The sequence below is a fragment of the Actinospineispora eucalypti genome (assembly GCF_039543365.1).
Lineage (GTDB): Bacteria > Actinomycetota > Actinomycetes > Mycobacteriales > Pseudonocardiaceae > Pseudonocardia > Pseudonocardia eucalypti.
On the sequence record NZ_BAABJP010000039.1, the window covers coordinates 172,193 to 229,504 of the forward strand.

Genomic DNA, 57,312 nt, shown 5'->3' on the forward strand with positions numbered 1-57,312 from the left:
GCCGACGACCTGGCCGTGATGTACGCCAGCCGCCTGGTGGAGACCGGACCGGCCGGCGCGCTGTTCGACCGGCCGTGGCACCCGTACACCCGGGGCCTGCTCGGCGCGCTGCCGGACGGCGGGTTCCGGCCGATCCCGGGCGACCCGCCCGAGCTGACCCGGCTGCCCGACGGCTGCGCGTTCCGTCCGCGCTGCCCGGTGAGCGAGGACTGCACCGGCGACTCCGAGCTGCGCGCCCACGGCGACCGGGCGGTGGCCTGCCACCCGGCTCCGGCATGAACGCGGGATTGGTAGACCCCGGCATGAACGCGGGGTTGCCCGGCGCCGGCGTGCGGGCCGGGTTGATCGGCACCGGCCTGGTCGCCGGGTACCGGCCGGGGGAGCGGGTGGTGGACGGCCTGGACGTGGCGGTCCGCCCCGGCGAGGTCCTAGGCGTAGCAGGGCCCAGCGGGTGCGGCAAGTCGACCCTGGTCCGGGTGCTCGCGCTGCTGCACCGCCCGTCGGCCGGCACGCTGACCTTGGACGGCGAACCGGTGACCGGCGCGCGCTACCGCGCCCCGCGTGCCCAGCGGACCCGGATCGGCGTGATTTTCCAGCAGCCGAGGCGCGCGGTCGACCCCCGGCTCACGCTGCGCGAGCTGATGCTGGAACCCCTGCGCGCCACCGGCCGCCCGCTGCCGGACCCGGACGAGCTGGCCGACCTGGTCGGCCTCACCGACGAGCTGCTGACCCGCCGGCCGCACCAGGTCAGCGAGGGGCAGCTGCAGCGCGCCTGCGTGGCCCGCGCGCTGGTCGCCCGCCCGCGCTATCTGCTCTGCGACGAGATGACCGCCATGCTCGACGCCTCAACCACCGCCGCCCTGGTCGGCGTCGTCCGCGACTACGCCCGCACCACCGGCGCCGGCGTCCTGACGGTGAGCCACGACGAGCCCCTCCTGGACGTCTGGGCCGACCGAACCCTCCACCCCTGGTCCTGACCAACCTCCCTGCCGAGACGGCTGAATCAGCGGGTTGCCAGGCGGTTGGGCGCCGTTCCGAAGACAGCTTGGACTGCGCCGGCCAAGTGGTCCGCCGGCTCGGGCGCCGCCGGTTGCGGTCTTCGGGTACCTCACCGAGTGTGATCGGGTGTGATCGCCGCTGGTCCTCGAGTGCTGGCTCAGTCCGGTGTTTCCTTGATCGGAACCGGACTCAGCGTGCGCTCGGCGGGGGCCGCCGCCCAGCACAGCCCGCGTGCCGTCTCAACCGTCCCACCTGCCACTCGTCGGTGACTCAGGGTGAGTGCCGCATGGTGCGCGCGGGTGGCCGGCGAGCGCCGACTCGGTGTGCTGGAAGCACCGACTCGCGGGGGGTGGGGGCTACCAGAGTTTGCCCTCGATGAGGCGCTCGAACTGGGTCACCGCCGACTTGAGCTGGTCGGGGGTGCCGACGAAGCCGGCGTAGAGGCCCATGCCCCAGAGCATCGCCACCAGCATCTCGGTGACCGCGCCGACGTCGCAGTCCGCCGGTACCTCGCCGTCGGCGATCGCGGTGCGCAGCGACTGTTCCACGAAGGCGCGCACGTCGGCGATCTGCCGCTGGGCCCGGCCCTCCAGCTCCGGGTGGCGCACCGCGTCGAGCAGCGAGGCGGCGATGAACCGGGCGTAGGAGCGGTCCAGCGCGTTCACCCGGACCGCCGTCTCCAGGAAGGCGGAGAACCGGCCGGCCAGCGTGGTTGCCGACGCCGCCTCCTTTATCCCCGGGGTGGACACGCCGTCCCTGGTCGAGTCGAGCAGCGCGGCGTACAGCGACTCCTTGCCGCTGAAGTGGTAGTTGATCGCCGGCCGGGTCAGCCCGGCCCGTTCGGCGATCTTGGTCAGGCTGGTCCGCTCGTAGCCGACCTCGCTGAACTCCTGGCGGGCGGCCTGCAGGATGCGCTCCCGGGCATCCGGGCCGTCGGTGGCCAACGGCCGGCCGCGGCGCCGGGGGGTGGCCGGTCGCTTGGGCCGGGGGGAACGCGTCGTCACATCCCAAAAGCTATCGGACATCGAACCGATTTGCCCCCGTCAACGAGTCTTGACACGACATTAAATTACGCTACCGTAAAAACATCGTTAGGTAACTGGCTCGAGCCCAGCACGCGGCCCCACCGTCGAGGAGGCGCACTCGAGATGCCACCGCACATCCTGCCCAGTCCACCGCCGTTCGGCGCTACCCAGTTCGCCATCTGGTTCTTCTTCTTCTTCGCCGGCGCGGCGGCCGTCTTCATCGCTGTCCCGTGGTGCCTCTACGCCGGGTTCAAGAAACGGAACTGGATCCCGGCGCTGGCCGTGGCCAGCGGTTTTCTCACTTCGCTGTCCGAGCCGATGCTGGACCTGCTGGGCCACCTGCGGTGGGCGAACAACCTGCCGACCGCGTTCAGCAACTTCGGCATCGACATCCCGCTGCTCATCCCGCCGTGCTACGGCGCCTTCTTCGGGCTCGAGGCCTACTTCGTCTACTACCTGCTGAAGAAGGGCATCACGGTCACCCAGTGCTACATGGCGTTCGCCGTGGGCGGCCTGACCGACGCGATCATGGAGACCGTCGGGCTGAACCTGAACATCTACGAGTACTACGGCCTGCAGCCGTACACGCTGCTCAAGTTCCCGTACTGGTGGGGCTTCATCAACGGCGCGGCGATCTTCACCGTGGGCTTCCTGCACTGGTGGCTGGTGCCCAAGCTGAAGGGCCGCCAGATGGCGTGGATCCTGCTGTTCTCCCCGGCCGGCATGATGATGTGCTACTTCACCGCCGGGTGGCCGCACATCCTGTCCATCAACTCGAACCTGCCCGACTGGGCCAAGTGGATCTTTGCCACGATCACCATGGTCGCCTGCGTCGGCGTGGTCCGGTTCCTGGCCTCGTTCGCCGCGGTGCCCGAGCCGGTGCACAACTGGACGTTCCCCCGGATGTTCTACTACCGGGTGCTCACGCCCGGTGCCCGGGCCCGGCTGGACGCCAGGATGGCGGTGCGCCCGAGCGCCGAGCTCACGTCCACCCCGACGTCCACCCCGGTGAACTGACCCGATGGACCGCTCCATGCGGGAAGCCGACGTCGTGGTGGCCGGGGCCGGGCACAACGGGCTGGTCGCGGCCGCCTACCTGGCCAAAGCCGGGCTGGACGTGCTCGTGGTGGAGGCGCACACCACCCCGGGCGGGATGACCTGCACCAACCCGATGGCGCCCGAGGCGCCGGCGTACCGGATCAACGAGGCCTCCCTGCAGGCCTCGTTGTTCCGCACCACCACCATCGACAAGGACCTCGGGCTGAGCCGCCGCTACGGGCTGCGCCAGCGGGTGATCGACCCGGCGCACGTGCAGCTCAACTACGACGGCTCCTCGCTGGCGCTGTGGCGGGACCCCCGGCGCACCGCCGAGGAGCTGAAGCACTTCTCGCCCAAGGACGCCGGTGCGCTGCTGGACCTGTACCGGGTGATCGACGCGGCGGTGGCCGTCGGGCTGCCGCTGATGCAGACCAACCCGACCCGGCCGGCGCTGTCCGCCGTGCTCAAGACGGTGGGGGCGATGGTGCGCGGGCGGCGGGAGCTGGCGGCGGTCGGCCGGTGGGCCGCCGCCTCGCACGCCGAGGCGCTGGAGGAGTACTTCGAACACGACGTGATCCGGGCCGCGCTGGTGATCGGTCTGCCGTTCATGCCGTTCAACGCCGACCTGGGTGGCTGGGCGCTGATCTACCTGGGCGTGCTGTCCAAGTACGGCGTGGCCATGTTCGAGGGTGGCACCGGCGCCTTCCCGGCGGCGCTCATCCAATGCCTCACCGAGCACGGTGGCCGGGTGCGCACCGGTGCGCCGGTGGAGGAACTGGTCGTCACCGACGGCCGGGTCACCGGGGTTCGGGTCAAGGGCGGTGAGGAGATCACCGCGCGGCGGGGCGTGCTCACCGCGTTCAGCCCGGCCACCGTGTTGACCCGGCTGCTCCCGCGCGGGGTGCTCGCGCCCAAGTTGCAGAACCGGGTGGACCACATCCCGACCAAGGGCCGGGGGATCAGCGACTACAAGCTGAACGTGGCGCTGTCCGGCCGCATCTCCATGGCCCGGCACGAGAAGTGGCGCGGCGACGGGCTGGACCTGAAGGTGCCGTGCAACTCCTACCACGACTACCGGCAGACCCTGGCCGCCGCGCGCGACTGTGCCCGGGGCGACGTGCCCGAGCACATCCCGGGGCTGGCCATCGTGCCGACCGCCTTCGACCCTTCGATGGCGCCGGACGGCTGCGACATGTTCTGGTTCTGGACCGGGCTGACCCCGGCCGACCCCCGGGACGGCTGGGACCGGGCGCGCAAACAGATCACCGAGACGGTGATCCGGGACAGCGAGCACTACTACCAGGGCATCGAGTCGCTGGAGATCGCCCGCCGGCCGTTGGCCCAGCCGGACATCGCCGAGCGGTTCTTCGCCATCGACGGCAGCGTGTACCACGTGGACCCGATCATCACCCGGTTCGGCCCGCGCCGGCCGGCCCCCGGGTTCGCCGGCTACCGAACGCCGGTGCCCGGGCTGTTCCTGTCCGGTTCGGGGACGCACCCGATCGCCGGGATCAACGGCCTGCCCGGTCAGCTGGCCGCGCGGACGATGATCAAGCATCTCCGCCGGGAGGATCGGGACGGCCGGGCGAAGGCACTATTTGCGGAGACAAAGGCGCGCGTCGGAAATGGTTGAACGTCGTAGCTGAATACGTCGACAGGCCCGGGTTCGAAGGAGAACCCGGGCCTGTCCAGTTTATTTTCGTGCGCTGCTTCAGCGGTGCCAGCGGCACTGGCGCTGGCCGGCATTGAAGCCCCGGTCGTAGCCATCCGCGTAACCGCGGTCGCGGTCGCTGCGGCGCTGCGAGTAGCCCCGGTGGCCACAGGAGTTCCGGCCGTCGCGGAACCCGTCGCGGTAGCCCTCGCGGAAGCCCTGCCGGTAGTCGCGGCCGGTCAGGACGCTGCCGGCGGCCGAGCTGGACTCGCCCGCCACCGCCGACGCCGGCTGCGTGGGGGTCGCGGCGTACGCGGCCGGCGCGGCGGCCACCATGGCCGCGAGGATGCCGGCGGACAGCGTCGCGGTTGCGCCGATTGTTCCGAATTTCCGCATTTCTGAATCCCCTCCGATGAGTTCCGGTGCGTTGCGGCAGACATTATCGGCGGGCGCGGGCCGGACAAAGTTATTAATGCAGGGATTCTTCAGTAACGAAATCGCCGGATCTGGCGATACAGACCCGGTTGTGGGTTCGGCGGGAATTGAGTGCCCGAGCCGGGGACGCTCCGGCCGGCGCTCCACCGCGCGGCGTTACCCTGAATACCATGCTGACCCGCACCGATCTGCGTCCCGGGCTGCCCCCGACGGCGGCCGCGCTGCGCGCGCTGTTGCCCCGGGCCGAGGTGGACGTGGACGCCGTGCTGGACCGCGTGCGCCCGATCGTCGCGGACGTGGCCGACCGGGGTGTCGAGGCGGTGCTGGAGCTGGCCGAGCGGTTCGACAAGGTGCGCCCGGCCAGCGTGCGGGTCCCGGCCGCCGAGCTGACCCGGGCGTTGGACGAGCTGGACCCGTCGGTGCGCGAGGCGCTGTGGGTGGTGATCGACCGGACCCGGCTGGTGCATGCGGACCAGCGCCGCGAGGACGTGGTCACCAAGGTCGCCGACGGCGGCACGGTGACCGAGCGGTTCGTGCCGGTGCGCCGGGTCGGGTTGTACGCCCCCGGTGGGCTGGCGGTGTATCCGTCCACGGTGGTGATGAACGTGGTGCCGGCGCAGGCGGCCGGGGTGGAGTCGCTGGTGGTGGCTTCCCCGCCGCAGTCCGAGCACGGCGGGTTGCCGCATCCGACGATCCTGGCCGCCGCGGCGATGCTGGGCGTGGACGAGGTCTGGGCGGTCGGCGGGGCGCAGGCGGTGGCGCTTCTGGCCTACGGCGGCACGGACACCGACGGTGCCGAGTTGGAGCCGGTGGACGTGGTGACCGGGCCGGGCAACATCTACACCACGGCGGCGAAGCGGTTGCTGCGTGGGTTGATCGGGATCGATGCCGAGGCGGGCCCGACCGAGATCGCCATCCTGGCCGACCGCGGCGCGGACCCGGTGCACGTGGCGGCCGACCTGATCAGCCAGGCCGAGCACGACCCGCAGGCGGCTTCGGTGCTGGTGACCGACTCGGTGGAGTTGGCCGACGAGGTGGACGCCGAGCTGGAGCGCCAGGTGGCCACCACCAAGCACACCGAGCGGATCCGCACCGCGCTGACCGGCCGCCAGTCGGGCACCGTGCTGGTTGCCCGGTTGGAGGAGGGCATCGAGGTGGTGGACGCGTACGCGGCCGAGCACCTGGAGATCCAGACCGAGGACGCGCCGGTGGTGGCGCGGCGGGTGCGCAACGCCGGGGCGATCTTCGTCGGGCCGTATGCGCCGGTTTCGTTGGGTGACTACTGCGCCGGGTCGAACCACGTGTTGCCGACCGGGGGCTGTGCCCGGCACTCCGGCGGCCTGAGCGTGCAGACGTTCCTGCGGGGCATCCACCTGGTGGAGTACACCGAGGAGGCTTTGCGGGCGGTGGCCGACCAGGTGGTCACGCTGGCGGCGGCCGAGGACCTGCCGGCGCACGGCCAGGCGGTCAGCGCCCGGTTCGGCACGAGGGTGGACGCGTGACCCTGGGTAGCGAGGTCGGCCTGGACGCGCTTCCGCTGCGCGACGACCTGCGCGGGCGCAGCCCGTACGGGGCGCCGCAGCTGGACGTGCCGGTCCGGCTGAACACCAACGAGAACCCCTATCCGCCGCCCCCGGAGCTGGTCGCGGACGTGGCGGCCGCCGCCGGCGAGGTGGCCACCGAGCTGCACCGCTACCCGGACCGCGACGCGCTGGCGCTGCGCGCCGACCTCGCCGAGTACCTGTCCGGGGCCACCGGGGTGCCGCTGACCGGCGCGAACCTGTGGGCGGCCAACGGCAGCAACGAGATCCTGCAGCAGATCATGCAGGCCTTCGGCGGGCCGGGCCGGCTGGCGGTGGGTTTCGAGCCGTCCTACTCGATGCACCCGATCATCGCCTCGGGCACCCGCACCGAATGGCTGCCCGCGCCGCGCCGCGCCGACTTCACCCTGGACGCGCCGGCCGCCGCCGCGCTGCTGCGCGAGAAGGCGCCGGCACTGGCCCTGGTGACCAGCCCGAACAACCCGACCGGCGGGTCCATCGAGCCGGACGACCTCGCGCTTCTGATCGACGCGGCGCCCGGCATGATCGTCATCGACGAGGCCTACGTCGAGTTCTCCGACCGGCCGAGCGCCGTGGGCCTGCTGGCCGAGTACCCGGCGAAGCTGATCGTCTGCCGGACCATGAGCAAGGCGTTCGCGTTCGCCGGCGGCCGGCTGGGCTACCTGGCGGCGGCGCCGGCGGTGATCGACGCGCTGCAGCTGGTCCGGCTGCCGTACCACCTGTCCGTGCTCACCCAGGCCGCCGCCCGGGCCGCGCTTCGCCACGCCGAGGCGACCCTGCGCTCGGTGGCGCTGCTGCGCGCGGAGCGCGGCCGGGTGTGCGCCGCGCTGGGCTCGCTCGGCTACCGGGTGGTGCCCAGCGACTCCAACTTCGTGCTGTTCGGCGGCTTTGCCGACGGACGCGACGCGCCCACGGTCTGGCGGGAGTTCCTGGACCGGGGCGTGCTGATCCGGGACGTGGGCATCGCCGGGCACCTGCGGGTGACCATCGGCACGCCCGAGGAGAACGACGCCTTCTTACAGGCGGCCAAGGAGGCAATGCAGTGAGCCGCACGGGTCGGGTGGAGCGCATCACCAAGGAGTCCTCGGTGCTGGTCGAGGTGAACCTGGACGGCACCGGGCGCACCGAGATCGCCACCGGCGTCCCGTTCTACGACCACATGCTCACCGCGCTGGGCAAGCACGGCGCGTTGGACCTGGTCGTCCGGGCCACCGGCGACCTCGAGGTGGACGCCCACCACACGGTGGAGGACGTGTCCATCGTGCTGGGCCAGGCGCTGCGCGAGGCGCTCGGTGACAAGTCCGGCATCCGCCGGTTCGGCGACGCCTGGATCCCGATGGACGAGGCGCTGGCACAGGCCGTGGTCGACGTTTCCGGCCGGCCGTACTGCGTGCACTCGGGCGAGCCGGAGTCGATGGCCGGGTTCGTGGTCGGCGGCCACTACCCGACGGTCCTCAACCGGCACGTCTTCGAGTCGATCGCGTTCCACGCCGAGATCGCCCTGCACGTGCGGGTGATCGGCGGCCGCGACCCCCACCACATCACCGAAGCCGAGTTCAAGGCCGTAGCCCGCGCCCTCCGCGCCGCCGTAGCGGCCGACGACCGCATCACCGGCATCCCCTCCACCAAGGGCGTCCTCTAGTCCGGCCCGACTCATATGCTCACCGGATGCAGCGGGCACATACCGGGCGGAGGCGGAACGAGGCCACGCGGCGGGCGATTCTCGCGGCCGCCGAGCGGCTGCTGGCCACGGGGGCGCCGGTTCCGCTGACCTTGCCGGCGATTGCGGCCGAGGCCGGTGTGGGGCGGCAGACGGTGTATCGCTGGTGGTCCTCGCCGGGCGAGGTCCTGTTGGAGGCGCTGGCCGACTACGCGGCCGAGCAGGTGCCGGTGCCGGACACGGTAGACCCCCGCGCGGACCTCACCACCTTCTTGACCGGCACCTTTGCCAGCGTCACCGGGCCGAGGAACGCCTCCGCCCTGCGCGGCCTGGCCCGGCAGGCGGCCGTCGACGAGCGGGCCGCCGAGCTGCTGCGCCGCTTCACCGCGAGTCGCCGGGCCGCGCTGCGCGAGCTGCTGGAGCGCCACCGCGCCCACCTGGCCGGCGGCGCCGACCTCGACCTGCTGGTCGACCAGGTGTACGGCCTGCTCTGGTACCGCCTGCTGCTCGACCACGCCCCGCTCGACGACCGCGCCGCCGCCCTCGTTGCGGACGGCCTGCTCGGATCCCGGGACGCCTGATCTAGCCAATCAAACTACCGGCTACTACAGTGTAGTCATGACACCTAGGTCTGTCCGGTTCGACGGCGATGTGCTGCGCCGCCTGGACCGCTACGTGCGGTCCACCCCGGGCGCCTCGACATCCTCGGTGGCCAACCAGTTCGTGGACGAGGCGCTTCGCGCCGAGGAGCACCCGGGCATCACCTTCCGCTCGGGACCGACCGGGCGCCGGGCGGCACTGGTCGGCGGGCCGGACGTGTGGGAGGTCATCGACACCCTGCTGACGTTGCGCGAGGACGACCCGTCGCTGGCCGAGGACGCGCTGGTCACCGAGACCGCCCGGACGACCGCGCTGGTCGGGTGGCGGGTGCGGGTGGCGGTGCGCTACTACGCGGCGTTCCCGGCGGAGATCGACGACCGGATCGCGGCGCACCGGGAGAAGGCCGACGAGGCGGAGGCCGCCTGGTTGGCCGAGCGCGCGCTGCTCCGTGGTGACCAGGCCTCATGACGTTCCGGCTGCTGCTGGACGAGATGTATCCGGCAGCTCTGGCCCAGGACCTACGGATGGACCACGACCACGACGTGGTCGCGGTGGTCGAGTCCGAGGAGTTGCGGGGCTGCGACGACCCGTTTCTCCTCCGGTTTGCCACGGAACAGGGACGCTGCCTGGTCACCGAGAACGTGTGCGACTTCGCCGTGCTGGCTCGGCGCGGCAGCCACGCCGGGCTGCTGTTGGTGCACGGCCGCCGGTGGTCGAGGCGGCCCGCCGCGGTCCCCAAGCTGGGCGCGGCCCTGCATGAGGCGATCAAGACCGGCCAGGTGCCGGGGCCGGACGAGGTGCGCTGGCTGACCTGAGCGGCGGTTATCCTGGTGGTCGTGGCGAAGATCGTGGTGCTGGACTATGGCTCGGGCAACTTACGCTCGGCGGAACGCGCGCTGCAGCGGGTCGGCGCGGACGTCACGGTGACCGCCGATGCGGACGCCGCGCTGGACGCGCACGGCCTGGTCGTGCCCGGGGTCGGGGCGTTCGCCGCCTGCATGGAGGGTATCCGGGCGGTCGGCGGCGAGAAGATCATCGACCAGCGGCTGGCCGGGGGGCGGCCGGTGCTGGGCATCTGCGTGGGCATGCAGGTGCTGTTCGAGGAGGGCGTGGAGCACGGCGACCGCACCGAGGGGTGCGGGCAGTGGCCGGGCACCGTGGAGCGCCTGCACGCCGACGTGCTGCCGCACATGGGCTGGAACCTGGTCCGCTCGCCGGCAGACTCCGTGCTGTTCGCCGGCCTGGACGCGGACACCCGCTTCTACTTCGTGCACTCCTACGCCGTGCGCCGCTGGCAGCTGCACGCCGACGGGCCGTTCCGAGAACCCCTGGTGACCTGGGCGAACCACGGCGAGGACTTCGTGGCCGCCGTGGAGAACGGCGCGCTGGCCGCTACCCAGTTCCACCCCGAGAAGTCTGGCGACGCCGGGGCCACGCTGCTGAGCAACTGGCTGCGCAGCGTCGTCGGCTGAGCGGCTGAGGTTACTCAGCCCGACTAATCAGGACACTCATATGTGACACCGGCGTCACACGCGGTGGCGAGTATTCGACTCGACAGGGACAACCGAGCCCCGTGGAGTCAATATGACCGAAGTCGTGATCCCGCCCGCCGTGGCCGTTGCCGAAGCCCCGCCCGGCCGGCTGGCCGCACGGGCACTCGGACTGCCCTCGGTGCTGTTCTGCATCGTCACCGGGGCCGCGCCGCTGACCGCGATGCTGTTCAACGTGCCGGTGGCCGTGCAGGGCGGCGGCTACGCGGCGCCGGCCGCCTTCCTGATCGCCACCGCCGCGCTCACCGTCTTCTCCGTGGGCTACATCGCGATGAGCAGGAGGGTGACCTCGGCGGGCGGGTTCTACACCTTCGTCACCCGGGGCCTGGGCCGCGTCGTGGGCGTGGGAGCCGGGCTGTTGATCGGGCTCTGCTACATCATCTTCGTGGCCGCGGTGGTCGGCGTGATGGGCTACTTCGCCGCGACGACCGTGCGGAGCTGGACCGGGCTGGACCTGCCGGCATGGCTGTACATGGCGCTGGGGCTGGCCGCGATGAGCGCGCTGGCCTGGTTCCACATCGAGCTGACCGCGAAGGTGCTCGGTGTGATGCTGGTGGCCGAGGTGCTGGCGCTGCTGGTGCTCGCGGTGGCGGTGCTCGCGCACGGCGGGGCGCAGGGCCTCTCGGCGGCCCCGTTCAACCCGGCCGAGCTGTTCGGCAACCCCGGCGCGGTCAAGGTGTTCGGCGCGGCGGCGTCCGGGATCGCGCTCTTCGCCGCCTTCTGGTCCTGGGTGGGCTTCGAGATGGCGCCCAACTACGCCGAGGAGTCCCGCGACCCGACCCGCATCGCCAAGATCGCCACCTACGCCTCGGTGATCGGGCTGGGCCTGTTCTACATGTTCGTGTCGTACGCCTACGTCACCGGTTGGGGCCTGGAGGGTTCGGTGCGGGCGGTGTCCGACCAGTTCAGTGGGGCGTTCGCGTCGGCGTTCTACCCGCTGTCCGACCGGTACGTCGGCCCGCCGCTCACCGCTGTGATCCAGCTGCTCGCGGTGACCAGCTCGTTCGCCTGCGCGATGGCGTTCTACAACACCGGCGCGCGGTACCTGTTCGCGCTCGGCCGGGAGCGGGTGCTGCCTGCCGCGCTGGCCCGCACCTCGCGGCGGCACAGCCCGGCGGTGGCCGCAATGACGGTGACCGTGATCGTCGCGCTGTACGGGTTCGGCTTCGTGCTCTACGACCCGTCCACCGAGGGGGCACTGCTGAAGCTGGGCACCTGGTCGCCGCTGCTCGGCGTGCTGGGCATCCTGGCCGTGCAGGCGCTGGTCTGCGCGGCGATCATCCGCTACTTCCTGACCGAGGCCAGGGACGGCTTCGGCTGGTTCAGCACGCTGGTCGCGCCGTTGGTCGGCGGGGCGGCGATGGCCGGCGCGTGCTGGCTGCTGGTGGCCAACCGGACCACCCTCGCGGCCGCCGAGGGCGTCCCGTTCATCACCCTGATGCCGTGGACGGTGCTGGCTATGTTCGCCGCCGGCGTGGTTGTCGCGCTGGTGATGCGCGGTCAATACTCGGAGAGGTACGCCGAGCTGGGTCACTTCACGCTGGCCGATCCGGAGCTGGACGCGGCCGGGAGGGAGCACTGAGATGACCACCGTCTCCGAGCCGTCGACCGAGGTCGCGGCCCATCCGCTGGAGCCGCTGAGCGCGGAGGAGATCGCCGAGGCGGCCCGGCTGCTGCGCGAGCTCAAGGACCTGGGCGCCACCGCCCGCTTCGTGTTCATCGCGCCGCACGAGCCGCCCAAGGCGGACGTCCTGGCCTGGCGGCCCGGCGACGAACCGCTGCCCCGCGAGGCGGCGGTCACGCTGTACGAGCGGTCCGAGCGGATGACCTACGAGGCGGTGGTCTCGCTCTCCGCCGGTGAGCTGGTTTCCTGGCGCGCGGTGCCGGGCGTGCAGCCGTCGATCATGTTCGAGGAGTTCAACGCCTGCGAGGACATCGTGCGGGCCGATCCGCGCTGGCAGGAGGCGATGCGCCGGCGCGGGGTCACCGACTTCTCCCTGGCCATGATCGACCCGTGGGCGTCCAGCTGGACCGGCCCGGAGGACGACCCGGCCGCCCGCCGGATCGCCCGCCCGCTCACCTGGGTGCGCCGCGAACCGGGCGAGCACGGCTACGCCCGGCCGGTGGAGGGCCTGATCGTGGTGGTGGACCTGGACGCCGGTGCGGTGGTCGAGGTGACCGACCACGGCGTGGTGCCGCTCCCGGCCAAGTCGGGCAACTACGCGGCGCCGTGGCAGTTCGAGCCGGACAACGTGCCCGCCTACCCGGCCTACCGGGACGACGTGCGGCCGATCGAGATCACCCAGCCCGAGGGCCCCAGCTTCACGGTCGAAGGTCACGCGGTGAGCTGGCAGCGCTGGCGGCTGCGCATCGGCTACACGCCGCGCGAGGGCCTGGTGCTGCACCAGGTCGAGTACGACGACCGGGGCACGCCGCGACCGGTGATCTACCGGGCCTCGCTGTCCGAGATGTACGTGCCGTACGGCGACCCGGCGCCCACGCACCGCTTCAAGAACGTGTTCGACCAGGGCGAGTACGGCATCGGCTGGCTGGCCAACCCGCTGGCCCTCGGCTGTGACTGCGTCGGGCACATCCACTACTTCGACGGTGTGGTGCACGACCAGGACGGCACCCCGGTGACCATCCCCAACGCAGTGTGCCTGCACGAGGAGGACGCCGGCATCGCGTGGAAGCACACCGACTTCCGGTCCGGGGCGGTGGAGGTGCGCCGCCGGCGGCGGCTGGTCATCTCCAACATCGTGACCGTCGGCAACTACGAGTACGGCTACTTCTGGTACCTCTACAACGACGGCACGATCGAGTACGAGGTCAAGCTGACCGGGGTGATCTCCACCGGGGCGCTGGCGCCCGGTGAGCGGCCGAAGCACGGCACCCTGGTCGCCCCCGGCCTGTACGGGCCGCACCACCAGCACTTCTTCTGCATGCGCCTGGACATGTCGGTGGACGGGCCGGTGAACCGGGTGGTCGAGATCGACTCCCAACCCAGCCCGCCCGGCCCGGACAACCCGCACCGCAATGCCTGGGAGACCGTGCGCACCGTGCTGGCCAGCGAGTCGCTCGCCCAGCGGGACAGCGATGCGGCCCGCGCCCGGTACTGGCGGGTGGAGAACCCGGGCGCCAGCTCGGCCCTCGGCGAACCCACCGGCTACGCGCTGATGCCCGGCGCGAACGTGCCGCCGATGTACTCACCCGACGCGCTGTTCGCGCCGAGGGCCGGGTTCGCCCGGCACCAGCTGTGGGTCACTGCCTACGACCCGGCGCAGCGGTTCGCGGCGGGGGACTACCCGAACCAGAACCCCGGCGGCGACGGGCTGCCGGCCTACGCCGCCGCCGACCGGCCGCTGGACGGTGCCGATCTGGTGGTCTGGTACACCTTCGGCGCGCACCATGTCGTGCGGCCGGAGGACTGGCCGGTAATGCCGGTCAGCACCGTCGGATTCATGCTCAAACCCAGCGGTTTCTTCGACGGGAATCCGGCCCTGGACCTCCCGCCGAGCAACCATTGTGAATCGGACTGAATTTACTTCGGCCAGTACTCGAACCAGTAGTAGTTGCCGCTGCACGAGCCGGCGCAGGTGGTGTCGGGCGCGGGTGGCGGGACGTATTGGATCGGACCGACCCGGTAGTACCGGGCCATGTTCGACCGGGAGACTTCGCAGTCGCGCTTGTTGGCACTGCAGTTCTGAACCGTCTCCGGCTCGGCGGCGCCGGCGACGCCGGGAATGAATGCGGCCGAGGTGGCGAGGAGCGCGACCACGACTATCCGGACCACACGCTTCATGTGACTCCTGTTCGGAGATTGTCGGGGGACGCGCGAAGGTTACCTGCCGCTCTCGCTTATATGATCGCTGACATTGTTTATGGACAAATACTCTGAAATTTATTTGTGATGGGCGGGGTTGATCGCCCTCGCCGTCCCGGGGCGCGAGCATCACCGCGCGGTCGAGGGCTCTGGTGGAGGGCGCGGCGGCACTCTGGCCGCCCATAGCCTCGGTTCCACTAGGCTCACGGCCGTGAGCTTCGTATTGCTTCCGGCCGTCGACGTGGCCGATGGACAGGCCGTTCGACTGGTGCAGGGCGCCGCCGGCACCGAGACCGGTTACGGCGACCCGCTGGAGGCGGCGCTGACCTGGCAGCGGGACGGTGCGGAGTGGGTGCACCTGGTCGACCTGGACGCGGCCTTCGGCCGGGGCTCCAACGCGGAGCTGCTGGCCGGCGTGGTGCGCCGGCTGGATGTCCAGGTGGAACTGTCCGGCGGCATCCGGGACGACGAGTCGCTGCGCCGCGCGCTGGCCACCGGGTGCGCCCGGGTGAACCTGGGCACCGCCGCGCTGGAGAACCCGGACTGGTGCGCCCGGGCCATCGGCGAGCACGGCGACCGGGTCGCGGTGGGGCTGGACGTGCGGATCACCGAGCAGGGCCACCGGCTGGCCGCGCGCGGCTGGACCACCGACGGGGGTGACCTGTGGGAGGTGCTGGCCCGGCTGGACGCCGACGGCTGCGCCCGCTACGTGGTCACCGACGTGAGCAAGGACGGCACCCTGCGCGGGCCGAACCTGGACCTGCTGCGGGACGTGTGCAAGGCCACCGACGCGCCGGTGATCGCCTCCGGCGGCGTGTCCACGGTGGAGGACCTGGTCGCCCTGGCCGAGCTGGCCGGCGACGGCGTGGAGGGCTCCATCGTGGGCAAGGCGCTCTACGCGGGCCGGTTCACCCTGCCGGACGCGATCGCCGCCGTATCGCGGACGTGAATAATCGAATTCCAGCAGCTACTATTTACTGAGGCACGGCACTGAGACACGGCAGTCGAGCACGAAATGTGGCTGCCGTAAGAATTGGCTTCATTATAGCAGATGCGAGGAATTCTTGTCCAACTCCCGGCACGCGCAGGAATTGCGCGAAGAGCAGGCTTATGTGGCCCGGCTGTACGCCCGGCTGGACGCGGAGCGGATGTGGGTCACCAAGGCGCTGAACGCGGCGCTGTCCGACACCGCGAAGGGGCTGGAGGCCCGGTGGCTGCGGGATGCCGCCGTGGACACCTGGGCGGACCGCAAGCGCAGGCTGCGGGTGGCGGACAGCGGGCTCTGCTTCGGCCGGATCGATACCGACCGGGACGGCCCGCTGCACGTCGGCCGGATCGGGCTCACCCATGCCGAGGACGAGTCGCGGGCACTGCTCACCGATTGGCGCGCGGCAATAGCGCGGCCATTTTACACGGCCACCGGCGCAAATCCGGAGGGAATTACCCGGCGCCGGCATTTCCGCACCCGCGGCCGGGCGGTGGACGATTTCCACGATGAATGGTTCGGTTCCTCGGCGGACGGTTCGGCGGAGCGGGACGGCTCGGACGCCGCGCTGCTCGCCGCCGTCAACGCCGCGCGCACCGACGGCATGCGGGACATCGTGGCCACCATCCAGGCCGCCCAGGACGAGGTGATCCGGCTGGGCTCCACCGGTGTGGTGGTGGTCGAGGGCGGCCCCGGCACCGGCAAGACCGCCGTCGCGCTGCACCGGGTGGCCTACCTGCTCTACGAGCAGCAGGAGCGGATGGCCCGGCGGGGCGTGCTGCTGGTCGGCCCCAACCCGGGCTTCCTGGACTACGTGGGCGGCGTGCTGCCCGCGCTGGGCGAGACCGACGTGGTCTTCACCACGCTCGGCGGGCTGCTTCCCGGGGTCCGCACCAACCGGGTGGACACCCCCGAGGCCACCCGGTTGAAGGGTTCCGCCGTCATGGTGGACGTGCTGGACGCCGCGGTGCTGGACCGCCAGCGGCTGCCCGACGAGCCGATCGAGATCGAGCTGGACGACGTCACCGTGCTGCTGGACTCCGAGGTCGCCGGCGCGGCGCGGGACGCCGCCCGGGCCACCCGCCTGGTGCACAACCAGGCGCGCGCGGTTTTCGACCACCACGTCATCGAGGTGTTGACCGCCCGCGCGGTGGCCAAGATCGGCGCCGGCTGGCTGCACCCGGCGCAGCCGGACCCGGTCACCGAGGAGGTCATCGACGAGTTCGGCGAGCCGGTCGAGGACGACCACCTGGCGGAGAACCTGGAGTCCGACGTGCGGGCGGACCTGTCCGGAAGCCCCGGACTGGCCGAGGAGCTGGACCGGCTGTGGCCGATGCTCACCCCGCAACGCCTGCTCGCCGAGCTCTACGAGGACAAGGACCTGCTGGCCACGGCGACCGAAGGGGTGCTCTCGGCGTCCGACCGGGACGTGCTCTACCGGCCGGACGGTGACGCGTGGACGGTCTCCGACGTTCCGCTGCTGGACGAGGCGGTGGACATGCTGGGTTCGGACGGCAGCGAGGACACCCGGGCGGCGGAGCAGCGGGCCGAGCAGCTGGACTACGCCGAGGGCGTGCTGGAGATCCTGGACACCGAGGAGGACCCGGACGAGGAGGTGCTGCGCGCGGTCGACCTGATGGCGGCCGAGGCGCTGGCCGAGCGGCAGGAGGAGGTGGACCTGCGCGGGCTGGCCGAGCGGGCCGCCGCCGACCGGGACTGGGCCTACGGGCACGTGGTGGTGGACGAGGCGCAGGAGCTGTCCGCGATGGACTGGCGCGCGCTGATGCGCCGCTGCCCGACCAAGTCCATGACCATCGTCGGCGACCTGGCCCAGCGGGAGTCCCCGGCCGGGGCGTCCAGCTGGTCGGAGATGCTGGATCCGCACGTGCCGGAGCGCTGGGCCTACCGCCGGCTCACGGTGAACTACCGCACCCCGGCGGACATCATGGACACCGCCGCCTCGGTGCTCGCCGAGGTCGACCCGGAACTGACCCCGCCGACCTCGGTGCGCCGCACCGGCGTGCCGCCGTGGGCCCGCCCGGTCGGCGCCGGGGAGCTGCCCGACGCGGTCCGGGCCGCCGTGGCCGAGCTGGCCGGACAGGTGGACGAGGGGACCGTGGCGGTGATCGCCCCGCCGGGCACCGAGCTGCCCGGCACGCTGCCGGAGGGGGTGAGGGTGCACACCCCGAGGTCGGCCAAGGGCCTGGAGTTCGACGCGGTGCTGCTGTGCGAGCCGCAACGGCTGATGGACGGCACCCGCGCCGGCGCCGCCGAGCTGTACGTGGCGTTGACCAGGGCCACCCAGCGGCTGGGTGTGCTGCACTCGGAGCCGCTGCCGGCCGCGCTGGCCGGGTTGCGGCCCTACCGGGCCGCCGATGAAATGCTGCGGGTATGACGACCACCAAGGCGCTCGGCGACGACTTCCCGGCTCCGGCCGAGGACCGCTGGTTCGAGGACTACCGGGAAGGGGCGGTCTACGAGTACGGCCACACCTCGATCACCGAGCCGGAGATCCTGGAGTACGCGACGCGGTTCGACCCGCAGCGCATCCATGTCGACCCGGACTACGCGGCCACCGGTCCGTTCGGCGGGATCATCGCCAGCGGCTGGCACACCGCGGGCGTGTTGATGCGGCTGACCGCCGACCACTACCTGTCCAAGGTGGCCGCGCTGGCCTCGCCGGGGATCGACGAGCTGCGCTGGCCGGCCCCGGTGCGCCCCGGTGACCGCCTGCGGCTGCGCTCCACCGCGGTGGAGACCCGGCTGTCCCGGTCCAAGCCGGACCGGGGGCTGATCCGTACCCGCCTCGAGCTGGTCAACTCCGACGACCGGGTGGTGATGTCCTGCGTGGCGATGAACCTGATGCTTCGCCGCCCGGTCAGCCGGTGACGGTGAGCCGCACGCCGACAGTGCCGGACTTGCCCCGGCGCAGCACGCTGCCGCCCACGATCAGCCGGCCGAGCAGGCCGTAGCGCGCGGCGATCAGCTTGCGGGCGCGCTCGGTGGCCGGCCCGTCCAGCAGCTCGGCCCGACCGGCGACCTCGTTACCGGTCGGTTTGCCGCGCGAGGTGCACGGGGCCAGGCGGACGGTGCCGTCGTTGCGGATCCGCTTCACCTTGCCGGAGTCGGTCACCGTCCACACCACCAGCGCGTCGCCGTCGCGCGCCGCCCACACCGGGGTCGGCACCGCGCGGCCGTCCTTGCGGAACGTGGTGACCAGCACGTACTGGGCCTGTGCGAGGCGGGTGATCTCGTCCACAACGTCAGCCTACGGCGTGGGGTCAGGCGGCGGTGCGGACGCGCGGCGGCCTAGGCTGGAAATCATGGCGGTCGCCGTGCGAGTCATCCCCTGTCTGGACGTGGACGCCGGGCGGGTGGTGAAGGGCGTCAACTTCACCGACCTGGTGGACGCGGGCGACCCGGTCGAGATGGCCAGGGTCTACGACACCGAGGGCGCCGACGAGCTCACCTTCCTGGACGTCACGGCGTCGTCGGGCGAGCGCGCCACCATGATCGACGTGGTGCGGCGCACCGCCGAGCAGGTGTTCATCCCGCTCACCGTGGGCGGTGGCATCCGCGCCTGCGAGGACGTGGACCGGATGCTCCGCGCCGGGGCGGACAAGGTCGGCATCAACACCGCCGCGATCGCCCGCCCGGAGCTGTTGGCCGAGGCCAGCCGGCGGTTCGGTGCGCAGTGCATCGTGCTCTCGGTGGACGCCCGGCGGGTGCCCGAGGGCGGCCGGCCGACCCCGTCCGGCTGGGAGGTGACCACCCACGGCGGGCGCCGGAGCGCGGGCATCGACGCGGTCGAGTGGGCGGCCCGGGGGCAGGAGCTGGGCGTCGGGGAGATCCTGCTGAACTCGATGGACGCGGACGGCACGCGCGCCGGCTTCGACATTTCGATGATCAGAGCCGTGCGGGCCGTGGTGGACGTGCCGGTGATCGCCAGCGGGGGAGCGGGCGAGCTTTCGCACTTCGCCCCCGCCGTGCGCGCCGGGGCGAACGCGGTGCTCGCGGCCAGCGTCTTCCACTTCGGCCAGCTGCGCATCGGTGAGGTGAAGGACGCGCTGCGGGCCGAGCTGGTGGAAGTCCGGTGAAGTTGTGGGCGGCCACCCGGCAGCGGCTGCGGGGGATCGCCTGGATACTGGTCGGCGGCTCGGTGGTGTTCGCCGGCATCGCCACGGGGCGGGCGTTCGGCACCGCCGGACTGGATGCCCTGACCCTGCCGCTGGCGCTGCTCGCGTCGGCCGGCGTGATCGCGGCCGCACTGCTCACCGGGTGGTACCCGGTCCGCCCGATCGCCCAGGGCCTGGCCGTCTTCGGCGCACTGGTACACCTGCTGGTGCTCTTGCGCAGCGGCCCCATCTGGACCCGAGGCTGCTCCGCCGTCCTGACGGTCACCCACACCTACGCCCTGGTCATGCTGTTCGTCCTCAGCGCCCGCGAAGCCGACGACGGGGATCCAGCCCTCCCAACCCCGCGAGTCGGGGATTCCGGTACCCCGAGTCGGGAGTCTCAGCACCCCGAGTCGGTGGTTTCGGCACCTTCTCCGGCGATCCGGCCGGACCCCGTGGCGGAGCCGGACCCCGTGGCGGAGCCGGACCAAGCGGTGGTGCCGGGCCGAGCGGTGGTGCCGGGCCAAGCGGTGGCGCCGGACGGCGAAGCGCCGTCGGACGGCGAAACAGCGCCTCGGAGCCAACCGGCTCCCGAGAACGAGGAAGCGCCGGCCGCGGAGTCAGGGCCGCGCAGCGAGTTGGCGTCGGGCGAGGAGGCGGCGACCGAGCGCGACGTAGCGCCTGAAAGTGATCCAGCGCCCGTGCGCGAGCCGGCGCCGGGCGGAGCGGTAGCGTCGGACGGCGAAGCGGTGCCGGATTCGCCGCCGGAGCCCGAGCCGGAGCCCGAGCCGGCGGCGGGGACCTCAACCGAGGAGCGGGAGCCGGTGGAGTCGGCCGTGGGCGGCGCGGCCGAGCGCCCGGCGAGTACCGAGGAGAACAGATGAGCCTGGATCCGTCGATCGCGGCCCGGCTGAAGCGAAACGAGGCCGGCCTGGTGTGCGCGGTGGCGCAGCAACACGGCACCGGCGAGGTGCTGATGGTCGCGTGGATGGACGACGAGGCCCTGCACCGCACCCTCACCACCCGCAAGGCCACCTACTACTCGCGCAGCCGGCGGCAGTACTGGGTGAAGGGGGAGACCTCGGGGCACACCCAGTACGTGCACGAGGTACGGCTGGACTGCGACGGCGACACCCTGCTGCTGGTGGTCGACCAGACCGGCGCCGCGTGCCACACCGGCGACCACACCTGCTTCGACGCCGACGTGCTGCTGGCCGGACCGGGTGTTGGCGGGTAGGTGACGATTTGGCCACCGGCGTTGCAGCATTCGTCACTCTGGTTGCACGAGGGAGTGATCGTTGTTTCTGGTGGTTTGGCGTCGATTTTCGACGCTGAACCGCCACGGATGGCGATCAAGCTGGGGCGAGGGCCGCACCAGCCTGATTCACCGCTACCGCCTGATCGTGTCCGGAACCGGCCGCCGGCCCGAGTGCATCTAGGCGCGCGCCGGCGTCAGCTCAGCTGATCGAACCCGTGAGGTAGCGCTGCAGGTTGGGGCCGATCGCGGCGGCCAGGGTGTCCGCGTCGGCCGAGGCCAGTGGCTCGAGTTTGATCACGTAACGGGCCATGCCGAGGCCGACCACCTGGGTGCCGCACAGGCACGCGCGCAGCATCTGCTGGTCGGGGGCGAGCCGGCTCACCATGCGGCCGAAGATGACGTCGGTGATGAACTCGCGGATCATGCGCGCGGCCGTCTCGTGGGTGGCGACGCTGCGCAGCAGGGCCACGAACGGGCCGCCGCCCACCGCGTCCCAGGTGGAGATGAAGGTCCGCACGATCCGCTCGCCGGCTTGGCCCGGGTCCCCGGCGAGGATTCGGGCGATGATGGCCTCGGGGTCGATGGGCAGGTCCATCGCCGCGACGAACAGCCCCTCCTTGCCGCCGAACCAGTGGTTGACCATCGCCGCGTCCACGCCGGCCGACGCCGCGATGGAGCGGACCCTGGCGCCCTGGTAACCCCGCTCGGCGAACTCCGCGCGCGCCGCCGCCAGCAACTCGCTGCGGGTGTCCTGGCCGCCCGGTCGGCGGCCTCGGCGGCGCCCGCCGAATCCGTTGTCCGAGAGTTGGTCGTCTGGCGCGGTTCGGGGACTCACACAGTCATAGTGACATCCGGCCGGTGATGCCGCCGAAGTGTGACCGCCGCACCGGCTCGAGGAGGCGGCATCCGCCCCCGGCACAATGGCGGAATGACCGCAGGCACGAAGGGTGCGTCCGTGGCGGCCCCGCTGGGCGTGGTGACCCCGACCAGGGAGGAGTTCCGCGAGCTGGCGGAGGGCCATCGGGTGATCCCGGTGGCGCGCCGGCTGCTCGCCGACGACATCACACCGGTGGGGCTCTACCGCAAGCTGGCCGCCGACCGACCCGGCACCTTCCTGCTGGAGTCGGCGGAGAACGGCCGCTCCTGGTCGCGCTGGTCGTTCGTCGGGGCGCACTGCGCGGCCACGCTGACCGAGGTGGACGGTGAGGCCACCTGGCTGGGTTCGCCGCCAACCGGGCTGAGCTCCGGCGGTGACCCGCTGGCCGTGCTGCGCGAGTGCGTGGAGGAGCTGCGGACCGAGCCACTGGCGGGGTTGCCGCCGCTCACCGGGGGCATGGTCGGCTATCTCGGCTACGACGCGGTGCGCCGGCTGGAGCGACTGCCGAACCTGGCCGAGGACGACCTGCACATCCCCGAGCTGGTGATGATGCTGGCCACCGACCTGGCCGCGCTGGATCACCACGAAGGCACGGTCACCCTGCTGGCCAACGCGGTGAACTGGGACAACACCCCGGAACGGGTGGACGCGGCCTACGACGACGCGGTGGCCAGGCTGGACCGGATGACCGAGCGGCTGGGTGCTCCCTCGCCATCCACGGTTGCCGTGTACCGGCCGGTGCAGCCGAGGTTCACCCGCCGGCGGAGCCTGGAGGAGCACTGCGCGGCCGTGGTCGCGGCGCGCGAGGAGATCCTCGCCGGCGAGGCGTTCCAGGTGGTGGTCTCGCAGCGGTTCGAGGCGGAGATCTCGGTGGACCCGCTGGAGGTCTACCGGGTGCTGCGCGCCACCAACCCGAGCCCGTACATGTACCTGCTGCGGCTGGCCGACGCGGACGGCAAGCGCTTCGACATCGTGGGTTCCAGCCCGGAGGCACTGGTCACCGTCCGCGACGGTACGGCCACGACGCACCCCATCGCGGGCACCCGCTGGCGCGGCGCCACCGAGGAGGAGGACGTGCTGCTGGAGAAGGACCTGCGGCACGACGAGAAGGAACGCGCCGAGCACGTCATGCTGGTCGACCTCGGCCGCAACGACCTCGGCCGGGTCTGCCGGCCGGGCACGGTGAAGGTGCACAACTTCTTCCAGGTGGAGCGGTACAGCCACGTGATGCACCTGGTGTCCACGGTGACCGGACAGCTGGCGGAGGGGCGCAACGCGTTCGACGCGGTGACGGCGTGCTTCCCGGCCGGCACGCTGTCGGGGGCGCCGAAGCCGCGCGCGATGGAGATCATCGAGGAGCTGGAGCCGACGCGGCGGGGGCTCTACGGCGGGATCGTCGGGTACCTGGACTTCGCCGGCAACGCGGACACCGCGATCGCCATCCGCACCGCGCTGGTCCGGGACGGCATCGCGTACGTGCAGGCCGGTGGCGGGATCGTGGCCGACTCCGACCCGGTCGCCGAGGACAACGAGTCGCTGAACAAGGCCAGGGCGGTGTTGTCGGCGATCGCGACCGCCGAGACGCTGGCGAGCCCGGGCGCCGGACCAGCGGAGCAATGACCCCGGCACGCCGGTTGGGCCTGACCGCCGCCGCGCTCGGGCTCGGCGCGCTGGGCCTGTGGGCGACCGGCACCCTGACCTGGGTGCGCGTCGCCGGCCGGCCCGCCCAGGTCGCCGCGGACGTCCGCCCGGAGCTGACCCCGGTGGCGCTGTGCGTGCTGGCCTCGGTGGCCGCGCTGGTCGCGCTGGGCGGCTGGCCGCGCCGGGTGCTCGGTGCGCTGCTCGTGGTGGCCGGCGGGTGGGTGGTCTGGTTGTGCGCGGACTGGCTGTTCGGCCCGCCCGAGTTCGGCTGGTTCGCCTACGCCCCGCTGCCCACCGGGCCGCCGGCCCAGCCCGGCCAGGCCCTCGGGCCGCCCACCGTGACGGCGGCCCCGTGGCTGGGGGCGGCGTCCGGGCTGCTGGTCGCGGCGGCCGGCGTCGCGGTCGTCTGGTGGGCGTCCCGGATGCCCCGGCTCGGCGCCCGGTACGCCGCGCCAGGGACCGCCGCTCGGGTACTTGACCGCGACAGCGCGTGGTGGGACGCCCAGGACGCGGGTGAGGATCCGACGCTGAACGGGTCGACCGGTGACCCGGGGCAGCCGCCGACGAATGCGCGCGGTTAGCATGCTCAGCAGCGTCACAGCCGAAGGTCCACCTCCCGGAGTATCGGAGTCAGTTTCGCCAGTCACCCGGCCCGGCGGGTCGGTCCCGAAGGGGGGATCGCTTCCGTGAGTGAACGGATCAAGCGAGCCAGCCACGAAGGCACGAGCGGGGCGCTCGTTCGTGCCATTGCGAGCAGCCGGTGAGTGTTCTGCAGTCGATCGTCGACGGCGTTCGGGAGGACGTGGCCCGGCGTGAGGCAACGATCAGCTTCGACGAGGTGAAGCGCGCCTCGTTGGCGGCCCCGCCGCCCCGCGACGCGATGGCCGTGCTGCACGAGCCGGGTATCGGGGTGATCGCCGAGGTCAAGCGGGCCAGCCCGTCGCGGGGCCAGCTGGCCACCATTCCCGACCCGGCCGAGCTGGCCGGCTCGTACGCGGCCGGGGGCGCGCGCATCATCAGTGTGCTCACCGAGCAGCGCCGGTTCATGGGCTCGCTGCAGGACCTGGTGGCGGTGCGCGCCGCCGTGGACGTGCCGGTGCTGCTCAAGGACTTCGTGGTCGGCACCTACCAGGTGCACGAGGCCCGCGCCGCCGGTGCCGACCTGGTGCTGCTGATCGTTGCGGCGCTGGAGCAGAACGTGCTGGCCTCGCTGCTGGACCGGGTGGAGTCGCTGGGCATGACCGCCCTGGTCGAGGTGCACAACGAGGAGGAGGCGGACCGCGCCCTGGAGGCCGGCGCCTCCCTGATCGGGGTGAACGCGCGCGACCTGCACACCCTGGAGGTGGACCGCTCCGTGTTCGGCCGGCTGGCCCCCGGGCTGCCGCACGACGTGCTGCGGGTGGCCGAGTCGGGCGTGCGCGGCCCGGGTGACCTGCTGACCTACGCCGGCTACGGCGCGGACGCGGTGCTGGTGGGCGAGGGCCTGGTCACCAGCGGTGACCCCCGCGCGGCGGTGACCAAGCTGGTCGCGGCGGGTTTCCACCCGTCCTGTTCCCGGGCGGCACGGTGACTCCGGCCGGCTCCGGCAGGAGGTTCCCGCTCCTGACGGTCGTGCCCGAGGTGGAACAATGACCGCGACCGCGAGTTCGGGGCTGACCAACCGGGGCCAGCACCAGCCGGACGAGCGGGGCCACTTCGGCCGGTTCGGCGGCCGGTACGTGCCGGAGGCGTTGATCGCCGCGCTGGACGAGCTGACCACGTACTACGAGAAGGCCCGGCTGGACCCGGACTTCCTGGCCGAGCTGGACCGGCTGCAGCGCGACTACACCGGCCGCCCCTCGCCGCTCACCGACGCGCCCAAGCTGGCCGAGCACGCCGGCGGCGCCCGGTTGCTGCTCAAGCGGGAGGACCTGAACCACACCGGCTCACACAAGATCAACAATGTGCTGGGCCAGGCGCTGCTCACCAAGCGGATGGGCAAGCAGCGGGTGATCGCGGAGACCGGCGCCGGCCAGCACGGCGTGGCCATCGCCACCGCGTGCGCCCTGCTCGGCCTGGACTGCGTCGTCTACATGGGCGAGGTGGACACCGAGCGGCAGGCGCTGAACGTGGCCCGGATGCGCCTGCTGGGCGCCGAGGTCATCTCGGTCAAGTCCGGCTCCCGCACACTCAAGGACGCCATCAACGAGGCGCTGCGCGACTGGGTGACCAACCTGGACGACACGCACTACGTGCTCGGCACGGCGGCCGGCCCACACCCGTTCCCGATGATGGTCCGGGACTTCCACCGGGTGATCGGGCTGGAGGCCCGCGAGCAGGTGCTGGAGCGGTGCGGCCGGCTGCCCACGGCGGTGACCGCCTGCGTCGGCGGCGGATCCAACGCGATCGGCATCTTCCACGCCTTCCTGGACGACCCCGGGGTGCGGCTGGTCGGCTACGAGCCGGGCGGCGACGGCATCTCCACCGGCCGCCACGGCGCGACGCTGACCGAGGGCAGCCCCGGCGCGCTGCACGGCGCCATGTCCTACCTGCTGCAGGACGAGGACGGGCAGACGCTCGAGTCGCACTCCATCTCCGCCGGCCTGGACTACCCGGGCGTCGGCCCGGAGCACGCGCTGCTCAAGGACATCGGGCGCGCGGAGTACCACCCGGTCACCGACGCCGAGGCGATGGACGCGTTCGCCCTGCTCTCCCGCACCGAGGGCATCATCCCGGCCATCGAGTCCGCGCACGCGATCGCCGGCTCGCTGAAGCTGGGCCGGGAGCTGGGGCCGGAGGCGATCATCCTGATCAGCCTCTCCGGCCGGGGCGACAAGGACATGGACACCGCCATGAAATGGTTCAAGAACCTGGGATCGCCCGAGTGAGCGAGCTGGACGAGCTGTTCGCCGGATGCCGGGCGGAGGGCCGCGCGGCCCTGGTCGGCTACCTGCCGGCCGGCTATCCGACGGTGCCCGACTCGGGCCGGCTGTTCGAGGCGATGCTGGACGCCGGTGCCGACCTGGTGGAGGTCGGCCTGCCGTACTCGGACCCGGTGCTGGACGGGCCGACCATCCAGACCGCGGCGGAGACCGCGTTGCGCGGCGGCACCCGGATCCGGGACGTGTTCGGCATCGTCGAGCGCATCGCCTCCTCCGGCGGGCGCGCGGTGATCATGACCTACTTCAACCCGGTGCTGCGCTACGGCGTGGACGCGTTCGCCCGCGACCTGGCCGCCGCCGGCGGGCTGGGGCTGATCACCCCCGACCTGGTGCCGGACGAGGCCGACGAGTGGATGGTCGCGTCCGAACGGCACGGGCTGGACCGGATCTTCCTGGTCGCCCCCTCGTCGACCGAGGAGCGGATCGCCCGGACCACGGCGGCCACCAGCGGCTTCCTCTACGCCTCCGCGGTGATGGGGGTGACCGGCGCGCGGGACGCGCTCGGTCCGGCCGCCGCCGAGCTGGTGGCCCGTTGCCGGCCGCACACCCGGCTGCCCATCGGCGTCGGCCTCGGCGTGCGCTCCGGCGCCCAGGCCGCCCAGGTGGCGGGCTTCGCCGACGCGGTGATCGTGGGCTCGGCCCTGGTCGCCGCCGCCGGCCAGGGGGAGCCCGCGCTGCGCGAGCTGACCGCCGAACTGGCCGGCGGGTGCCGCCTTCGGCGTCCTGTGAGTGCTGAGTGACGCTACGCCTTCGGCGCCGCGGAGCGGTGGCGATGCTCGGCACTCACGGAAGTACCCGCCGCCGCGCGGCTCGTGAGTGCCGAGCATCGCCATAGCGTCACTCAGCACTCACAGGTACTCGACTGAGGCAACGCCTCGGTCGAGTACGGTGTGAACGTGCTTTCCGCGTTGACCTCCGGGTACTTGGCCACCATCCCGAGCCCGGACCAGGGGGTCTGGTACCTCGGTCCGCTCCCGATCAGGGCGTACGCGCTGTGCATCATCGCCGGCATCGTGGTCGCCGTCATGTGGGGCGAGCGGCGGCTGGTCGACCGGGGCGGCGAGCCGGGCACCGTGACCGACGTCGCGGTGTTCGCGGTGCCGTTCGGACTGGTCGGCGGCCGGCTCTACCACGTGGCGACGGACTGGCAGAAGTACTTCGGCCCGGGCGCCAACCCGGTCGACGCGCTGAAGATCTGGCACGGCGGGCTGGGCATCTGGGGGGCCATCGCGCTGGGCGCGGTGGGCGCCTGGATCGGCTGCCGCCGGCGCGGCATCTCGCTGGCCTTCTTCGCCGACGCGGTGGCGCCGGGCATCGTGACCGCGCAGGCCATCGGCCGCCTCGGCAACTACTTCAACCAGGAGCTGTACGGCCGGGAGACCGACCTGCCCTGGGGCCTGGAGATCTACAACCGGGTCATTCCGGGCACCCAGATACCGGACGACATGGCCGGCGTCGCGGTCAGCCACATCCCCGAGCGGATCGTGCAGCCCACGTTCCTGTACGAGCTGATCTGGAACCTGCTGGTCGCCGCGCTCGTGGTGTGGGCGGACCGGCAGTTCCGGCTGGGGCACGGCCGGGCGTTCGCGGTCTACGTCGCCGGTTACACCGCCGGCCGGTTCTTCATCGAGCAGATGCGCGACGACTACGCGACCCGGGTCTTCGGTGACATCCGAATCAACACCGTGGTCTCCGCGGTGGTCTTCCTCGGCGCGATCGCCTACCTGGTGCTGGTGCGCAAGCCCAGGGAGGACGGTCCGAACCGCCCGGCGGAAGCGCCCAGGGAACCGGTCGCCACGCCGGCCGCCCGTACGCCGTCCACCGTGGACAGCGCGCCCGACGGACCGGACGCGAAGCGGGGCACGGAACGCCCGGACGAGTCCGCCAAGGAATAGCTCGTTCGGTTACGTATGGTGACCGCCCGACCGCGCCGTCCAAGCCGATCTTTAGGAACGCCGGCTCGAGCGGTCTGTCGACTCACACCCGCTCGGAAAGGCGTTTCCCGCTCCAGGGGGACAAAACCTTCCGGTCGCCGTATCGTGTTTGCCGAGTCACCAGGGTGTCGGCACGGTTAACCGTGCATACACCGGCCACGCCAGCGGGAATGCCGCCGGGCAGGCCAGGTTAAGGGTCGGACAAGACCTGTGCCAGGCGGTTTCCCGCCTGTTACAGTCTCGAGAAATCCGCGGGCCGCCGTTGTCCCGAAACACGGCAGCTACCAGCCTCCAGGGAGGTCTCCGCGGTGATCTTTTCTACCCAACCATCCGCGCGGGGCCTCTACCGCCCCGAGGCCGAGCACGACGCCTGCGGCGTCGCGATGGTTGCGGACACCGGCGGCCGGCGCAGCCACGGCGTGGTGGCCGACGCGCTGACCGCCCTGGCCAACCTGGAGCACCGGGGCGCCGCCGGTGCCGAGCCCACCAGCGGGGACGGCGCGGGCATCCTGCTGCAGGTGCCCGACGGGCTGCTGCGGGCCACCGTGGACTTCCCGCTGCCCGAACCGGCGCCGGACGGCGCGGGGCGGTACGCGGTCGGGCTGGTCTTCCTGCCGGAGTGCCCGGAGCAGCGGGCCGCTTCGGTCGGGCTGGTCGAGCGGCTGGCCGCCGAGGAGGGCCTGCGGGTGCTCGGCTGGCGGGAGCCACCCACCCGGCCGGACGCCGCCGGGCTCGGTGAAACCGCGCGGGCCGGCATGCCTCGGTTCGCTCAGCTGTTCGTCGCGAGCGCGGGCGACGAGGCCGGGATTGCGCTCGACCGGATGGCGTTCTGCCTGCGAAAACGCGCCGAACGGGCGGCCGCCGAGCAGGCCTGCGGACTGTACTTCGCCTCGCTGTCCAGCCGCACGCTGGTGTACAAGGGCATGCTCACCACGCACCAGCTGCCGGTGTTCTTCCCCGACCTGACCGACCCCCGGACGGCCAGCGCGATCGCCCTGGTGCACAGCCGGTTCTCCACCAACACCTTCCCGTCCTGGCCGCTGGCCCACCCGTACCGCTATGTCGCGCACAACGGCGAGATCAACACCATCCGGGGCAACCGGAACCGGATGCGGGCCCGGGAGGCGCTGCTGGCCAGCGACCTGATCCCGGGCGACCTGGAGCGGCTGTTCCCGATCTGTACCGAGGGCGCATCCGACTCGGCCTCCCTGGACGAGGTGCTGGAGCTGCTGCACCTGGGCGGTCGCTCGCTGCCGCACGCGGTGCTGATGATGATCCCGGAGGCGTGGGAGAACCACGAGGAGATGGACCCCGCCCGGCGGGCCTTCTACGAGTTCCACGCCAGCCTGATGGAGCCGTGGGACGGCCCGGCCTGCGTCACCTTCACCGACGGAACGCTGGTCGGCGCGGTGCTGGACCGCAACGGCCTGCGCCCGGCCCGCTGGTGGCAGCTGGCCGACGGCCGGGTGGTGCTGGCCAGCGAGACCGGGGTGCTGGACGCGCCGCCCGGTGACGTGGTGGCCAAGGGGCGCCTGCAGCCGGGACGGATGTTCCTGGTGGACACCGAGGCCGGGCGGATCGTGGCCGACGACGAGATCAAGGGCGCACTGGCCGCCGAACTGCCCTACGACGAGTGGCTGCACGCCGGGATGCTGGACGTGACCGGCCTGCCGCCGCGCGAGCATGTGGTGCAGACCCACGAGTCGGTGCTGCGCCGCCAGCAGACCTTCGGCTACACCGACGAGGAGCTGCGCATCCTGCTCGGGCCGATGGCCACCCGGGCCGCCGAACCGGTCGGCTCGATGGGCACGGACACCCCGGTGGCCGCGCTGTCCCAGCGGCCCCGCCTGCTCTACGACTACTTCGCCCAGCTGTTCGCCCAGGTCACCAACCCGCCGCTGGACGCGATCCGGGAAGAGATCGTGACCAGCGTGGCCCGGGTGATGGGGCCGGAGCACAACCTGCTCGAGCCGACGCCGGCGTCCTGCCGGCACCTGCGCCTGCCCTACCCGGTGATCGACAACGACGAGCTGGCCAAGATCCTGCACATCAACGACGACGGCAACCTGCCCGGGTTCGCCGCCGCCGTGATCAGTGGGCGGTACCAGGTGGACGGCGGTGCGGGGGCGCTGGAGGCGGCGCTGGACCGGGTGCGCCGCGAGGCATCCGAGGCCATCGCGGACGGGGCCAGGGTGCTGGTGCTCTCCGACCGGGACTCCGACCACCGGATGGCGCCCATCCCGTCGTTGCTGCTCACCTCGGCGGTGCACCACCACCTGGTCCGGCAGCGGGAACGCACGCGGGTGGCCCTGGTGGTGGAGAGCGGCGACTGCCGCGAGGTGCACCACGCGGCCCTGCTGCTCGGCTACGGCGCGGCCGCGGTGAACCCCTACCTGGCCATGGAAACCATCGAAGCCATGATCGTGCGCGGCGACATCTCCGGCATCGCGCCGGCCGCCGCGCTGCGCAACTACCGGACCGCGATGGTCAAGGGCGTGCTGAAGGTGATGTCCAAGATGGGCATCTCCACGGTCGGCGCCTACACCGCCGCGCAGGTCTTCGAGGCGATCGGGTTGTCGCGGGACCTGGTGGACCAGTACTTCACCGGCACCGCGTCACAGCTCGGCGGGGTCGGCCTGGACGTGCTGGCCGAGGAGGTGGCCGCCCGCCACCGCCTGGCCTACCCGGAGAACCCGGCCGACCAGGTGCGCCGCCGCCTGGACGTGGGCGGCGAGTACGCCTACCGCCGCGACGGCGAGCTGCACCTGTTCACCCCGGAAACGGTGTTCCTGCTGCAGCACGCCACCAAGTCCGGCCAGGTGGAGGTGTTCCGCCGGTACACCGCCGAGTGCGACCGGCTGGCCGCCGAGGGCGGCGCGCTGCGCGGGCTGTTCACGCTGCGCACCGGGGTGCGGCCGGCCGTACCGCTGGACGAGGTGGAGCCGGTGGCGGCCATCCTGGGCCGGTTCAACACCGGCGCGATGTCCTACGGCTCGATCTCCGCCGAGGCCCACGAGACGCTGGCCGTGGCGATGAACAACCTGGGTGCCCGGTCCAACACCGGCGAGGGCGGCGAGGACATCGACCGGCTCTACGACCCGCGCCGGCGCAGCGCGATCAAGCAGGTGGCCTCCGGCCGTTTCGGGGTGACCAGCGAGTACCTGGTGAACGCCACCGACATCCAGATCAAGATGGCCCAGGGCGCGAAGCCGGGGGAGGGCGGCCAGCTGCCGGGCAACAAGGTGTGGCCGTGGATCGCCCGCACCCGCCACTCCACCCCCGGGGTCGGGCTGATCTCGCCGCCGCCCCACCACGACATCTACTCCATCGAGGACCTGGCCCAGCTGATCCACGACCTGAAGAACGCCAACTCGGACGCGCGGGTGCACGTCAAGCTGGTGTCCTCGGTGGGCGTCGGCACCGTGGCGGCCGGGGTGGCCAAGGCGCACGCCGACGTGGTGCTCATCTCCGGGCACGACGGCGGCACCGGGGCGGCCCCGCTCACCTCGCTCAAGCACGCCGGCGCGCCGTGGGAGATCGGGCTGGCCGACACCCAGCAGACGCTGCTGCTCAACGGGCTGCGGGACCGCATCGTGGTGCAGACCGACGGGCAGATGAAGACCGGCCGGGACGTCGTGGTGGCCGCGCTGCTCGGCGCCGAGGAGTACGGCTTCTCCACCGCCCCGCTGATCGTGGCCGGCTGCGTGATGATGCGGGTCTGCCACCTGGACACCTGCCCGGTGGGAGTGGCCACCCAGGATCCCGAGCTGCGACGGCGGTTCACCGGCCGGCCGGAGTTCGTGGAGAACTTCTTCCGGTTCCTCGCCGAGGAGGTGCGCGAGTACCTGGCCGAGCTGGGTTTCCGCACGCTGGACGAGGCGATCGGGCACGCCGAGCTGCTGGAGACCGACCGCGCGGTTCGGCACTGGAAGGCGGTGCGCGGGCTGGACCTATCGCCGCTGTTCATGGTGCCCGAGGACGCCGGGCCGAGGCGGCGCACCCGGCCCCAGGACCACGGCCTGGACAAGGCACTGGACCAGACGCTGATCCAGCTGGCCGAGGCCGCGCTGGAGGACGCCCACCAGGTGCGCCTGGAGCTGCCGGTGCGCAACGTGAACCGGACGGTCGGCACGCTTCTCGGCGCCGAGGTGACCCGGCGCTACGGCGGTTCCGGGCTGCCGGAGGACACGATCTCGCTGCGGCTGACCGGGTCGGCCGGCCAGTCGCTGGGCGCGTTCCTTCCGCCGGGGATCACGATCGACCTGGTCGGAGACGCCAACGACTACCTGGCCAAGGGACTGTCCGGCGGGCGGGTGATCGCCCGGCCGCACCCGGACGCGCCGTTCCCGGCCGAGCACCAGGTGATCGCCGGCAACGTGATCGGCTACGGCGCGACCTCGGGGGAGATCTTCCTGCGCGGCGTGGTCGGGGAGCGGTTCTGTGTGCGCAACTCGGGGGCGCTCGCGGTCGCCGAGGGCGTCGGTGACCACGCCTGCGAGTACATGACCGGCGGCACCGTGGTGGTGCTGGGCGCCACCGGACGGAATGTCGCGGCGGGCATGTCCGGTGGCACGGCCTACGTGCTGGACCTGGTGCCCGGGCGGGTGAACCGCGAGCTGGTGGACCTGGAACCGCCCGGTGAGGACGACCTGGAACGGCTGCGCGAGATCGTGCGCCGGCACCACGAGCTGACCGGTTCGGCCGTGGCCGCGTCGCTGCTCGGCGACTGGCCGCGCCGGTCCCGGGCGTTCACCAAGATCATGCCGAGGGACTACCGCCGAGTGCTGGAGGCGGTTCGGCTGGCCACCGCCGAGGGCCGGGATCCCGACCTGGCGGTGATGCAGGCCGCCGCCCGGCCGACGGCCGGGACCCAAGCCCTCGCCGGCCGGCCGACCAATGACACCGAGGCGGCCCGTGGCTGACCCGCGCGGATTCCTCCGGCTCCGCCGGGCCGACCTGCCGAAGCGCCCGAAGCACGAGCGGGTGCACGACTGGCGCGAGGTCTACCGCGACCAGATCGCCCCGGAGCAGCTCGGCCAGACCCAGGAGCAGGCCGGCCGGTGCATGGACTGCGGCGTCCCGTTCTGTCACTCGGGTTCGGCCGGATGCCCGCTCGGCAACCTCATCCCGGAGTGGAACGACCTGGTCCGGTTGGGGCAGTGGCCCCGGGCCAGCGAGCGGCTGCACGCCACCAACAACTTCCCCGAGTTCACCGGCCGGCTGTGCCCCGCGCCGTGCGAGGCGGCCTGCGTGCTGGCGCTGACGCCGGACGCCGGCGGCGCGGTGGCCATCAAGCGGGTGGAGCAGGCGATCGCCGACGAGGCCTGGGAGCGGGACCTGGTGCCGGTGCAGCGGGCCGGGCTGGTGTCCGGCAAGCGGGTCGCGGTGGTCGGGTCCGGGCCGGCCGGGCTGGCCGCCGCGCAGCAGCTCACCCGGGCGGGGCACCACGTCACCGTGTTCGAGCGGGACGACCGGTTGGGCGGCCTGCTGCGCTACGGCATCCCCGAGTTCAAGATGGAGAAGTCGGTGCTGGACCGCCGGCTGGCCCAACTGCGGGCGGAGGGCACCCGGTTCGTCACCGACTGCGAGGTCGGCGGGCACCGCCCCGGTGACCTGCCGGTGGCCCGGCTGCGCGACGAGTTCGACGCGGTGGTGCTCGCGGTCGGCGCGCTGGCCGGCCGGGACGCCCCGGACCTGCCCGGCCGGGAGCTGGCCGGGGTACACCTGGCCATGGAGCACCTGGTGCCGGCCAACCGGGAGTGCGAGGGGGACGGCCCCACGCCGATCTCCGCCGAGGGCCGGCACGTGGTGATCATCGGCGGCGGCGACACCGCGGCGGACTGCTACGGAACCGCGTTGCGCCAGGGCGCGGCCTCGGTGGCCCAGCTCGACCAGTACCCGCGCCCGCCCGACGCCCCCGACTTCGACCGCTCGCCGTGGCCGACCTGGCCGTGGATCCTGCGCACCTACCCGGTGCACGAGGAGGGCGGCGAGCGCCGGTTCGAGGTGGCCGTGGAGAGCTTCGTCGGCGACGAGAACGGCCGGGTCAGGGCGGTGCGGCTGCGCCGGGTGCGGGTGGTCCGGGACCGGGCGACCGGCCGCCGGGAGGTGCTGCCCCTGGACGAGGAGCACACCGAGCTGCCCTGTGACCTGGCGTTGCTGGCCATCGGGTTCACCGGGGCGACCGACACCCCGCTGCTGGCCGGCCTCGGGCTGGAGCGCACGGCGGCCGGGGCGCTCGGCTGCGGGCCGGACTGGCAGACCCGGGTGCCCGGCGTCTTCGTGTGCGGAGACGCGCACCGCGGCGCCTCCCTGGTGGTGTGGGCGATCGCGGAGGGCCGCGCGGCGGCGCACGCGGTGGACGCGTACCTCACCGGCATGTCGTCCCGGCTGCCCGCCCCGGTGCGCCCCACCTCGCTACCGCTGCGCGCCGTCTGACGCCGACCACCGGGGAAAGCTGACCGATCGGTTCGGCCGCGGCGCGAGATCCCGGTCTCGTACGATCGGACCGTGGCGCTCCCCGACATTGCTCAGACCCCGGCCGATGTGCTCAAGCGGATCTTCGGCTACGACTCGTTCCGGGGCGAACAGGCCGAGATCATCGAGCACGTGAGCGGCGGCGGTGACGCGCTGGTGCTGATGCCCACCGGTGGCGGCAAGTCGCTGTGCTACCAGATCCCGGCGCTGGTCCGGGACGGCGTCGGGGTGGTGGTCTCGCCGCTGATCGCGCTGATGCAGGACCAGGTGGACGCACTGCGCGCGCTCGGCGTGCGGGCCGGCTTCCTCAACTCCACGCAGTACCCCGACGAGCGCCAGCTGGTCGAGGCCGAGTTCCTGGCCGGCGAGCTGGACGTGCTCTACCTGGCCCCGGAGCGCCTGCGGCTGGAGGCCACGGCCCGCCTGCTGGACCGGGGGAAGATCGCGCTGTTCGCCATCGACGAGGCGCACTGCGTGTCCCAGTGGGGCCACGACTTCCGGCCCGACTACCTGGCGCTGTCCGAGCTGCACGAGCGCTGGCCGGACGTGCCCCGGATCGCGCTCACCGCCACCGCGACGAAGGCCACCCACGAGGAGATCGCCGAGCGGCTCAAGCTCGGCGAGGCGCGGCACTTCGTGGCCAGCTTCGACCGGCCGAACATCCAGTACCGGATCGTGCCGAAGAACGAGCCGCGCAAGCAGCTGCTCGAGCTGTTGCGCACCGAGCACGCCGGCGACGCGGGGATCGTCTACTGCCTGTCCCGCAACTCGGTGGAGCAGACGGCCGAGTTCCTCTCCGCGCAGGGCATCTCGGCGCTGCCGTACCACGCCGGCCTGGACGCCCGCACCCGCGCCACCAACCAGGCCCGGTTCCTGCGCGAGGACGGCCTGGTGATGGTGGCGACCATCGCCTTCGGCATGGGCATCGACAAGCCGGACGTGCGGTTCGTCGCCCACCTGGACCTGCCCAAGTCGGTGGAGGGCTACTACCAGGAGACCGGCCGCGCCGGCCGGGACGGGCTGCCGTCCACCGCCTGGCTGGCCTACGGCCTGGCCGACGTGGTGCAGCAGCGCAGGATGATCGACGACTCGGAGGGTGACCTCGCGCACCGGCGGCGGCTGAGCCAGCACCTGGACGCCATGCTCGCGCTGTGCGAGACCGTGACCTGCCGGCGGGTGCGGCTGCTGAACTACTTCGGCCAGGCCGGTGAGCCGTGCGGCAACTGTGACACCTGCCTGAACCCGCCGGAGTCGTGGGACGGCACGGTAGCGGCGCAGAAGGTGCTCTCGGCCGTGTACCGGCTGAAGAACGAGCGCCGCCAGAGCTTCGGTGCGGGGCACATCGTGGACATCCTGCGCGGCAAGCGCACCCCCAAGATCGAACAGTTCCAGCACGACTCACTGACCGTGTTCGGCGTGGGCGAGGACCTCGGCGAAGGCGAATGGCGCGGGGTGATCCGCCAGCTCATGGCGCAGGGCCTGCTCGCGGTGGAGGGCAAGTACAACACCGTGGTGTTCACCGCCGAGAGCGCGGAGGCGATGCGCGGCGAGCGCAAGGTGATGATGCGCCGCGACCCGGCGGCCAAGGCTGCGCGGGTGCGTTCCGCGCGCGGCGACCGCAAGCCGGCGGCCGACCTTCCGGCCGAGGCCGCACCGGTCTTCGAACGGCTGCGGGCCTGGCGCGGCGCCACCGCCAAGGAACAGGGCGTCCCCGCCTACGTGATCTTCCACGACGCCACGCTCCGCGAGATCGCCACCCGCCTGCCGGCCAGCCTCGCCGAACTGGGCACGATCAGCGGTGTGGGCGAGAACAAGCTCGCCAAGTACGGCGAAGGCGTCCTGGAAGTCCTGGCCACCCCCGAGTAGCCCCCAGCGTGCGAAAGAGGACTCCGGTGGGACGGGCGCGCGGGCGGGCGCTAGCGTGCTCGGCATGGGTTTCGCCGGGTTCGGGGAACGGCTGGTCGACTTCTACGACGGCCTGGAGGCCGACAACTCCAAGGCGTACTGGAACGAGCACAAGGCCGTCTACCAGGAGCATGTGCGCGCGCCGATGGAGGCGCTGCTGGCCGAGCTGGAACCCGAGTTCGGCCAGGGGAAGATCTTCCGGCCGTACCGGGACGTTCGGTTCAGCGCGGACAAGACCCCGTACAAGACGCACTGCGGCGCGATCCTCGGCAGCCACTACGTGCAGGCCGGCGCGGGCGGGATCATGATCGCCGGCGGCTACTACCAGATGGCCGGCGACCAGGTGCGGCGTTACCGGGTCGCGGTGGACGAGGAGCGGCGGGGTGAGGACCTGCGCACGCGGCTCGCCGCGCTCGAGGGCTCGGGGCTGACCGTGGCCGGCGAGCTGCTCGCCACCCGCCCGCGCGGTATCGACCCCGGGCACCCGAGGCTGGAGCTGCTGCGGCACAAGTCGCTGTACGCGTTTCGCCGGTGGCCGGGGGAGCACCCGATGCTCGCCCCCGAGCTGGTCGGGGAGGTCACCGCCGCGTGGCGGGCGCTGAACCCGCTGGTGGAGTGGCTGTCCGACCACGTCGGACCGACCGAGAACCCGCGCCGCTGATCCCGCCGAAACGGCCGGTGCACCGGGCAACCCCGAGATCGGGAGTGACCTGGTTCACCGTCGGGCGCGCCCAGTGAACCACAGGCCGATTGCCACGCCGGCCAGGTCGGTGAGGGCGTCCCAGGCGTCGGCGTCCCGGTTGATCGGCAGTACACCCTGCAGGAATTCCGAGGCGACCGCGTAAACGGCCAGGCCAACGGCTACTTGAACGATAGAGAAGCCGGCCCGGCGGGCGGTCCAGGCCAGTGCGGCGAACAACGCGCAGTGCACGACCTTGTCGAAGCCGGGAAACGGCAGCGGGGCGTCGGTGGCGGGGCTGAACAAGGCAAAAAGGCTGATCAGGGCCATGATCACGAAAGGGAGCGCGCGCCTGGTCACGACCGGGATTGTGCCTTCCGCCGGTGGCCGGCATCGCACGACGTTCACCTGACGGTAGCTGAATCGATTCGCCCTGGCGGTTAAGCTTGGGGAGTGAGCCGCCGAGCAAAGATCGTTTGTACCCTGGGGCCGGCAACCTCGAGCCCGGAGCGAATCCGCGAGCTTGTGGAAGCCGGCATGGACGTGGCCCGGCTGAACTTCAGCCACGGCAACCGCGAGGACCACAAGCAGGTTTACGAGCTCGTCCGAGAGGCAGCGGACGAAGCCGGTCGCGCGGTGGGCATCCTCGCCGACCTCCAGGGCCCGAAGATCCGCCTCGGCCGTTTCGCCACCGGCCCGGTGGAGTGGCGCACCGGCGAAGAGGTGCGCATCACCGTGGAGGACGTGGCCGGCACCCACGACCGGGTGTCCACCACCTACGGCGGGCTCGCCGACGACGCGCGGCCGGACGACCGCCTGCTGGTGGACGACGGCAAGATCGGCCTCCGGGTAATCAAGGTGGACGGCCTCGACGTGGTCTGCGAGGTCGTCGAGGGCGGCACGGTCAGCGACAACAAGGGCATCTCGCTGCCCGGCATGAACGTCTCAGTGCCGGCGATGAGTGAGAAGGACATCTCCGACCTGGAGTTCGCCCTCGGCCTGCGGGTCGACTTCGTGGCGCTGTCCTTCGTGCGCAGCCCGGCGGACATCGACCAGGTGCACCAGGTGATGGACCGGGTCGGCGGCGGCCGGCTGCCGGTCATCGCCAAGCTGGAGAAGCCGGAGGCGGTGGACAACCTCGAGGCCATCGTGCTGGCCTTCGACGGGATCATGGTCGCCCGAGGCGACCTGGGCGTGGAGCTGCCGCTGGAGAACGTGCCGCTGGTGCAGAAGCGGGCCATCCAGATCGCCCGGGAGAACGCCAAGCCGGTGATCGTGGCCACCCAGATGCTGGACTCGATGATCACCAACCCCCGGCCGACCAGGGCCGAGGCCTCCGACGTGGCGAATGCCGTGCTGGACGGCGCCGACGCGGTGATGCTCTCCGGGGAGACCAGCGTCGGCCGTTACCCGATCAAGACCGTGCGCACCATGGCGGAGATCGTGGAGGCGGTGGAGTCCGGCACGTCTGTCGCGGTGCCCCCGCTGAACCACGTGCCGAGGACCAAGCGCGGCGTGCTCTCCTATGCGGCCAGGGACATCGGGGAGCGGCTGAACGCCCGCGCGCTGGTCGCGTTCACGCAGTCCGGGGACACCGTGCGCCGGTTGGCCCGGTTGCACAGCAGGCTTCCGCTGCTCGCCTTCACCCCGGTCCCGGCGGTGCGCAGCCAGCTGGCCCTGACCTGGGGCACCGAGACCTTCCTGGTCGACCAGGTGGATTCCACCGACGCCATGGTCCGGCAGGTGGATGCCGCGATGCTCTCCATCGGCCGGTCCACCCCGGGTGACCTGGTCGTGGTGGTGGCCGGCTCGCCGCCCGCCACGATCGGTTCCACCAACCTCATCCGGGTGCACCGGCTGGGCGAAGACGATCACGGCTAAGGCACACTTCGGCACATGACCGTGAGTGCCGAGATCAGTGCCGACGGGGTTCCCCGGGGCCAGGGTGTGCTGGACAAGCTGGTGGCCCGGCTGTCCCTGGAGCGCATCGAGGTCAACCTGTTCCGGGGCACCAGCCCTCCGGAGACGCCGGTGCGGGTGTTCGGCGGCCAGGTGGCCGGGCAGGCACTGGTCGCGGCCGGGCGCACGGTCCCGCCGGACCGGCAGGTGCACTCGCTGCACGCGTACTTCATCCGCCCCGGCGACCCGAAGATCCCGATCGTCTACGACGTGGAGCGGGTGCGCGACGGGCGCTCCTTCACCACTCGCCGGGTGCTCGCCATCCAGCACGGCGAGGCGATCTTCTCGCTGTCCGCGTCCTTCCAGCTGCCCCAACCGGGCCTGGAGCACACCGAGGAGATGCCCACCGGCGTGCCCGGACCGGAGGAACTGCCGGACATGGGCTCGCTGATCCGGGACCTGGGCCTGGAGGTCAACCCGTTCCTGCGCATGCCCCGGCCGCTGGACGTGCGCTACGTGCAGCGGCCCGTCTGGGCACCCGGCTTCCAACCCACCCGCGAGCCGATGCGGGTGTGGATGCGCGCGGACGGCTCGCTGCCGGACGACCGGCTGGTGCACGTGTGCCTGCTCACCTACGCCTCGGACCTCACCCTGCTGAACTCGGTGCTGGCCCGGCACGAGGTGCCGGCCTGGACGGAACGGATGATGAGCGCCAGCCTGGACCACGCCATGTGGTTCCACCAGGACTTCCGTGCCGACGACTGGCTGCTCTACGAGTGCCACTCACCGGTGGCCTCCGGCGCGCGCGGGCTGGCCACCGGCCGGTTCTTCACCACCGACGGCCGGCTGATCGCCACCACCGTCCAGGAGGGCCTGGTGCGCATCATTAGCTAGGGTCGGGCGAATGGGCAACGGCGAGGAACAGCAGGGGGAGAGCCTGCTCACCGTGCTGCTCGCGCTCGGCGCGAACGTCTCGGTGACCATCGCCAAGGCGGTCGCCGGCCTGATCACCGGCAGCGCGGCCCTGCTGTCGGAGGCCGCGCACTCGGTGGCCGACTGCGGCACCGAGATCCTGCTGCTCACCGCGCTGCGCCGGTCCAACAAGCCGGCCGATGCCCGGCACCCGTTCGGCTACGGCAAGGAGCGGTACTTCTGGTCGCTGCTGGCCGCCGTGTCGATCTTCACGGCGGGCGCGCTGTTCTCCATCTACCAGGGCGTACATGTGCTCACCGGGCACCCGGAGGACCACCGGAGCCCGCTGGTCGGCTACGTGGTGCTGGCGGTCGCCTTCGTGCTGGAGGGGATCTCGCTCACCCAGGCGATCCGTCAGGTGCGCGCCGAGCAGGCCAAGGACCGGCTGCCGCTGGGCCTGTACCTGCGGCGCAGCGACGACCCCACGGTGAAGACCGTGCTCTACGAGGACAGCGCCGCGCTCACCGGGCTGCTGCTGGCCTTCGGCGGGCTGGGGCTCACCCAGCTCACCGGGTCCCCGGTGTGGGACGGCATCGCGTCGCTGCTGATCGGGGCGCTGCTCGTGGTGGTCGCCTACTTCCTCGGGCAGACCAACAAGAACCTGCTCATCGGCCGCCAGGCCGACCCCCGGCTGGTCCGGGCGATCCGCGGTCGGCTGGAGCAGCAGCCCGAGGTGGACGTGGTGGTGGACCTGCTGACCATGCTCACCGGCACCGACCAGGTGCTGGTCTGCGCCCGGATCGACTTCGTGGACTCGATCACCACCGCCGAGCTGGAGCGGGCCTGTGTGCGCATCGACAACGAGCTGCGCGAGGAGTTCGGCGACCTGGACGAGATCTTCATGGAACCCGTGCCGCGCCACGACCCGGAGCTGCGGGAGCGGGTGCGGGCCCGGTACGGCACGCTCTGGCGCCCCGAGAAACCGAACTGATGTGATAGGAAAAAGTGGTGAGTAGCGAACGCGACCGGCAGTGGGGGTTCCGGACCAGGGCGGTGCACGCGGGCGCCGCACCCGATCCGACCACCGGCGCCCGGGCGGTGCCGATCTACCAGTCCACCAGCTTCGTCTTCGAGGACACCACCGACGCGGCCAGCCTGTTCGCGCTGCAGAAGTACGGCACCATCTACAGCCGGATCGCCAACCCCACGGTCGCGGCGCTGGAGGAGCGGCTGGCCAGCCTGGACGGCGGGCTGGGCGCGGTGGCCACGGCCAGCGGGCAGGCCGCCGAGTTCCTCACCTTCGCCTGTCTGGCCGGCGCCGGTGACGAGATCGTGGCCGCCGCCGGGCTGTACGGCGGCACCATCACCCAGCTCGACGTGACGCTGCGCCGGTTCGGGGTGAACACGGTGTTCGTGTCCGGGGGCGAGCCCAAGGACTTCGCCGCCGCGATCACCGACAAGACCAAGCTGCTGTTCGCCGAGGTGATCGCCAACCCGTCCGGCGAGGTCGCGGACATCGCCGGCCTGGCCGAGGTGGCGCACGCCGCCGGGTTGCCGCTGGTCATCGACGCCACGCTGGCCACCCCGTACCTCTGCCGGCCGATCGAGCACGGCGCGGACATCGTGATCCACTCGGCCACCAAGTTCCTCGGCGGGCACGGCACCACGTTGGGCGGCGTGGTGGTGGAGGCCGGCCGGTTCGACTGGGGCAACGGGCGGTTCCCCCAGATGACCGAGCCCATCCCGTCCTACGGCGGGCTGAGCTGGTGGGGCAACTTCCAGGAGTTCGGCTTCCTCACCAAGCTGCGCTCCGAGCAGCTGCGCGACATCGGCCCCGCGCTGTCCCCGCACAGCGCGTTCCTGCTGCTGCAGGGGGTGGAGACGCTGCCGCAGCGGATGGAGGCGCACCTGGCCAACGCCCGCACGGTCGCCGAGTGGCTGGCCGCCGACCCGCGGGTGTCCTACGTGCGCTGGGCCGGGCTGCCGGACCACCCGCACCATGACCGGGCCGCCCGCTACACGCCGCTGGGGCCGGGGGCGGTGTTCGCCTTCGGCGTCCGCGGCGGGCGCGCCGCCGGCCAGACGTTCATCGAGTCGGTGGAGCTGTGCAGCCACCTGGCCAACGTCGGCGACGCCCGCACGCTGGTCATCCACCCCGGCTCTACCACCCATCAGCAGCTCACCGACGAGCAGCTGCGGTCCGGTGGGGTGCCGCCGGACCTGGTGCGGATCAGCGTCGGCCTGGAGGACTCCGACGACATCCTGTGGGACCTGGACCAGGCGCTGGCCGCCGCCGTGAAGGAGGCCTGATGACCGAGGCGAGCAACGGAGCGGCGTGGACCAACCCGGCGCCGGGCGAACGCCTCGCCCTGCTGCGCCGGACCCGCGGCGTGGCCATGCTGGGAGCGTCGCCGAACCCGGCCAGGGCCAGCAACTTCGTGGCCACGTACCTGCTGGCCAGCACCGACTACGACGTCTACTTCGTGAACCCGAACGCGAAGGAGATCCTGGGCCGCCCGGTGTACCCGTCGCTGGCCGAGCTTCCCGTCGTTCCGGACCTGGTGGACACCTTCCGCCGGCCGGCCGACCTGCCCGGCGTGCTGGACGAGGTACTGGCGATCGACGGCATCAAGGCCTGGTGGCTGCAGTTCGGCCTGTGGGAGCCGGAGCTGGCCCGGCGCGCGGAGGACGCCGGCCTGACCGTGGTGATGGACCGCTGCCTGAAGATCGAGCACGCCCGCTTCCACGGTGGTCTGCATTTGGCCGGTTTCAACACCGGCGTGATCACCTCCCGCCGAGCCACTGTGTCCCCCGCACGCGCCGAACCGGGCGCGCGCTCGGCCCGCGCGCGGGGCGCGCGGTGACCTCAGTCCAACGCGTCACGGGAGCGTGGCTGGACGGGGATCCGGCCGGCGACCGCCGGTTCGTGGACCTGCCCGGCGTCGAGCTGGAGCTGGGCGGGCGGCTGCCCGGGGTGCGGCTGGCCTACGAGACCTGGGGCAGCCTCTCACCGGCCAAGGACAACGCGGTGCTGGTGCTGCACGCGCTGACCGGGGACAGCCACGCAACCGGGCCGCCCGGGCCGGGGCATCCCACCGGCGGCTGGTGGGACGGGGTGATCGGGCCGGGCCTCGGCCTGGACACCGACCGCTGGTTCGTGGTCTGCTCGAACGTGCTCGGTGGCTGCCAGGGCAGCACCGGTCCCTCCTCGCCGGCCCCGGACGGCGCGCCATGGGGCAGTCGTTGGCCGGACACCACGATCCGGGACCAGGTGACCGTGGAGTTCGGCTTCGCCGACGCGCTGGGCATCCCCGCGTGGGCCGCCGTGGTCGGCGGCTCGATGGGCGGCCAGCGGGCCATCGAGTGGGCGTTGTGCGCGCCGGACCGGGTCCGCCGGGTGGTGGTGATGGCGGCGAACGCCGAGGCCAGCGCCGACCAGGTCGGCACCTGTTCCATCCAGATCGACGCCATCCGGGCCGACCCGCGCTGGCACGGCGGCGACTACTACGACGACCCGGTGGGGCCGCACGTCGGGATGGGCATCGCGCGGCGGATCGCCCACCTGACCTACCGGACCGCCGAGGAGGTGGACGACCGGTTCGGCCGGTCCGCGCAGGACGGCACCGACCCGCTGCGCGGCGGGCGGTTCGCCGTGCAGTCCTACCTGCAACATGCCGAGGACGGCCTGCGCAACCGGTTCGACGCGGGCACCTACGTGGCTCTGACGTCGGCGATGAACAGCCACGAGATCGGCCGGGGGCGGGGCGGCACGCGGGCCGCGCTGCGCCGGCTGCGGGCCGAGCCGACCATCGTCGGGGTGGACACCGACCGGCTCTACCCGCTGCGCCAGCAGGTGGAGCTGGCCGAGATGCTCGGCGTGGCGCCGGTAGTGCTGCGCTCCGAACGCGGTCACGACGGCTTCCTGGTCGAGGTCGAGCAGGTGAACGCGGTACTCGCGGAAGCGATGGGCCGCTAGACAACCTCGGGTTGTCATTTGGACGCTAGACAACCTATGGTTGTCGCATGACGACGAACCCGATCCGCCTCGACGACCTGATCGACGGCATCAAGAAGGTGCACCCCGACGCGCTCGAGCAACTGACCAGCGCGGTGCTCGCGGCGGAGCACCTCGGGGAGCTGGCCGACCACCTGATCGGCCATTTCGTGGACCAGGCGCGCCGCTCCGGGGCCTCCTGGACGGACATCGGCAACAGCATGGGCGTGACCAAGCAGGCCGCCCGCAAGCGCGGGGTGCCGAAGTCGCCGGGGCAGCCCGACATGGACGCCAGCGAGGGCTTCAGCCGGTTCACCCCGAGGGCGCGGAAGGTGGTGGTGGCGGCCCAGGAGGAAGCCCGGAAGGCGGGCAACTCCGAGATCGGCCCGGCGCACCTGATCCTGGGCCTGCTGACCGAGCCGGCCGGCCTGGCCGCGAAGGCGATCACCGCCCAGTCGGTGTCGCTGGACGCCGTGCGGAAGCGGGTGGCCGGCGCGCTGCCGGCGGCGTCGGTCGACCTGCCCGCGCTGATCCCGTTCGACGCCCCCGCGCGCAAGGCCCTGGAGCTGACCTTCCGCGAGGCGCTGCGGCTCGGGCACAACTACATCGGCACCGAGCACATCCTGCTGGCCCTGCTGGAGCTGGAGGACGGCAGCGGCCTGCTGACCGGCCTGGGCCTGACCAAGCCGGCCACCGAGGAGCACGTCAAAGCCGCCCTGGCCGCCATCGTCGCCGAGCAGGACGGCTAGACGGAGGGGAGGCGGCCGGTTTTGACCGCCTGGACCAGGGCGGCGTGGTCGGCCTCGGTCTGGTCGGCGTAGGCGCGGGCGAACTCGCACAGCGCCTCGTCCAGTGCCTCCGACTTGCCCACGTAGCCGGCGATCATGGATGCGCCGCTGGTCCGGGAGTGGCCCTTGGCGAGCAGGTGGCCGACCACGCCGGCGTAGTCGTCCAGGGCCTCGGAGTCGATCGAGTCCAGCGCCACGGTGCCCTTCATGTTGCGGAACTGGCGCACGTAGTACTGCCGGCCGCCGGCGGTGGCCCAGCCGAGCAGCGGGTCGCTGACCGTCTGCAGCGCCTGCTGGTACTCCACCACCCGCTGCCCCTGGTGGGCGTGCCAGGCCGACTCGCCGTGCACGTAGCGGGCCAGCACGGACCGGCGCGCCTCCTTGAGCTGCAGGAACACCACGTCGTCGGCGCTGCTCCCCTCGAGCAGGGCGACGTAGGCGCGCAGCCCGACGCTGCCCACACCGACCACCTTGTGGGCGATGTCCACCAGCGTGTAGCCGCCGAGCAGCCGCCGCCAGTGCGGGGCCAGCGTGTCCAGGTAGGCGTCCAGCGCCTCGGCCAACTGGTCTGCCTCTTCGGCGGAGACCCGGGTGATCAGTGGCGGCTCCTCCACGATCCGCCGGGTGTCGCCGTGCTCCTCGGTGAACCGGGGCAGCGCCCGGTCACTGGTGCGCTTGCGCGCCCGGTCGGCGGCCCGGCGGATCTCCGCGCGCAGGTGTTTGTCGGAGGCGTCCTCGGCCAGCCGGTCCACGTCCAGGCGCTGGTAGGAACGGGACAGCAGCGGCTCGTCGGCCAGGTAGCGGACCTCCTCGCGGTAGGCCGCCACGCACGCGGCGACCGCCCGTTCGCAGTCCTGTTCACTCGCCCTGTTCTGCCGGCCGGCCACCCAGATGCTGGCCACCAGGCGGCGCAGGTCCCACTCCCAGCCGCCCGGGTGGGCCTCGTCGAAGTCGTTCAGGTCGATCACCAGGTCGCGCTCCGGCGAGGCGTAGAAGCCGAAGTTGCCCAGGTGCGCGTCGCCGCACACCACCGGGGTGATCCCGGTGCTGGCCAGGTGGGCCACGTCCTCCGCCATCACCACCGCCGAGCCGCGCAGGAACCCGTACGGCGATTCGGCCATCCGGCTCACCCGGATCGGGATCAGCCGGTCCAGCCGCCCCTGGTGCGACTCGATGATCAGCTCCACCGGGTCGGGCCGGCCGACCGCCGGCGGGCGCCAGAGCGCGAGCTCCGACCGGGGCACCCGCTTGCGCAGCTCCTTGCCCAGCTTGTAGCGCTCGGTCCGAGGCTCCGGCCGGCGGCGCAACGAGGAGTAGACGGTGCCGTCGGTACCGGCGATCACCACGTGATCGTGGGACGGGGATTCGGCCACCCGCGGATCCTACTGCCGGGGCGCTACCACCCGCGTCTCCTCGACCAGCCAGGACAGGTACTCGGCGCTGCCGCCGGTGATCGGCGTGGCGATGATCTCCGGCAGGTCGTAGTTGTGGCCCGCCGCCACGTGCTCGACCAGCGCGCCGACCCGGTCCGCCGAGGTCTTGATCTCCACCCGCCACTCGCGTTCCGTCTGGATCTCGCCTTCCCAGCGGAACACGCTGGTCACCGGCCCGACCACCTGCGCACACGCGCCCAACCGGGCCTCGATGGCCCCGGCGGCCAGCGCCCGGGCCACCTCCTCGCTGTCCGTGGTGGAGGTGACGACAACGTGCTCGGCGGTCATGCGCGGCAGACTACCGGCGGAACGCGTCCAGGATCCGGTCGGCGGCCAGGGCGGGGGTGAGCTCGCCGTCCAGCACGGCGCGCTCCAGCTCGGGGGTCAGCTCGCGGACCTCGGGATGGGTGCGCAGGTCGTTGCGCAGCCGGTCGTTGACCATGGTCCACATCCAGCGCACCTGCTGGCGGCGGCGGCGCTCGGTGAGCTGGCCGGAGGCGTCCAGCCGGTCCTGGTGATCGGTGACCTTGCGCCACACCTCGTCCACGCCGGCGTTGGTGGCGGCGCTGCAGGTCAGCACCGGCACCTCCCAGTCGTGGTCCGGGCCGCGCAGCATGCGCAGCGCGCCGGCCAGCTCGCGGGCCGCCCGGCGGGCGTCCTTCTCTCCCGGGCCGTCGGCCTTGTTCACCGCGATCACGTCGGCCAGCTCCAGGATGCCCCGCTTGATGCCCTGCAGCGCGTCACCGGTGCGGGCCAGGGTGAGGAACAGGAAGGTGTCCACCATGTCGGCCACCGCGTACTCGGACTGCCCGACGCCGACCGTCTCCACGATCAGCACGTCGTAGCCGGCGGCCTCCAGCACGACCATGCTCTCCCGGGTCGCGGTGGCCACCCCGCCCAGCGTGCCGGCGGTGGGGGAGGGTCGGATGAACGCCGCCTCGTCGGTGGCCAGCCGGCCCATCCGCGTCTTGTCGCCCAGGATGCTGCCGCCGCTGCGCGAGGACGAAGGGTCCACGGCGACCACCCCGACCCGGTGGCCGTCCCCGGTCAGCTGGGTGCCCAGCGCGTCGATGAAGGTCGACTTGCCCACCCCGGGCACCCCGGTGATGCCCACTCGGCGGGCCTTCCCGGTGGCCGGCAGCAGCTCCACCAGCAGCCGCTGGGCCAGCTCGCGGTGGTCGGGCCGGCGCGACTCCACCAGGGTGATCGCGCGGGCGATCCAGCGGCGCGAGCCCTGCCGCACCCCGTCCAGGTAGGACTCAAGTGGGGCGCTCATCGTGCCCCCCGTGAGTGGCGAGTATTGCTATAGCCATACTCGCCACTCACGGGTTGCGCTCGCGCAGCGAGCGCAACAACTCCACAGCCGCGTCCGCGATCACCGTCCCCGGCGGGAAGATGGCCGCCGCCCCCGCCTCGCGCAGCGCGTCGAAGTCGCCCGGCGGGATCACCCCGCCGACCACGATCAGCACGTCGTCCGCGCCCAGCTCGGCCAGCTCGTCGCGCAGCGCGGGCACCAGGGTGAGGTGGCCGGCGGCCAGCGAGGACACCCCGACCACGTGCACGTCGGCCTCCACCGCCTGGCGGGCCACCTCGGCCGGGGTCTGGAACAGCGGGCCGACGTCCACGTCGAAGCCCAGGTCGGCGAACGCGGTGGCGATCACCTTCTGCCCCCGGTCGTGGCCGTCCTGGCCCATCTTGGCCACCAGGATCCGGGGCCGCCGGCCGGTCTGCTCCTCGAACTCGGCGCACGCCGCCTGGGCCGCCTCGATCGAGCTCACCCGGCCATCCCCCTTCCCGGCCTCGTCGCGATACACACCGGACAGAGTGCGCAACGAGGCGGTGTGCCGGCCGTACACCTTCTCCAGCGCGTCCGAGATCTCGCCGACGGAGGCCTTCGCCCGGGCCGCGTTCACCGCGCAGGCCAGCAGGTTCTGCTCCAGTCCACCGGCCCGGTCGCCGCGCTCAGCCGCTTCCGCCGCGCGGGTCAACGCGTGCAGCGCCGCCTCACACGCCTCGGTGTCCCGCTCCTCGCGCAGCCGCTTCAGCCGGGCCACCTGCTGGGCCAGCACGTCCGCGTTGTCGATCTTGAGGACGTCGATCGACTCGTCCGCGTCCACCCGGTAGGTGTTCACCCCGATCACCGGCTGGCGGCCGGAGTCGATGCGCGCCTGGGTGCGCGCGGCCGCCTCCTCGACGCGCAGCTTCGGGATGCCCTCGTCGATGGCCTTGGCCATCCCGCCGGCCTCTTCCACCTCGGTGATGTGCTCCCACGCGCGCCGGGCCAGGTCGTGGGTGAGCTTCTCCACGTAGTAGCTGCCGCCCCACGGGTCGATCACCCGGGTGGTGCCGGACTCCTGCTGCAGCAGCAGCTGGGTGTTGCGGGCGATTCGGGCGGAGAAGTCGGTGGGCAGCGCCAGCGCCTCGTCCAGCGCGTTGGTGTGCAGCGACTGGGTGTGGCCCTGGGTGGCGGCCATCGCCTCCACACAGGTGCGCACCACGTTGTTGTAGACGTCCTGTGCGGTGAGCGACCAGCCCGAGGTCTGGCTGTGCGTGCGCAGGGACAGCGACTTGGCGTTCTTCGGGCCGAACTGGCGGACCAGCTTGGCCCACAGCAGCCGCCCGGCGCGCATCTTGGCGACCTCCATGAAGAAGTTCATGCCGATCGCCCAGAAGAACGACAGCCGGGGCGCGAACGCGTCCACGTCCATGCCGGCATCGATGCCCGCGCGCAGGTACTCCACCCCGTCGGCCAGCGTGTAGGCCAGCTCCAGGTCGGCGGTCGCCCCGGCCTCCTGGATGTGGTATCCGGAGATGGAGATCGAGTTGAACTTGGGCATCTTTTGCGAGGTGAAGGAGAAGATGTCCGAGATGATCCGCATCGACGGCTGGGGCGGGTAGATGTAGGTGTTGCGGACCATGAACTCCTTGAGGATGTCGTTCTGGATGGTCCCCGCGAGCTGCTCCGGCTTCACCCCCTGCTCCTCGGCCGCCACGATGTACAGCGCGAGCACCGGGAGCACCGCGCCGTTCATGGTCATCGACACGGACATCTTGTCCAGCGGGATGCCGTCGAACAGCTGGCGCATGTCGTAGATGGAGTCGATGGCCACGCCGGCCATGCCGACGTCCCCGGGCACCCGGGGGTGGTCGGAGTCGTAGCCCCGGTGGGTGGGCAGGTCGAACGCGACGGACAGGCCCTTCTGCCCGGCGGCCAGGTTGCGCCGGTAGAAGGCGTTGGACGCGGAAGCGGTGGAGAACCCGGCGTACTGCCGGACCGTCCACGGCTGGGTGGTGTACATCGCCGGGTAGGGGCCGCGCAGGTACGGCGCGATGCCCGGGTAGGTGGCCAGGAAGTCCAGCCCGGCGGTGTCGGCGGCGGTGTACAGCGCGGGCACCTCGATGCCCTCCGGGGTGAGCCAGGACCGCTCGCCGGGGTCGCCCCCGGTCTGCTCCCGGACCAGCTCGGTCCACTGCTTCTCCGCCTCGGGCGCGGCGCCGAACTCCTCGAACGGCAGGCCGCCGAAGTCAGGGATGGTCACTTCGCTACCCCCAGTTCGTCCAGCACGGCGGTGAGCACCTCGACGGCGTCGCAGCCAGCGAACACGTAGCCGTCCGCGGTTGACGTACCCGGTTTCCCGGCCAGGATCACCTTGGTCGCGCCGGCCGTTCGCAACGCCTCGGCGACCGGGCCGGCGGACTCCGCGTAGCTGGGGTCCGCGCCGCACAGGCAGGCGACCGGGGTCCCGGCCTCGGCGAACGCCGCCGCCAGCTCCTCCGGGGTGCCGGCCGCCGACGGGGTGTCCAGGCCGCCGGCCTGGAACAGGTTGGTGGCGAACCCGACCCGGGCGGTCGCGGACGCGGCCGAGCCCAGGGTGGCCAGGAACACCCCCGGCCGGGCGCCGGTGGCCGCGACGTGTGCGTCGGCGCGGTCGCGCAGCGCTTCGAACGCCGCCGCCCGGCGCACCCTGGGCAACAGACCCCGAGGGGCGGGGCGCGGGTCCGGGGTGCGGTTTGGCAGCTTCTCGGTCAGGTTCGGGAACTCGCTGACGCCGAGCACGGGTTCCTTCCGGGTGGCCAGCCGGCGCTCCCGCTTGCCCCAGGTGGCGGCCAGTGCCTCGGCCAGCGAGCCGTCGCGCAGCGCGGTGGCCACCCCGCCGGCCCGTTCGATCTCGGTGAACGCCGACCAGGCCCGCCGGGCCAGGTCGGCGGTGAGCCGCTCCACGTACCACGAACCGCCGGCCGGGTCGACCACCCTGGCCAGGTGCGACTCGGCGATCAGCAGCGACTGGGTGTTGCGCGCGATGCGCCGGGAGAACGGGTCGGGCAGGCCGAGCGCGGCGTCGAACGGCGGCACGGTGACCGAGTCGGCGCCTCCGACCCCGGCACCGAAGCAGGCCAGCGTGCCGCGCAGCATGTTCACCCACGGGTCACGGGCGGTGACCATGACCTCGGAGCCGACCACGTGCTGGCGCTGCGCGGCCTGCTCACCGGTGACCCCGCACTCCCGGGCCACCCTGGCCCACAGCCCGCGCGCGGCGCGCAGCTTGGCGATGGTGGCGAACTGGTCGGCGGTGGCCGCGTAGCGGAACTCCAGCTGGCGCAGCGCGTCGGCGGTGCTCAGCCCGGATTCGGTGAGCGCGCGCAGGTAGGCCACCCCGGCGGCGAGGGAGTAGGCCAGTTCCTGGGCGTCCTCGGCGCCGGCATTGTGCACGGGGGTGGCGTCCACCGAGATCGCCCGCAGGTTCGGCCAGTCCCGGGCGCACCGGCCGGCCAGCTCCGCGGCGGTGCGCAGTGCGGCGTCCACGTCCAGCTCGGCGTCCCGGCCGGCCAGCCAGCCGAAGGGGTCGGCGCCCAGCACTCCGGTCAGCGCGTCCCCGGGGACCTCGCGCCGCCGGGCCAGGTCGACCAGGTCCCGCGCGGCGGCCTCGGTGTGTTCCGGCCCGGCGTCCAGCGCGATCGGGGCCATGTCCAGCAGCACGTCGGCGAGCACGGTGGGCAGGGAGCCGGGCGGCAGCGCGCCCTCGCCGAGCACCAGCCACAGCGAGGTGACCCCGTTCTCCAGGTCGGCCAGCACCGCCTCGGCGGTGGCCGCCTGGTCCGGGTCGGCGTGCCGCTGGCGCAGGTCCCAGCCGTCCGGGTTGGCGCCGAGCGGGCGGGCGCCGCGCACGAACGGGTCCACCCCGGGCACGCCGGCGCCTTCCGGCGCGTCCTCGGCGGTGTACAACGGAGCGATGGTCACGCCGTCGCCGAGCCTCGTGGCCAGCAGCTCCTCGACCGGGCCGGTGTGGTCCTCCGGCAGCCGGCCGGACTTGCGGAGCACCCCCGCGATGAGCTCGCGCCACTGCTCACGGGTGGCCGGCGGAAACTCGTCGGCCAGCGCCAACGTCGACGGCTGTGTCATATCGATACTTTAGGGTGCGAGTGTTCCCCCGGCGACGCGGACGCCGCCAGATGTGGTGAGTGCTACTCCGCTTCCAGGGCCGGTCCGAGGATCAGGGCCATCAGCCGGGCGAACAGGTCGTCGGGCACCGCCGCCGGTTCGATGCCGCCCTCCATGGCCAGCCCGTTGGAGATGGCCAGGATGGTCACCGTCAGCTCCTCCGCACTGAGCGGCAGCTCGACGCCCCGGGCCTCGGCCAGCCGGGTGATCTGGCGGGCGACGGCGGCCCGGTTCTCCCGGCGGCGCCGGGCCAGCTCCTCGCGCATCTCCGCGTCCCGCCGGGCCAGCCCGATGTACTCGAACAGCAGGTTCTGCCAGGTGCCGTCGGCGTGGATGGCCGCGACCAGGCTGTGCCCGATGGCCTGCACCGCCACGTTCAGGTCGGGCACCATCTCGAACGCCTTGATCGCGTCGGCCAGGCGCTGGCTGACCTGCTCGTCCATCAGCGCCAGGATCAGCTCGTCCTTGCTGGCGAAGTTGGAGTAGACGGCACCCTTGGTCAGCTGTGCGGCCTCGGCGATGTCGGTCACCGAGGAGGACGCGATGCCCTTCGCGGCGAACACCGCGGCGGCGGCATCCAACACCCGCCGGCGAGTTTCCTCCCGCGTCGGCCGGGTGCGCCCGCTCAGTGATCTGCTTGCCACGGGGTCAGGCTAACAAGTTCGGCAACGCTGTGTGACCAGGCTTTATACCCACTGGAATGTAAACCTCCCGGAGATCTTGACGGTGGCGGTCTCGGCGCCATACTTGGGCGCACTCGATACCGATCGGTATCGAAAAAACGGAGGTCCCCGAATGCGCTCCGCCCTGGCGCTCGTCACCCTGTTCGCCGCCCTGCTCGTCGCCTCGGGTCCGCCCGCGGTGGCGGCCGCCACCGCCTCCGGCGGCCTGGACGACCGGGGCTGTCGGCCGTCCGAGCGGCATCCCTCGCCGGTGGTGCTGCTGCACGGGCTGGGCGGGAACGGGCCGGGCAACCTGGGTCCGCTGGGCCGGCGACTGGCCGGCGAGGGCTACTGCGCCTACCAGCTGACCTACGGGCAGCCGGTGCCCGGGGTGCCGGTCGGCGGCCTGAACAGGATCGAGGAGTCGGCCCGGGAGATCGGCGAGTTCATCGAGCGGGTCAGGGCGGACACCGGCGCGTCGAAGGTCGACATCGTCGGCCACTCCGAGGGCGGGTTCCTGTCGCTGTACGTGCCGAAGAAGCTGGGCATCGCCCGGAAGGTGGACACGGTCGTGGCCCTGGCACCCCCCACCCACGGGACCACCTTCGGCGGGCTGGTCAGCGTCGCGGACACCGCCCAGCAGCGGGAGCTGGTGGACCGGGTGCTGCGGCAGTCCGGCTGCCAGGCCTGCCCGCAGCTGCTCCCCGGCGGCTCGGCGGTGCGCGAGCTGGACGACGGCCCGATCGCCCAGGACGGGATCGCGTACACGGTGATCGCCACCCGGGCCGACGCGCTGGTCACTCCGCACGAGAGCGAGCTGCTGGGCACCGAGGAGACCGCGTTTATCCGCGAGCGGGGGGTGCACAACCTCTACGTGCAGGACGAGGTGCCGGTGGATGCGGTCGGGCACATCGGGCTGGCCTACGACGAGGCGGTGCACCGGATGGTGCTGAACGCTCTCGACCCCGACCGCGCCGAGCCGCTGCCGCCGGTGAGTGCCGGCGTGCCGCTCTAGCTATCCCTCCAGCTCGACGACGGCGAAGGACTCCCCGGGCAGGGCCGCCTTCGCGCCGTCCACCCGGACGGCCGCGCTGGCCAGCAGGGCGTCCCGGACCGGGCCGTCGAGCCGGAAACCGGCCTCGGTGCCGCCCAGGTTGACCAGCACCCGGAGGCCGCGCCGGCGCAGCAGGACGGTGCGCGCCGCCTCGTCCACCTCCACCCCCAGCCGGTCCAGCCAGGGGTCGGACAGCTCCGGGCGGGCCCGGCGGAGCGCGATCAGCTCCCGGTAGGTGCGGAGCAGGCCGGCGTGCGGCTCCCGGTCGGGCTCGGTCCAGTCCAGCTTGGAGTCCAGGAACGTCCGCTCGGCGTTGGGGTCCGGCACCTCGGCCCCGGCATCCCAGCCGTGCTCGGCGAACTCCTCGACCCGCCCCCGCCGGATGGCCTCGCGCAGGTCGGCGTCCGGGAAGTGGGAGAAGAACCGCCACGGCGTGCGCGCTCCCCATTCCTCGCCCATGAACAGCATCGGGGTGTACGGCGAGCAGAGCACCAATGCCGCGCCGCAGGCCAGCAGGCCGGGGGAGAGGGCGGCCGAGATGCGGTCGCCGGTCGCCCGGTTGCCGATCTGGTCGTGGTTCTGCAGGTAGGCCAGGAACCGGTGGCCCGGGGTCAGCGCGGTGTTCACCGGCCGGCCGTGGTGGCGGCCGCGGAAGGTAGACATGGTGTCCGCGTGGAAGAAGGCGCCGCGCAGCGTGGCGGCCAGCCCGGGCAGCGTGCCGAAGTCGCCGTAGTAGCCCTGCCGCTCGCCGGTGAGTGCCGCGTGCAGCTGGTGGTGGACGTCGTCGTTCCACTGCGCCTGTAATCCGTAGCCGCCGCCCTCCCGCGCGGTGACCAGGCGCGGGTTGTTCAGGTCCGACTCGGCGATCAGGGTCAGCGGCCGGCGGACATGCGCCTCCAGCGCGGCCACCTCCACGGCCAGCTCCTCCAGCACGTGGACCGCCCTGGTGTCGACCAGCGCGTGCACCGCGTCCAGCCGCAGGCCGTCCACGTGGAAGTCGCGCAGCCACATCAGCGCGTTGTCGATCACGTAGCGGCGCACCTGGTCGGAGCCGGGGCCGTCCAGGTTGAGCGTGGGGCCCCAGATGTTGCGCCCGGCGAAGTACGGCCCGAAGCGGTCCAGGTAGGCGCCGGAGGGGCCGAGGTGGTTGTAGACCGCATCCAGCAGCACGCCCAGCCCGCGCGCGTGGCAGGAGTCCACGAACCGGCAGAACGCGTCCGGGCCGCCGTAGTTCTCCGTCGCCGCGTACCAGAGCACCCCGTCGTAGCCCCAGTTGCGCGGGCCGTCGAAGGCGTTCACCGGCAGCACCTCGACCAGGTCCACGCCGAGCCCGACCAGGTGGTCCAGCCGTTCGATCGCGGAGTCGAACGTGCCGGCCGGGGTGAAGGTGCCGACGTGCAGCTCGTAGACCACGCTGCCGGGCAGCGCGCGCCCGGTCCAGGCGTGGTCGGTCCAGGCGAAGGTCTCCGGGCGGTACACCCGGGAGGGCCGGTGTACCCCGTGAGGCTGGTGCCGGGAACGGGGGTCGGGCAGCGGCGTTGGATCGTCGTCCAACAGATACGCGTAGTCGGTGCCGTGGCCGGCCCCGGGAACCTCCACCCGCCACCATCCGTCGGGTTCGGAGGTCAGGTCCCGCCGGCCGCCGTCGATCTCCACCTGGACCCGGTTCCGGCCGGGCGCCCACACCTCGAACTCCACGTGGACCAACCCTAGTGCTCTCAGGCTCGTGACTTCCTTCACTCCTTAGAGCACAGGTGGTAATGAAATTAGGTACGAGACGTTCTCTATGGCATGCTATCTCGCATGTCAGGTACGAATGGCCAGCAGCGCGCCGGGGGCTGGGCGCTCCCGTTGGTCGTGCTGATCGTCGGCATGTTCATGTCCGTCCTGGACACCAGCATCGTGAACGTGGCCATTCCCCGCATGCAGTCCGAGCTGGGCGCCAGCACCGACGACATCAAGTGGGTGGTCACCGGGTACACCCTCGCCCTCGGCGTGATCGTGCCGCTGAGCGGCTGGCTGGGGGAGCGTTTCGGGCAGACCACCGTCTACCTGAGCTCGCTGCTCGGCTTCACCGCCGCGTCGGCGCTGTGCGGCATGGCGTGGAGCCTGGACAGCATGATCGCCTTCCGCATCCTGCAGGCGATCCCCGGCGGCGTGCTGCCGGTCGTCACGATGACCCTGCTCTACCGGATCGTGCCGAAGGAGCGCATCGGCGCGGCCATGGGCATGTACGGCCTGGGCGTGGTGTTCGCGCCCGCGCTGGGCCCGACCCTGGGCGGCTACCTGGTCGAGTACGTCAACTGGCGGCTGATCTTCTACATCAACGTGCCGGTCGGCATCCTCGGTGCCATTGCCGCGTTCGTCGTCTTCCCCCGGATCAGGCCGACCAGCTGGCCCAAGTTCGACCTGTGGGGCTTCCTGACCATCGCGTACGGCCTGTTCGCCCTGCTGCTGGCCACCGACAAGGGCCAGGACTGGGGCTGGACCAGCTACCCGATCCTCATCCTGCTGGTCTCCAGCGCGCTCAGCCTGGCGCTGTTCGTGGTCGTCGAGCTCGAGTCGGCCAACCCGCTGATCGACGTGCGGATCTTCAAGGTGTGGCCCTACACCAACTCCCTGATCCTCATCTCGGTGATCTCGATCGGGCTGTTCACCACGCTGTACTACGTGCCGCAGTTCCTCCAGGTCACCCAGGGCATGCAGGCGTTCGACGCCGGCCTGGTGCTGATGCCCTCGGCGCTGGTGATGGTGGTGCTCATGCCGATCGCCGGGCGGCTGTACGACCGGTTCGGGCCGCGCTGGCCGGCGACCATCGGGCTGGCGATCACCGCGATCGGCACCTACCTGATGACCTCGATCACGCCGGACACCCCGCGCCACGTGCTGATCATGTGGACCGCGCTGCGCAACGTGGGCGTCGGCATGTCCATGATGCCGATCATGACCGCCGGGGTGGCCGCGCTGGCCACCAGCCGGGTGGGCTCGGGCAGCGCGATGAACAACGTCGCGCAGCGGGTCTCGTCCAGCCTCGGCCTGGCCATCTTCGGCGGCATGCTGACCTACCAGCAGGCCCAGCTGATGAGCGACCGCGGCGGCCTGTACTCCACCGGCGCCAACGGCCTCAGCGCGATCACCCAGGCCGCTGAGCAGGGTCCCGCCGGGCTGTACCCGATCTACATGAAGCTGTCCGCGAGCGTGCTGACCACCACCTACGCCAACCTGTTCCTGGTGGTCACGGTGCTCTGCGCGATCGGCGTCGGGCTCGCCCTGCTGCTGCGCCACGGCCCGGCCAAGCCGGTGGAGGAAGCCCCGGCACCCGCGCCCGCGCCGGCGGCCCCGGCCGAGGAGCGGCGGCCCACCCCGGTGCCCGCGCAGTCCCGCAAGCCCAGCCGGGAGGAAACCCTGGACCGGCTGGACGAGCAGTCCGCCCAGGCGGCGGCGGGCGTGCACGTCTGACCAGTGACCCCCGCCCCATACGATTCGGGCAACGAGGGGGGAATCGATGGGCGCGGCGACCACCGGCCACACGGCGGTGCGGTTCACCGGGGTGACCAAGGCCTTCGCCGGCGGCGTGCTCGCACTGGACGGCGTTGACCTGCGGGTGGTGGGCGGGGAGTTCGTCGGGGTGGTCGGCCCGTCCGGCTGCGGGAAGAGCACGTTGCTGCGCCTGGCCGCCGGGTTGGCCGCCCCCACCGGCGGCCGGATCACGGTGAGCTCCGACCGGGTCGGGTTCGTCTTCCAGGACCCGACGCTGCTGCCCTGGCGCGGCGCGCTGGCCAACGTCGCGCTGCCGGCCGAGCTGCGCCGGCTGCCCAAGGCGGAGCGGCTGGCCCGGGCCAGGCGGGCGCTGGAGACGGTGGGGCTCACCGGTTTCGAGAAGGTACTGCCGGCCCAGCTCTCCGGCGGCATGCGCATGCGGGTGTCCCTGGCCAGGGCGCTGGTGTTCGAGCCGGACGTGTTCCTCTTCGACGAGCCATTCGGCGCGCTGGACG

The 57,312-nt window shown here is 72.1% G+C and carries 51 protein-coding genes and 1 pseudogene (2 of these 52 only partly in view); 39 read left to right on the plus strand and 13 right to left on the minus strand.

The features are described 5' to 3' along the window. Positions 1-279, plus strand: the 3' portion of a protein-coding gene (locus tag ABEB12_RS30585; RefSeq protein WP_185065383.1) for an oligopeptide/dipeptide ABC transporter ATP-binding protein. It extends 675 nt beyond the left edge of the window; only the last 279 of its 954 coding nucleotides appear in the window; the start codon falls outside the window, past its left edge; the stop codon is at positions 277-279. Further along, entirely contained in the window at positions 276-977 is a 702-nt protein-coding gene (locus ABEB12_RS30590; protein WP_345703276.1) for an ABC transporter ATP-binding protein, read from the plus strand. The genes ABEB12_RS30585 and ABEB12_RS30590 overlap by 4 nt, the downstream gene beginning before the upstream one ends. A gap of 378 nt (positions 978-1,355) precedes the next feature. Here the strand turns inward: ABEB12_RS30590 and ABEB12_RS30595 are convergent, their stop codons facing one another. Continuing rightward, entirely contained in the window at positions 1,356-2,003 is a 648-nt protein-coding gene (locus tag ABEB12_RS30595) for a TetR family transcriptional regulator (protein ID WP_185065384.1), read from the minus strand. 144 nt (positions 2,004-2,147) lie between these two features. On the opposite strand from ABEB12_RS30595, the gene ABEB12_RS30600 reads away from it, so the two are divergent. Together ABEB12_RS30600 and ABEB12_RS30605 are read left to right on the plus strand one after the other, a co-directional pair. Beyond that, entirely contained in the window at positions 2,148-3,041 is an 894-nt protein-coding gene (locus ABEB12_RS30600) for a hypothetical protein (RefSeq protein WP_185065385.1), read from the plus strand. Positions 3,042-3,045: 4 nt separating this feature from the next. Further along, positions 3,046-4,695, plus strand: coding sequence for an FAD-dependent oxidoreductase (locus ABEB12_RS30605; protein ID WP_185065386.1), 1,650 nt, complete (start codon positions 3,046-3,048; stop codon positions 4,693-4,695). 78 nt (positions 4,696-4,773) lie between these two features. Here the strand turns inward: ABEB12_RS30605 and ABEB12_RS30610 are convergent, their stop codons facing one another. Next, a complete protein-coding gene (locus ABEB12_RS30610) occupies positions 4,774-5,109 on the minus strand; it encodes a FliH/SctL family protein (protein WP_185065387.1) in 336 nt (111 codons plus the stop codon). Positions 5,110-5,318: 209 nt separating this feature from the next. On the opposite strand from ABEB12_RS30610, the gene hisD reads away from it, so the two are divergent. The 9 genes from hisD (at position 5,319) to ABEB12_RS30655 (ending at position 14,059) form a co-directional block, all read left to right on the plus strand. Then, positions 5,319-6,650, plus strand: a complete 1,332-nt coding sequence (hisD, locus tag ABEB12_RS30615) for a histidinol dehydrogenase (protein ID WP_185065388.1) — start codon at positions 5,319-5,321, stop codon at positions 6,648-6,650. Then, positions 6,647-7,756 (plus strand): histidinol-phosphate transaminase, encoded by a 1,110-nt coding sequence (locus ABEB12_RS30620; RefSeq protein WP_185065389.1) that lies wholly within the window; start codon positions 6,647-6,649, stop codon positions 7,754-7,756. The genes hisD and ABEB12_RS30620 overlap by 4 nt, the downstream gene beginning before the upstream one ends. Beyond that, the gene (hisB, locus tag ABEB12_RS30625; protein WP_185065390.1) at positions 7,753-8,352 is read left to right on the plus strand and encodes an imidazoleglycerol-phosphate dehydratase HisB; all 600 of its coding nucleotides are present in this window, start codon (positions 7,753-7,755) and stop codon (positions 8,350-8,352) included. Before ABEB12_RS30620 ends, hisB begins: the two co-directional genes overlap by 4 nt. A 26-nt stretch (positions 8,353-8,378) precedes the next feature. Continuing rightward, positions 8,379-8,951, plus strand: a complete 573-nt coding sequence (locus tag ABEB12_RS30630) for a TetR/AcrR family transcriptional regulator C-terminal ligand-binding domain-containing protein (protein WP_185065391.1) — start codon at positions 8,379-8,381, stop codon at positions 8,949-8,951. A gap of 37 nt (positions 8,952-8,988) precedes the next feature. Continuing rightward, positions 8,989-9,438 (plus strand): hypothetical protein, encoded by a 450-nt coding sequence (locus ABEB12_RS30635; RefSeq protein WP_185065392.1) that lies wholly within the window; start codon positions 8,989-8,991, stop codon positions 9,436-9,438. Next, the gene (locus ABEB12_RS30640) at positions 9,435-9,785 is read left to right on the plus strand and encodes a DUF5615 family PIN-like protein (RefSeq protein WP_185065393.1); all 351 of its coding nucleotides are present in this window, start codon (positions 9,435-9,437) and stop codon (positions 9,783-9,785) included. Before ABEB12_RS30635 ends, ABEB12_RS30640 begins: the two co-directional genes overlap by 4 nt. A 30-nt stretch (positions 9,786-9,815) precedes the next feature. Further along, on the plus strand, positions 9,816-10,442 hold the full coding sequence (gene hisH, locus ABEB12_RS30645) for an imidazole glycerol phosphate synthase subunit HisH (protein WP_185066151.1): 627 nt from the start codon (positions 9,816-9,818) through the stop codon (positions 10,440-10,442). 112 nt (positions 10,443-10,554) lie between these two features. After that, positions 10,555-12,102, plus strand: coding sequence for an amino acid permease (locus ABEB12_RS30650; RefSeq protein ID WP_185065394.1), 1,548 nt, complete (start codon positions 10,555-10,557; stop codon positions 12,100-12,102). A gap of 1 nt (position 12,103) precedes the next feature. After that, the gene (locus ABEB12_RS30655) at positions 12,104-14,059 is read left to right on the plus strand and encodes a primary-amine oxidase (protein WP_185065395.1); all 1,956 of its coding nucleotides are present in this window, start codon (positions 12,104-12,106) and stop codon (positions 14,057-14,059) included. Positions 14,060-14,061: 2 nt separating this feature from the next. Here ABEB12_RS30655 and ABEB12_RS30660 read toward each other — a convergent pair whose 3' ends face one another. Continuing rightward, the gene (locus ABEB12_RS30660) at positions 14,062-14,322 is read right to left on the minus strand and encodes a hypothetical protein (protein WP_185065396.1); all 261 of its coding nucleotides are present in this window, start codon (positions 14,320-14,322) and stop codon (positions 14,062-14,064) included. 232 nt (positions 14,323-14,554) lie between these two features. Here ABEB12_RS30660 and priA point away from each other — a divergent pair, with 232 nt between their 5' ends. The 3 genes from priA to ABEB12_RS30675 all read left to right on the plus strand — a co-directional run bounded on the left by priA (position 14,555) and on the right by ABEB12_RS30675 (position 18,217). After that, positions 14,555-15,292 carry a bifunctional 1-(5-phosphoribosyl)-5-((5-phosphoribosylamino)methylideneamino)imidazole-4-carboxamide isomerase/phosphoribosylanthranilate isomerase PriA gene (priA, locus tag ABEB12_RS30665; RefSeq protein ID WP_185065397.1) on the plus strand — a complete coding sequence of 246 codons (738 nt, stop codon included), beginning with the start codon at positions 14,555-14,557 and terminating at the stop codon, positions 15,290-15,292. A 115-nt stretch (positions 15,293-15,407) separates the two neighbouring features. After that, positions 15,408-17,723, plus strand: coding sequence for a UvrD-helicase domain-containing protein (locus ABEB12_RS30670; protein ID WP_345703278.1), 2,316 nt, complete (start codon positions 15,408-15,410; stop codon positions 17,721-17,723). Then, complete coding sequence (locus ABEB12_RS30675) at positions 17,720-18,217, plus strand: MaoC/PaaZ C-terminal domain-containing protein (protein WP_185065398.1); 498 nt, start codon at positions 17,720-17,722, stop codon at positions 18,215-18,217. The genes ABEB12_RS30670 and ABEB12_RS30675 overlap by 4 nt, the downstream gene beginning before the upstream one ends. Here ABEB12_RS30675 and ABEB12_RS30680 read toward each other — a convergent pair. Further along, positions 18,207-18,587 (minus strand): PPOX class F420-dependent oxidoreductase, encoded by a 381-nt coding sequence (locus tag ABEB12_RS30680; RefSeq protein WP_185065399.1) that lies wholly within the window; start codon positions 18,585-18,587, stop codon positions 18,207-18,209. The genes ABEB12_RS30675 and ABEB12_RS30680 overlap by 11 nt on opposite strands. A 64-nt stretch (positions 18,588-18,651) precedes the next feature. Between ABEB12_RS30680 and hisF the strand changes: the two genes are divergently transcribed. The 3 genes from hisF to hisI are packed head-to-tail and all read left to right on the plus strand — an operon-like array spanning position 18,652 to position 20,680. Continuing rightward, on the plus strand, positions 18,652-19,425 hold the full coding sequence (gene hisF, locus ABEB12_RS30685; RefSeq protein ID WP_185065400.1) for an imidazole glycerol phosphate synthase subunit HisF: 774 nt from the start codon (positions 18,652-18,654) through the stop codon (positions 19,423-19,425). Continuing rightward, a complete protein-coding gene (locus ABEB12_RS30690; protein ID WP_185065401.1) occupies positions 19,422-20,327 on the plus strand; it encodes a hypothetical protein in 906 nt (301 codons plus the stop codon). The genes hisF and ABEB12_RS30690 overlap by 4 nt, the downstream gene beginning before the upstream one ends. Then, complete coding sequence (gene hisI, locus ABEB12_RS30695; RefSeq protein ID WP_185065402.1) at positions 20,324-20,680, plus strand: phosphoribosyl-AMP cyclohydrolase; 357 nt, start codon at positions 20,324-20,326, stop codon at positions 20,678-20,680. Before ABEB12_RS30690 ends, hisI begins: the two co-directional genes overlap by 4 nt. A 220-nt stretch (positions 20,681-20,900) precedes the next feature. Here hisI and ABEB12_RS30700 read toward each other — a convergent pair whose 3' ends face one another. Further along, positions 20,901-21,536, minus strand: coding sequence for a TetR/AcrR family transcriptional regulator (locus ABEB12_RS30700; protein WP_345703279.1), 636 nt, complete (start codon positions 21,534-21,536; stop codon positions 20,901-20,903). A gap of 93 nt (positions 21,537-21,629) precedes the next feature. On the opposite strand from ABEB12_RS30700, the gene ABEB12_RS30705 reads away from it, so the two are divergent. The 10 genes and pseudogenes from ABEB12_RS30705 (at position 21,630) to ABEB12_RS30750 (ending at position 37,117) form a co-directional block, all read left to right on the plus strand. Then, a complete protein-coding gene (locus tag ABEB12_RS30705; protein ID WP_185065404.1) occupies positions 21,630-23,198 on the plus strand; it encodes an anthranilate synthase component I in 1,569 nt (522 codons plus the stop codon). Next, positions 23,195-23,800 carry a Trp biosynthesis-associated membrane protein gene (locus ABEB12_RS30710; protein WP_185065405.1) on the plus strand — a complete coding sequence of 202 codons (606 nt, stop codon included), beginning with the start codon at positions 23,195-23,197 and terminating at the stop codon, positions 23,798-23,800. Before ABEB12_RS30705 ends, ABEB12_RS30710 begins: the two co-directional genes overlap by 4 nt. A gap of 179 nt (positions 23,801-23,979) precedes the next feature. Further along, positions 23,980-24,789 carry an indole-3-glycerol phosphate synthase TrpC gene (gene trpC / locus ABEB12_RS30715; RefSeq protein ID WP_185065406.1) on the plus strand — a complete coding sequence of 270 codons (810 nt, stop codon included), beginning with the start codon at positions 23,980-23,982 and terminating at the stop codon, positions 24,787-24,789. A 58-nt stretch (positions 24,790-24,847) separates the two neighbouring features. Beyond that, on the plus strand, positions 24,848-26,086 hold the full coding sequence (gene trpB / locus ABEB12_RS30720) for a tryptophan synthase subunit beta (protein WP_185065407.1): 1,239 nt from the start codon (positions 24,848-24,850) through the stop codon (positions 26,084-26,086). Further along, the gene (trpA, locus tag ABEB12_RS30725) at positions 26,083-26,880 is read left to right on the plus strand and encodes a tryptophan synthase subunit alpha (RefSeq protein ID WP_185065408.1); all 798 of its coding nucleotides are present in this window, start codon (positions 26,083-26,085) and stop codon (positions 26,878-26,880) included. The genes trpB and trpA overlap by 4 nt, the downstream gene beginning before the upstream one ends. A gap of 156 nt (positions 26,881-27,036) precedes the next feature. Beyond that, positions 27,037-28,035, plus strand: a complete 999-nt coding sequence (lgt, locus tag ABEB12_RS30730; protein WP_185065409.1) for a prolipoprotein diacylglyceryl transferase — start codon at positions 27,037-27,039, stop codon at positions 28,033-28,035. A gap of 347 nt (positions 28,036-28,382) precedes the next feature. Then, positions 28,383-32,924, plus strand: a pseudogene (gene gltB, locus ABEB12_RS30735) (glutamate synthase large subunit); the annotation flags it as partial. Positions 32,925-32,988: 64 nt separating this feature from the next. Beyond that, positions 32,989-34,512, plus strand: coding sequence for a glutamate synthase small subunit (locus tag ABEB12_RS30740; RefSeq protein ID WP_185065411.1), 1,524 nt, complete (start codon positions 32,989-32,991; stop codon positions 34,510-34,512). Between the two features lie 72 nt (positions 34,513-34,584). Next, positions 34,585-36,417 (plus strand): DNA helicase RecQ, encoded by a 1,833-nt coding sequence (gene recQ / locus ABEB12_RS30745; protein WP_185065412.1) that lies wholly within the window; start codon positions 34,585-34,587, stop codon positions 36,415-36,417. A 64-nt stretch (positions 36,418-36,481) separates the two neighbouring features. Continuing rightward, positions 36,482-37,117, plus strand: coding sequence for a TIGR02453 family protein (locus ABEB12_RS30750; RefSeq protein WP_185065413.1), 636 nt, complete (start codon positions 36,482-36,484; stop codon positions 37,115-37,117). Between the two features lie 54 nt (positions 37,118-37,171). On the opposite strand, the gene ABEB12_RS30755 is transcribed toward ABEB12_RS30750, so the two are convergent. Further along, on the minus strand, positions 37,172-37,495 hold the full coding sequence (locus tag ABEB12_RS30755; protein ID WP_345703280.1) for a VanZ family protein: 324 nt from the start codon (positions 37,493-37,495) through the stop codon (positions 37,172-37,174). A 93-nt stretch (positions 37,496-37,588) separates the two neighbouring features. Here ABEB12_RS30755 and pyk point away from each other — a divergent pair, with 93 nt between their 5' ends. From pyk to ABEB12_RS30790, 7 genes are read left to right on the plus strand one after another with little or no spacing between them, the layout of a single operon-like run. Further along, complete coding sequence (gene pyk, locus ABEB12_RS30760) at positions 37,589-39,016, plus strand: pyruvate kinase (protein ID WP_185065414.1); 1,428 nt, start codon at positions 37,589-37,591, stop codon at positions 39,014-39,016. A gap of 15 nt (positions 39,017-39,031) precedes the next feature. Next, a complete protein-coding gene (gene tesB / locus ABEB12_RS30765; RefSeq protein ID WP_185065415.1) occupies positions 39,032-39,928 on the plus strand; it encodes an acyl-CoA thioesterase II in 897 nt (298 codons plus the stop codon). Between the two features lie 10 nt (positions 39,929-39,938). After that, positions 39,939-40,937, plus strand: a complete 999-nt coding sequence (locus tag ABEB12_RS30770) for a cation diffusion facilitator family transporter (RefSeq protein WP_185065416.1) — start codon at positions 39,939-39,941, stop codon at positions 40,935-40,937. 17 nt (positions 40,938-40,954) lie between these two features. Beyond that, on the plus strand, positions 40,955-42,256 hold the full coding sequence (locus tag ABEB12_RS30775; protein ID WP_185065417.1) for an aminotransferase class V-fold PLP-dependent enzyme: 1,302 nt from the start codon (positions 40,955-40,957) through the stop codon (positions 42,254-42,256). Further along, positions 42,256-42,810 carry a CoA-binding protein gene (locus tag ABEB12_RS30780; RefSeq protein WP_185065418.1) on the plus strand — a complete coding sequence of 185 codons (555 nt, stop codon included), beginning with the start codon at positions 42,256-42,258 and terminating at the stop codon, positions 42,808-42,810. The genes ABEB12_RS30775 and ABEB12_RS30780 overlap by 1 nt, the downstream gene beginning before the upstream one ends. After that, the gene (metX, locus tag ABEB12_RS30785; RefSeq protein WP_185065419.1) at positions 42,807-43,922 is read left to right on the plus strand and encodes a homoserine O-acetyltransferase MetX; all 1,116 of its coding nucleotides are present in this window, start codon (positions 42,807-42,809) and stop codon (positions 43,920-43,922) included. The genes ABEB12_RS30780 and metX overlap by 4 nt, the downstream gene beginning before the upstream one ends. Positions 43,923-43,969: 47 nt before the next feature. Beyond that, positions 43,970-44,689, plus strand: a complete 720-nt coding sequence (locus ABEB12_RS30790; protein WP_185065420.1) for a Clp protease N-terminal domain-containing protein — start codon at positions 43,970-43,972, stop codon at positions 44,687-44,689. Here the strand turns inward: ABEB12_RS30790 and ABEB12_RS30795 are convergent. From ABEB12_RS30795 to ABEB12_RS30820, 6 genes are all read right to left on the minus strand, one after another. Continuing rightward, positions 44,686-46,101, minus strand: coding sequence for a DUF2252 domain-containing protein (locus ABEB12_RS30795; protein WP_345703281.1), 1,416 nt, complete (start codon positions 46,099-46,101; stop codon positions 44,686-44,688). The two genes, ABEB12_RS30790 and ABEB12_RS30795, sit on opposite strands and share 4 nt — an antisense overlap. A 9-nt stretch (positions 46,102-46,110) precedes the next feature. Continuing rightward, positions 46,111-46,449: a divalent cation tolerance protein CutA gene (cutA, locus tag ABEB12_RS30800; RefSeq protein ID WP_185065421.1), complete on the minus strand. Its 339-nt coding sequence runs from the start codon at positions 46,447-46,449 to the stop codon at positions 46,111-46,113. Between the two features lie 10 nt (positions 46,450-46,459). Further along, complete coding sequence (gene meaB, locus ABEB12_RS30805; RefSeq protein WP_185065422.1) at positions 46,460-47,437, minus strand: methylmalonyl Co-A mutase-associated GTPase MeaB; 978 nt, start codon at positions 47,435-47,437, stop codon at positions 46,460-46,462. Positions 47,438-47,483: 46 nt separating this feature from the next. Next, positions 47,484-49,700, minus strand: a complete 2,217-nt coding sequence (gene scpA, locus ABEB12_RS30810) for a methylmalonyl-CoA mutase (protein ID WP_425572289.1) — start codon at positions 49,698-49,700, stop codon at positions 47,484-47,486. Further along, the gene (locus ABEB12_RS30815) at positions 49,697-51,562 is read right to left on the minus strand and encodes a methylmalonyl-CoA mutase family protein (protein ID WP_185065423.1); all 1,866 of its coding nucleotides are present in this window, start codon (positions 51,560-51,562) and stop codon (positions 49,697-49,699) included. Before ABEB12_RS30815 ends, scpA begins: the two co-directional genes overlap by 4 nt. 62 nt (positions 51,563-51,624) lie before the next feature. Continuing rightward, entirely contained in the window at positions 51,625-52,245 is a 621-nt protein-coding gene (locus ABEB12_RS30820; protein WP_185065424.1) for a TetR family transcriptional regulator, read from the minus strand. A gap of 151 nt (positions 52,246-52,396) precedes the next feature. Here ABEB12_RS30820 and ABEB12_RS30825 point away from each other — a divergent pair, with 151 nt between their 5' ends. Further along, entirely contained in the window at positions 52,397-53,278 is an 882-nt protein-coding gene (locus ABEB12_RS30825) for an alpha/beta fold hydrolase (RefSeq protein WP_185065425.1), read from the plus strand. Here ABEB12_RS30825 and treZ read toward each other — a convergent pair whose 3' ends face one another. Then, positions 53,279-55,015 carry a malto-oligosyltrehalose trehalohydrolase gene (gene treZ, locus ABEB12_RS30830; RefSeq protein ID WP_185065426.1) on the minus strand — a complete coding sequence of 579 codons (1,737 nt, stop codon included), beginning with the start codon at positions 55,013-55,015 and terminating at the stop codon, positions 53,279-53,281. It abuts the gene before it with no gap. A gap of 105 nt (positions 55,016-55,120) precedes the next feature. Between treZ and ABEB12_RS30835 the strand changes: the two genes are divergently transcribed. Both ABEB12_RS30835 and ABEB12_RS30840 read left to right on the plus strand, forming a co-directional pair. Next, entirely contained in the window at positions 55,121-56,776 is a 1,656-nt protein-coding gene (locus ABEB12_RS30835; protein WP_185065427.1) for a DHA2 family efflux MFS transporter permease subunit, read from the plus strand. A 46-nt stretch (positions 56,777-56,822) separates the two neighbouring features. Further along, positions 56,823-57,312: the 5' portion of an ATP-binding cassette domain-containing protein gene (locus ABEB12_RS30840; RefSeq protein ID WP_185065428.1), read on the plus strand. 284 nt of this gene lie beyond the right edge of the window; only the first 490 of its 774 coding nucleotides appear in the window; it begins with the start codon at positions 56,823-56,825; the stop codon falls past the right edge of the window.

What these genes read in the sequence shown, in the direction of transcription:
- ABEB12_RS30600 (WP_185065385.1), top strand. Translation starts at nt 2,148, where the DNA reads ATGCCACCGCACATCCTGCCCAGTCCACCGCCGTTCGGCGCTACCCAG.
- ABEB12_RS30640 (WP_185065393.1), top strand. Translation starts at nt 9,435, where the DNA reads ATGACGTTCCGGCTGCTGCTGGACGAGATGTATCCGGCAGCTCTGGCC.
- ABEB12_RS30710 (WP_185065405.1), top strand. Translation starts at nt 23,195, where the DNA reads ATGACCCCGGCACGCCGGTTGGGCCTGACCGCCGCCGCGCTCGGGCTC.
- ABEB12_RS30650 (WP_185065394.1), top strand. Translation starts at nt 10,555, where the DNA reads ATGACCGAAGTCGTGATCCCGCCCGCCGTGGCCGTTGCCGAAGCCCCG.
- meaB (WP_185065422.1), bottom strand. Translation starts at nt 47,437, where the DNA reads ATGAGCGCCCCACTTGAGTCCTACCTGGACGGGGTGCGGCAGGGCTCG.
- tesB (WP_185065415.1), top strand. Translation starts at nt 39,032, where the DNA reads ATGACCGTGAGTGCCGAGATCAGTGCCGACGGGGTTCCCCGGGGCCAG.
- ABEB12_RS30660 (WP_185065396.1), bottom strand. Translation starts at nt 14,322, where the DNA reads ATGAAGCGTGTGGTCCGGATAGTCGTGGTCGCGCTCCTCGCCACCTCG.
- ABEB12_RS30790 (WP_185065420.1), top strand. Translation starts at nt 43,970, where the DNA reads ATGACGACGAACCCGATCCGCCTCGACGACCTGATCGACGGCATCAAG.
- hisI (WP_185065402.1), top strand. Translation starts at nt 20,324, where the DNA reads ATGAGCCTGGATCCGTCGATCGCGGCCCGGCTGAAGCGAAACGAGGCC.
- trpB (WP_185065407.1), top strand. Translation starts at nt 24,848, where the DNA reads ATGACCGCGACCGCGAGTTCGGGGCTGACCAACCGGGGCCAGCACCAG.
- ABEB12_RS30770 (WP_185065416.1), top strand. Translation starts at nt 39,939, where the DNA reads ATGGGCAACGGCGAGGAACAGCAGGGGGAGAGCCTGCTCACCGTGCTG.
- ABEB12_RS30825 (WP_185065425.1), top strand. Translation starts at nt 52,397, where the DNA reads ATGCGCTCCGCCCTGGCGCTCGTCACCCTGTTCGCCGCCCTGCTCGTC.
- ABEB12_RS30815 (WP_185065423.1), bottom strand. Translation starts at nt 51,562, where the DNA reads ATGACACAGCCGTCGACGTTGGCGCTGGCCGACGAGTTTCCGCCGGCC.
- ABEB12_RS30780 (WP_185065418.1), top strand. Translation starts at nt 42,256, where the DNA reads ATGACCGAGGCGAGCAACGGAGCGGCGTGGACCAACCCGGCGCCGGGC.
- ABEB12_RS30750 (WP_185065413.1), top strand. Translation starts at nt 36,482, where the DNA reads ATGGGTTTCGCCGGGTTCGGGGAACGGCTGGTCGACTTCTACGACGGC.
- ABEB12_RS30590 (WP_345703276.1), top strand. Translation starts at nt 276, where the DNA reads ATGAACGCGGGATTGGTAGACCCCGGCATGAACGCGGGGTTGCCCGGC.
- ABEB12_RS30705 (WP_185065404.1), top strand. Translation starts at nt 21,630, where the DNA reads ATGACCGCAGGCACGAAGGGTGCGTCCGTGGCGGCCCCGCTGGGCGTG.
- ABEB12_RS30605 (WP_185065386.1), top strand. Translation starts at nt 3,046, where the DNA reads ATGGACCGCTCCATGCGGGAAGCCGACGTCGTGGTGGCCGGGGCCGGG.
- ABEB12_RS30635 (WP_185065392.1), top strand. Translation starts at nt 8,989, where the DNA reads ATGACACCTAGGTCTGTCCGGTTCGACGGCGATGTGCTGCGCCGCCTG.
- ABEB12_RS30630 (WP_185065391.1), top strand. Translation starts at nt 8,379, where the DNA reads ATGCAGCGGGCACATACCGGGCGGAGGCGGAACGAGGCCACGCGGCGG.
- cutA (WP_185065421.1), bottom strand. Translation starts at nt 46,449, where the DNA reads ATGACCGCCGAGCACGTTGTCGTCACCTCCACCACGGACAGCGAGGAG.
- hisF (WP_185065400.1), top strand. Translation starts at nt 18,652, where the DNA reads ATGGCGGTCGCCGTGCGAGTCATCCCCTGTCTGGACGTGGACGCCGGG.
- ABEB12_RS30655 (WP_185065395.1), top strand. Translation starts at nt 12,104, where the DNA reads ATGACCACCGTCTCCGAGCCGTCGACCGAGGTCGCGGCCCATCCGCTG.
- ABEB12_RS30610 (WP_185065387.1), bottom strand. Translation starts at nt 5,109, where the DNA reads ATGCGGAAATTCGGAACAATCGGCGCAACCGCGACGCTGTCCGCCGGC.
- ABEB12_RS30835 (WP_185065427.1), top strand. Translation starts at nt 55,121, where the DNA reads ATGTCAGGTACGAATGGCCAGCAGCGCGCCGGGGGCTGGGCGCTCCCG.
- hisD (WP_185065388.1), top strand. Translation starts at nt 5,319, where the DNA reads ATGCTGACCCGCACCGATCTGCGTCCCGGGCTGCCCCCGACGGCGGCC.
- ABEB12_RS30675 (WP_185065398.1), top strand. Translation starts at nt 17,720, where the DNA reads ATGACGACCACCAAGGCGCTCGGCGACGACTTCCCGGCTCCGGCCGAG.